Origin of the sequence: Curtobacterium sp. JUb34, assembly GCF_003755065.1 — a bacterium.
In the GTDB taxonomy this organism is placed as follows: Bacteria; Actinomycetota; Actinomycetes; order Actinomycetales; family Microbacteriaceae; genus Curtobacterium.
The window spans coordinates 286,267-343,937 of record NZ_RJVH01000003.1 but is presented as its reverse complement, the minus strand read 5'-3'; the positions used below and the strand labels follow the sequence as shown (position 1 = coordinate 343,937).

51 protein-coding genes and 1 tRNA gene (2 of these 52 only partly in view) are annotated in these 57,671 nt (G+C 71.5%); 21 read left to right on the top strand and 31 right to left on the bottom strand.

Features of this window, described 5'->3' with window-relative positions; all coding sequences use genetic code 11:
* The 3 genes from EDF63_RS12785 to EDF63_RS12775 all read left to right on the top strand — a co-directional run.
* Positions 1-58, top strand: the end of a protein-coding gene (locus EDF63_RS12785) for a YceI family protein (RefSeq protein ID WP_123313402.1). Its footprint begins 503 nt before the window's first position; the window shows 58 of its 561 coding nt (coding positions 504-561); its start codon lies off the left edge, out of view; its stop codon occupies positions 56-58.
* Between the two features lie 627 nt (positions 59-685).
* Positions 686-1,252 carry a TIGR03086 family metal-binding protein gene (locus tag EDF63_RS12780; protein WP_123313401.1) on the top strand — a complete coding sequence of 189 codons (567 nt, stop codon included), beginning with the start codon at positions 686-688 and terminating at the stop codon, positions 1,250-1,252.
* A complete protein-coding gene (locus EDF63_RS12775) occupies positions 1,249-2,250 on the top strand; it encodes an aldo/keto reductase (protein WP_123313400.1) in 1,002 nt (333 codons plus the stop codon). Before EDF63_RS12780 ends, EDF63_RS12775 begins: the two co-directional genes overlap by 4 nt.
* A gap of 95 nt (positions 2,251-2,345) precedes the next feature.
* Here EDF63_RS12775 and EDF63_RS12770 read toward each other — a convergent pair whose 3' ends face one another.
* Positions 2,346-3,269, bottom strand: coding sequence for an oxygenase MpaB family protein (locus EDF63_RS12770; RefSeq protein WP_123313399.1), 924 nt, complete (start codon positions 3,267-3,269; stop codon positions 2,346-2,348).
* A 96-nt stretch (positions 3,270-3,365) separates the two neighbouring features.
* Here EDF63_RS12770 and EDF63_RS12765 point away from each other — a divergent pair, with 96 nt between their 5' ends.
* Positions 3,366-5,048 (top strand): long-chain-fatty-acid--CoA ligase, encoded by a 1,683-nt coding sequence (locus tag EDF63_RS12765; protein ID WP_123313398.1) that lies wholly within the window; start codon positions 3,366-3,368, stop codon positions 5,046-5,048.
* 60 nt (positions 5,049-5,108) lie between these two features.
* On the opposite strand, the gene EDF63_RS12760 is transcribed toward EDF63_RS12765, so the two are convergent.
* From EDF63_RS12760 to EDF63_RS12710, 11 genes are all read right to left on the bottom strand, one after another.
* Positions 5,109-6,077 (bottom strand): DMT family transporter, encoded by a 969-nt coding sequence (locus EDF63_RS12760; protein WP_123313397.1) that lies wholly within the window; start codon positions 6,075-6,077, stop codon positions 5,109-5,111.
* On the bottom strand, positions 6,074-7,975 hold the full coding sequence (locus EDF63_RS12755; RefSeq protein WP_260233123.1) for an amino acid transporter: 1,902 nt from the start codon (positions 7,973-7,975) through the stop codon (positions 6,074-6,076). Before EDF63_RS12755 ends, EDF63_RS12760 begins: the two co-directional genes overlap by 4 nt.
* 148 nt (positions 7,976-8,123) lie before the next feature.
* Entirely contained in the window at positions 8,124-8,972 is an 849-nt protein-coding gene (locus EDF63_RS12750) for an ABC transporter permease (protein WP_123313395.1), read from the bottom strand.
* Positions 8,969-9,970, bottom strand: a complete 1,002-nt coding sequence (locus EDF63_RS12745) for an ATP-binding cassette domain-containing protein (protein ID WP_123313394.1) — start codon at positions 9,968-9,970, stop codon at positions 8,969-8,971. The genes EDF63_RS12750 and EDF63_RS12745 overlap by 4 nt, the downstream gene beginning before the upstream one ends.
* A gap of 58 nt (positions 9,971-10,028) precedes the next feature.
* Positions 10,029-10,850 (bottom strand): hypothetical protein, encoded by an 822-nt coding sequence (locus EDF63_RS12740; protein ID WP_260233103.1) that lies wholly within the window; start codon positions 10,848-10,850, stop codon positions 10,029-10,031.
* A 270-nt stretch (positions 10,851-11,120) separates the two neighbouring features.
* The gene (locus tag EDF63_RS12735) at positions 11,121-12,770 is read right to left on the bottom strand and encodes an inositol monophosphatase family protein (protein ID WP_123313393.1); all 1,650 of its coding nucleotides are present in this window, start codon (positions 12,768-12,770) and stop codon (positions 11,121-11,123) included.
* Positions 12,767-13,843 carry an ABC transporter ATP-binding protein gene (locus EDF63_RS12730; RefSeq protein WP_260233102.1) on the bottom strand — a complete coding sequence of 359 codons (1,077 nt, stop codon included), beginning with the start codon at positions 13,841-13,843 and terminating at the stop codon, positions 12,767-12,769. Before EDF63_RS12730 ends, EDF63_RS12735 begins: the two co-directional genes overlap by 4 nt.
* A 44-nt stretch (positions 13,844-13,887) precedes the next feature.
* Positions 13,888-14,700, bottom strand: coding sequence for an ABC transporter permease (locus EDF63_RS12725; RefSeq protein ID WP_123313391.1), 813 nt, complete (start codon positions 14,698-14,700; stop codon positions 13,888-13,890).
* Positions 14,697-15,731 carry an ABC transporter permease gene (locus EDF63_RS12720; RefSeq protein WP_123313390.1) on the bottom strand — a complete coding sequence of 345 codons (1,035 nt, stop codon included), beginning with the start codon at positions 15,729-15,731 and terminating at the stop codon, positions 14,697-14,699. Before EDF63_RS12720 ends, EDF63_RS12725 begins: the two co-directional genes overlap by 4 nt.
* Positions 15,728-16,885 carry an extracellular solute-binding protein gene (locus EDF63_RS12715; protein WP_123313389.1) on the bottom strand — a complete coding sequence of 386 codons (1,158 nt, stop codon included), beginning with the start codon at positions 16,883-16,885 and terminating at the stop codon, positions 15,728-15,730. Before EDF63_RS12715 ends, EDF63_RS12720 begins: the two co-directional genes overlap by 4 nt.
* A gap of 458 nt (positions 16,886-17,343) precedes the next feature.
* Positions 17,344-18,294 carry a hypothetical protein gene (locus EDF63_RS12710; protein WP_123313388.1) on the bottom strand — a complete coding sequence of 317 codons (951 nt, stop codon included), beginning with the start codon at positions 18,292-18,294 and terminating at the stop codon, positions 17,344-17,346.
* Between the two features lie 123 nt (positions 18,295-18,417).
* Between EDF63_RS12710 and EDF63_RS12705 the strand changes: the two genes are divergently transcribed.
* Positions 18,418-18,840: a DUF3054 domain-containing protein gene (locus EDF63_RS12705; protein WP_260233101.1), complete on the top strand. Its 423-nt coding sequence runs from the start codon at positions 18,418-18,420 to the stop codon at positions 18,838-18,840.
* Positions 18,837-19,850, top strand: a complete 1,014-nt coding sequence (locus EDF63_RS12700; protein ID WP_123313386.1) for a LacI family DNA-binding transcriptional regulator — start codon at positions 18,837-18,839, stop codon at positions 19,848-19,850. Before EDF63_RS12705 ends, EDF63_RS12700 begins: the two co-directional genes overlap by 4 nt.
* Positions 19,851-20,143: 293 nt before the next feature.
* Here the strand turns inward: EDF63_RS12700 and EDF63_RS12690 are convergent, their stop codons facing one another.
* Positions 20,144-20,797 (bottom strand): spermidine/putrescine ABC transporter substrate-binding protein, encoded by a 654-nt coding sequence (locus EDF63_RS12690; RefSeq protein ID WP_123313384.1) that lies wholly within the window; start codon positions 20,795-20,797, stop codon positions 20,144-20,146.
* Between the two features lie 70 nt (positions 20,798-20,867).
* Positions 20,868-21,782 carry a DUF3097 domain-containing protein gene (locus tag EDF63_RS12685; protein WP_123313637.1) on the bottom strand — a complete coding sequence of 305 codons (915 nt, stop codon included), beginning with the start codon at positions 21,780-21,782 and terminating at the stop codon, positions 20,868-20,870.
* Positions 21,783-21,861: 79 nt separating this feature from the next.
* Between EDF63_RS12685 and EDF63_RS12680 the strand changes: the two genes are divergently transcribed.
* The 7 genes from EDF63_RS12680 (at position 21,862) to EDF63_RS12650 (ending at position 30,103) form a co-directional block, all read left to right on the top strand.
* Positions 21,862-22,911, top strand: coding sequence for an alcohol dehydrogenase catalytic domain-containing protein (locus EDF63_RS12680; protein WP_123313383.1), 1,050 nt, complete (start codon positions 21,862-21,864; stop codon positions 22,909-22,911).
* Positions 22,912-23,069: 158 nt separating this feature from the next.
* Positions 23,070-24,311 carry an ROK family transcriptional regulator gene (locus tag EDF63_RS12675; RefSeq protein WP_123313382.1) on the top strand — a complete coding sequence of 414 codons (1,242 nt, stop codon included), beginning with the start codon at positions 23,070-23,072 and terminating at the stop codon, positions 24,309-24,311.
* Between the two features lie 111 nt (positions 24,312-24,422).
* A complete protein-coding gene (locus tag EDF63_RS12670) occupies positions 24,423-25,781 on the top strand; it encodes an extracellular solute-binding protein (RefSeq protein WP_260233100.1) in 1,359 nt (452 codons plus the stop codon).
* Positions 25,781-26,821 (top strand): carbohydrate ABC transporter permease, encoded by a 1,041-nt coding sequence (locus EDF63_RS12665; RefSeq protein ID WP_221180563.1) that lies wholly within the window; start codon positions 25,781-25,783, stop codon positions 26,819-26,821. The genes EDF63_RS12670 and EDF63_RS12665 overlap by 1 nt, the downstream gene beginning before the upstream one ends.
* A complete protein-coding gene (locus EDF63_RS12660; RefSeq protein WP_123313381.1) occupies positions 26,821-27,711 on the top strand; it encodes a carbohydrate ABC transporter permease in 891 nt (296 codons plus the stop codon). The genes EDF63_RS12665 and EDF63_RS12660 overlap by 1 nt, the downstream gene beginning before the upstream one ends.
* Positions 27,712-27,719: 8 nt before the next feature.
* On the top strand, positions 27,720-29,027 hold the full coding sequence (locus EDF63_RS12655) for a 6-phospho-beta-glucosidase (RefSeq protein ID WP_123313380.1): 1,308 nt from the start codon (positions 27,720-27,722) through the stop codon (positions 29,025-29,027).
* On the top strand, positions 29,015-30,103 hold the full coding sequence (locus EDF63_RS12650; RefSeq protein ID WP_260233099.1) for an N-acetylglucosamine kinase: 1,089 nt from the start codon (positions 29,015-29,017) through the stop codon (positions 30,101-30,103). The genes EDF63_RS12655 and EDF63_RS12650 overlap by 13 nt, the downstream gene beginning before the upstream one ends.
* 153 nt (positions 30,104-30,256) lie before the next feature.
* On the opposite strand, the gene gap is transcribed toward EDF63_RS12650, so the two are convergent.
* The 11 genes from gap to mnmA form a co-directional block, all read right to left on the bottom strand.
* Positions 30,257-31,261 (bottom strand): type I glyceraldehyde-3-phosphate dehydrogenase, encoded by a 1,005-nt coding sequence (gene gap, locus EDF63_RS12645; RefSeq protein WP_123313379.1) that lies wholly within the window; start codon positions 31,259-31,261, stop codon positions 30,257-30,259.
* Positions 31,262-31,370: 109 nt separating this feature from the next.
* Entirely contained in the window at positions 31,371-32,321 is a 951-nt protein-coding gene (locus EDF63_RS12640) for a GlxA family transcriptional regulator (RefSeq protein WP_123313378.1), read from the bottom strand.
* 52 nt (positions 32,322-32,373) lie between these two features.
* Positions 32,374-33,096 carry a methyltransferase domain-containing protein gene (locus tag EDF63_RS12635; RefSeq protein ID WP_123313377.1) on the bottom strand — a complete coding sequence of 241 codons (723 nt, stop codon included), beginning with the start codon at positions 33,094-33,096 and terminating at the stop codon, positions 32,374-32,376.
* Positions 33,093-34,172 carry a type III polyketide synthase gene (locus tag EDF63_RS12630; RefSeq protein ID WP_123313376.1) on the bottom strand — a complete coding sequence of 360 codons (1,080 nt, stop codon included), beginning with the start codon at positions 34,170-34,172 and terminating at the stop codon, positions 33,093-33,095. Before EDF63_RS12630 ends, EDF63_RS12635 begins: the two co-directional genes overlap by 4 nt.
* A 97-nt stretch (positions 34,173-34,269) precedes the next feature.
* Positions 34,270-35,775 (bottom strand): Asp-tRNA(Asn)/Glu-tRNA(Gln) amidotransferase subunit GatB, encoded by a 1,506-nt coding sequence (gene gatB, locus EDF63_RS12625; protein WP_123313375.1) that lies wholly within the window; start codon positions 35,773-35,775, stop codon positions 34,270-34,272.
* Positions 35,775-37,301 (bottom strand): Asp-tRNA(Asn)/Glu-tRNA(Gln) amidotransferase subunit GatA, encoded by a 1,527-nt coding sequence (gene gatA / locus EDF63_RS12620; RefSeq protein WP_395872067.1) that lies wholly within the window; start codon positions 37,299-37,301, stop codon positions 35,775-35,777. Before gatA ends, gatB begins: the two co-directional genes overlap by 1 nt.
* Positions 37,302-37,315: 14 nt before the next feature.
* Positions 37,316-37,615, bottom strand: coding sequence for an Asp-tRNA(Asn)/Glu-tRNA(Gln) amidotransferase subunit GatC (gatC, locus tag EDF63_RS12615; RefSeq protein ID WP_111085021.1), 300 nt, complete (start codon positions 37,613-37,615; stop codon positions 37,316-37,318).
* A gap of 53 nt (positions 37,616-37,668) precedes the next feature.
* On the bottom strand, positions 37,669-39,987 hold the full coding sequence (locus EDF63_RS12610; protein WP_123313373.1) for a transglycosylase domain-containing protein: 2,319 nt from the start codon (positions 39,985-39,987) through the stop codon (positions 37,669-37,671).
* Between the two features lie 201 nt (positions 39,988-40,188).
* Positions 40,189-41,553: an alpha/beta hydrolase gene (locus EDF63_RS12605; RefSeq protein WP_148061777.1), complete on the bottom strand. Its 1,365-nt coding sequence runs from the start codon at positions 41,551-41,553 to the stop codon at positions 40,189-40,191.
* A gap of 181 nt (positions 41,554-41,734) precedes the next feature.
* Positions 41,735-44,068: an NAD-dependent DNA ligase LigA gene (ligA, locus tag EDF63_RS12600; RefSeq protein WP_123313371.1), complete on the bottom strand. Its 2,334-nt coding sequence runs from the start codon at positions 44,066-44,068 to the stop codon at positions 41,735-41,737.
* 66 nt (positions 44,069-44,134) lie between these two features.
* Positions 44,135-45,241: a tRNA 2-thiouridine(34) synthase MnmA gene (gene mnmA, locus EDF63_RS12595; RefSeq protein ID WP_123313370.1), complete on the bottom strand. Its 1,107-nt coding sequence runs from the start codon at positions 45,239-45,241 to the stop codon at positions 44,135-44,137.
* Between the two features lie 55 nt (positions 45,242-45,296).
* Between mnmA and EDF63_RS12590 the strand changes: the two genes are divergently transcribed.
* The 3 genes from EDF63_RS12590 to EDF63_RS12580 all read left to right on the top strand — a co-directional run bounded on the left by EDF63_RS12590 (position 45,297) and on the right by EDF63_RS12580 (position 47,838).
* The gene (locus EDF63_RS12590; protein WP_123313369.1) at positions 45,297-46,589 is read left to right on the top strand and encodes an MFS transporter; all 1,293 of its coding nucleotides are present in this window, start codon (positions 45,297-45,299) and stop codon (positions 46,587-46,589) included.
* 348 nt (positions 46,590-46,937) lie between these two features.
* Positions 46,938-47,018: transfer RNA gene (locus EDF63_RS12585), tRNA-Leu, on the top strand.
* A gap of 118 nt (positions 47,019-47,136) precedes the next feature.
* Positions 47,137-47,838 carry a DedA family protein gene (locus tag EDF63_RS12580; RefSeq protein ID WP_123313368.1) on the top strand — a complete coding sequence of 234 codons (702 nt, stop codon included), beginning with the start codon at positions 47,137-47,139 and terminating at the stop codon, positions 47,836-47,838.
* Between the two features lie 64 nt (positions 47,839-47,902).
* On the opposite strand, the gene rdgB is transcribed toward EDF63_RS12580, so the two are convergent.
* From rdgB to murI, 3 genes are all read right to left on the bottom strand, one after another.
* Entirely contained in the window at positions 47,903-48,496 is a 594-nt protein-coding gene (rdgB, locus tag EDF63_RS12575; protein ID WP_123313367.1) for an RdgB/HAM1 family non-canonical purine NTP pyrophosphatase, read from the bottom strand.
* Positions 48,493-49,224, bottom strand: coding sequence for a ribonuclease PH (gene rph / locus EDF63_RS12570; protein WP_123313366.1), 732 nt, complete (start codon positions 49,222-49,224; stop codon positions 48,493-48,495). Before rph ends, rdgB begins: the two co-directional genes overlap by 4 nt.
* Positions 49,225-49,298: 74 nt before the next feature.
* Positions 49,299-50,138, bottom strand: a complete 840-nt coding sequence (gene murI, locus EDF63_RS12565) for a glutamate racemase (protein WP_123313634.1) — start codon at positions 50,136-50,138, stop codon at positions 49,299-49,301.
* Positions 50,139-50,293: 155 nt separating this feature from the next.
* On the opposite strand from murI, the gene EDF63_RS12560 reads away from it, so the two are divergent.
* Positions 50,294-51,544, top strand: a complete 1,251-nt coding sequence (locus EDF63_RS12560; protein WP_395872065.1) for a nicotinate phosphoribosyltransferase — start codon at positions 50,294-50,296, stop codon at positions 51,542-51,544.
* A gap of 104 nt (positions 51,545-51,648) precedes the next feature.
* Here the strand turns inward: EDF63_RS12560 and EDF63_RS12555 are convergent, their stop codons facing one another.
* The 3 genes from EDF63_RS12555 to EDF63_RS12545 all read right to left on the bottom strand — a co-directional run bounded on the left by EDF63_RS12555 (position 51,649) and on the right by EDF63_RS12545 (position 54,829).
* On the bottom strand, positions 51,649-51,909 hold the full coding sequence (locus EDF63_RS12555; RefSeq protein WP_123313364.1) for a DUF3039 domain-containing protein: 261 nt from the start codon (positions 51,907-51,909) through the stop codon (positions 51,649-51,651).
* Between the two features lie 62 nt (positions 51,910-51,971).
* Complete coding sequence (locus EDF63_RS12550) at positions 51,972-53,543, bottom strand: ABC transporter permease (RefSeq protein WP_123313363.1); 1,572 nt, start codon at positions 53,541-53,543, stop codon at positions 51,972-51,974.
* Entirely contained in the window at positions 53,519-54,829 is a 1,311-nt protein-coding gene (locus EDF63_RS12545) for an ABC transporter ATP-binding protein (RefSeq protein ID WP_260233098.1), read from the bottom strand. The genes EDF63_RS12550 and EDF63_RS12545 overlap by 25 nt, the downstream gene beginning before the upstream one ends.
* 298 nt (positions 54,830-55,127) lie before the next feature.
* On the opposite strand from EDF63_RS12545, the gene EDF63_RS12540 reads away from it, so the two are divergent.
* From EDF63_RS12540 to EDF63_RS12525, 4 genes are all read left to right on the top strand, one after another.
* Positions 55,128-55,823, top strand: coding sequence for an NTP transferase domain-containing protein (locus EDF63_RS12540; protein ID WP_111085011.1), 696 nt, complete (start codon positions 55,128-55,130; stop codon positions 55,821-55,823).
* A gap of 44 nt (positions 55,824-55,867) precedes the next feature.
* The gene (locus EDF63_RS12535) at positions 55,868-56,692 is read left to right on the top strand and encodes an ABC transporter permease (protein WP_395871959.1); all 825 of its coding nucleotides are present in this window, start codon (positions 55,868-55,870) and stop codon (positions 56,690-56,692) included.
* Positions 56,692-57,462, top strand: a complete 771-nt coding sequence (locus EDF63_RS12530; protein WP_123313362.1) for an ABC transporter ATP-binding protein — start codon at positions 56,692-56,694, stop codon at positions 57,460-57,462. Before EDF63_RS12535 ends, EDF63_RS12530 begins: the two co-directional genes overlap by 1 nt.
* Positions 57,463-57,577: 115 nt before the next feature.
* Positions 57,578-57,671: the start of a hypothetical protein gene (locus EDF63_RS12525; protein ID WP_123313361.1), read on the top strand. It continues 209 nt past the right edge of the window; only the first 94 of its 303 coding nucleotides appear in the window; it begins with the start codon at positions 57,578-57,580; its stop codon lies beyond the right edge, outside the window.

The window sequence follows — 57,671 nt, the reverse complement described above, 5'->3', positions numbered from 1 at the left end:
GCTCGGCAACGACGTGACGATCAACCTCGACGTCCAGTTCGTCCTCCAGGCGGCCTGAGTCCCCTCGGCCTCGTTGCCTGACTGAGGGCACCGAACAGCACGACCCGAACCCGAGACACACGCCCCGGCTCCCCACGGAGCCGGGGCGTTCGTCGTCCCCGCCGTGGCTTCGGGCGTGCAGCGAGCACCGTCGCCGTACGCCGCGCCGCGTCCCGCCGGGTCCCACCGCGTCCCACCGCGAACGGGCGAAATACCCGCCTTCGTTCGAGCTCGACCCGGGCATTTCGCCCGCTCGCCCAGCCGTCGCCGGTCAGGACTCCGGTCGGGTGCAGCGCGCACTTCGGGTACAGCGCGCACATCGGGTACGGGGCGCTCCCCCTCGCGTGAGCGGGCGGAAACGTCCGGTGGGCTCGCGCACGACGCCGGCATTTCGCCCGCTCGGCGCCGGGCGCGGGCACGACGCCGGCATTTCGCCCGCTCGGCAGCAGGCGAGCGGGCGACGCCCCGCGCGCACGACGCCCGGGGGCCGGCGGCGGCGTAGCGTTGGGCAGCGGGAACGGTACGCCCCGCACGCGCGGGAATCCGCACCGAGCCCCACGAGTTACCACTACACGCACCACGCCACAACACGCACGCACGCACGCACGAAGCACCGCACGCCAGCCCGACGAACAGGAGCACCACCATGGCCACCGACTGGATCGCGATGCAGGCCCTCGCGGCAGCCGAGTTCGGCCGCCGCGTCGCCGCCGTGACGGACTGGGACGCCGCCACCCCCGACTCCGAGTGGACCACCCGCGACCTCGTCACCCACGTGGTCGACGAGCAGCGCTGGATCCCGAAGCTCCTCACCGGATGCGACTACGCGCAGGCCGAAGCCGACCTCGAGGCCATCGGCGACGACCTCGTGTCCGAGTGGCAGCGCTTCGCGACCGCCGCGACCGATGCCTGGCGGAACGCCCCGCAGGACACCCCTGTGCACCTCAGCACCGACGTCGTCCCGGCTGGCCAGTACCTCACCGAGCAGACCAGCGACATCACGATCCACACGTGGGACCTGGCGCGGGCGACCGGCACGGACGAGTCGCTGCCGGACGAGCTCGTGCAGGCGGTGTGGGAGTACTTCGAGCCGCAGATCGAGGACCTCGCGGCCACCGGTCTGTACGCCGCCCCGGTCGACGTCGACGAGGACGCCCCGCTCCAGGTCCGCCTGCTCGCCGTCACAGGCCGCGATGCCAAGGTGAGCGCATGAGCAACGCAGCACCCGCAGAGACCACCCGCCTCGGCGCCTCCGGCCTCGAGATCAGCACCGTGGTCCTCGGCATGATGTCCTACGGCGCCCCCGACCGCGGCTCGCACGCCTGGAGCGTCGGCATCGACGAGGCCCGCCCCTTCGTGCGTCGCGCGTTCGACGCCGGCATCACCACCTTCGACACGGCGAACGTGTACTCCGACGGCTCGAGCGAGGAGATCACCGGCACGCTCCTCAAGGAGCTCGCGCCGCGCGAGGACGTCCAGGTCTTCACGAAGGTCTTCAACCGGATGCGTCCGGGTCGGAACGGCGCCGGGCTGTCCCGCGCCGCGATCATGCACGAGATCGACGCCTCGCTGACCCGGCTCGGCACCGACTACGTCGACCTGTACCAGATCCACCGTTTCGACCCGGTCACGCCGGTCGAGGAGACGATGGAGGCCCTGCACGACGTCGTGAAGGCCGGCAAGGCCCGGTACCTCGGCGCGAGCAGCATGTGGACGTGGCAGTTCGCGCAGATGCAGCACGCCGCCGAGCTGCACGGTTGGACGAAGTTCGTCGCCATGCAGGACCAGTACAACCTGCTCGAGCGCGAGGAGGAGCGCGAGATGCACCCGTTCGCGCACGCGACCGGCGTCGGCGTGATCCCGTGGAGCCCCCTCGCCCGCGGCAAGGTCACCCGCCCGTGGGACGCCGACGGCTCCGGGTCGCGCGCGAGCACCGACGAGTTCGGCAAGACGCTCTACCGGCAGGACGAGGACGCGAACCGCGCGATCGTGGGAGCCGTCGAGTCCATCGCGAGCGACCGTGGCGTGAGCATGGCGCAGATCGCGCTGGCGTGGGTCGCGGGCAAGCCCGCGGTGAGCGCGCCGATCGTCGGTGCGACGAAGGAGCACCACATCGACGACGCGGTCGCGGCCGCCGCGATCACGCTGACCGACGACGAGGTGACGCGACTCGAGTCCGCGTACACGCCCCGGGTGCCGTCCGGTTTCTGACGCCCCCACCAGGCGGACGGGAGGCCCGTGACCAGCTGGTCACGGGCCTCCCGTCCGTCTCCGGTCACGTCCACGACACGTGACACGCCGTCGTGTCAGGCGACCGCGCCGCGCTCGCGCTCGAGGCGCGCGATGCGCACGAGCGCAGCGCGCTCGGTGCCCGTCTGGTTGCCGAGCACGCCGCCGATGCCGTCGAGCACGAGTCCGGTCGCCCGGCCGACGGGCAGTTCGACGGGTCCGATCGCGGGTGCTCGCAGGCCGAGCATCGACCGGTGGCGGGGGTCGAGCGTCGAGACGGCGCCCTGGAACAGCGCCTGGTAGCCGGGTCGCAGCATGAGCGCGAGTGGTGGGTTCTTGATGAACTTCACGACGTCGCGGGTGCGCGCGGTGACGGCGAGCTCGCCGCGGTCGAGGTACCCGTCCATCTGGGCGCGGAGCTCCGCCTCGGACTCCGGGGCGTCCTCGACGCGCATGAGCCGGCCGGCGGTCGCCCACTCGCGGACGTACGCGTCGGCACCGCCGGGGATCGGGCCGCCCCAGCGCTGCGCGGCCCGGAGGAACGCGTCGGTGAAGGCGAGATGCACCCAGCGGGCCAGGTCGGGGTCGTTCGCCGTGTAGTCGCGTGCGATGCCGTGGCCGTCGACGTACTGGCCGCGCACCCGCTCGTGCAGGCGCAGCACCCACTCGCTCGCACCGCGGGCGGTCGCGGTGTCGCCGTGCGAGACCGTGTAGATCCACCGGATGGTGCCGGCGAGTCGGCCGAACGGGTCCTCGCGGTAGCGGGAGTGGTCGGCGACTCCGGCGAGGGCACCCGGGTGCAGCGCCTGGACGAGGAGTGCGCGGACGCCGGCGACGATCGTCTGCTTGCCGCCGTGCACCGCCCACGTCGCGGAACCCGGGCCGAAGAAGCCCGCGTCGGTCCCGTCCTCGAGTTCGTCGATCCACTCCGGCTTGCTCGTCGCCCCACCGGTGAACGTGTCGTTGAGGCGGGAGCGGAAGGCATCGGAGACGGAGGGCATGGCGTCATCGTCCGTCCGTCCCCTGGGAGCGCGCCCGGCTTCGTGCACCCCGATGCTTCCCAGCGGGCGCGGGGGTGGCCCGCTAGGTTGGGACGCGTGAGCATCGACACGCCTCGTCCCTGGCTTGCCTCGTACGCCCCGGGGGTCCCGCACGACATCGAGGAACAGCACGGTTCCCTGATCGACCTGGTCGAGGAATCGGCACGACGGTTCCCGGGCAAGGTCGCGCTCGAGTTCTTCAAGCGGACCACCAGTTACGCGGACCTGCAGGAGCAGATCCTCCGCGCGGCGAACGGCCTCCGCAAGCTCGGCGTCGGTGCCGGCGACCGGGTGGCGATCGTGCTGCCGAACTGCCCGCAGCACATCGTGGCGTTCTACGCGGTCCTACGCCTCGGCGCGATCGTGGTCGAGCACAACCCGCTGTACACACCGCGCGAGCTCCGCCACCAGTTCGAGGACCACGGCGCGAAGGTCGCGATCGCCTGGGACAAGTCCGTCGCGACACTGCAGGACTTCCCGGCCGACGTGAAGGTCGACGCGATCGTGTCGGTCGACCTGACCCGCGCGATGCCCCGCAGCACCCGGCTCGCCCTGGCGCTGCCGGTGGCGAAGGCCCGCGAGTCCCGCGCGAAGCTCACCACCACGGTGCGCGGCACGACGAAGTGGGACGACCTGGTCGGCACCCGCAAGCTGTCGAAGCGGCACCCGCGGCCGTCCACCGACGACATCGCCCTGATCCAGTACACGTCGGGGACGACCGGTACGCCGAAGGGCGCCGTCCTGACGCACCGGAACCTGCTGGCCAACGCCGCGCAGGCACGCGCCTGGGTGCCGCAGATCCGACGCGGCGACAACGTCGTGTACGCGGTGCTGCCGATGTTCCACGCCTACGGCCTGACGCTGTGCCTGACCTTCGCGATGAGCATGGCCTCGCGGCTCGTGCTGTTCCCGACGTTCGACCCGGCACTCGTGCTCACTGCGATCAAGAAGCACCCGCCGACGTTCCTGCCGGCCGTCCCGCCGATCTACGCGCGGCTGCAGCACGCGGCCGACTCGGCGAAGGTGTCGCTCGAGGGCATCGAGATCGGCATCTCGGGCGCCATGCCGCTGTCGCAGGACATCGTCGAACCGTGGGAAGCGCGGACCGGCGGGTACCTGGTCGAGGGCTACGGGCTGTCCGAGTGCTCCCCCGTGCTGATGGCGAACCCGGTGTCCCCGGAGCGCCGCCTCGGGTCGATCGGTCTGCCGTTGTCCTCCACCGAGGCCCGCGTGGTCGACCCCGACGACGGCACGGTGCTCGGCGTCGACGAGCCCGGCGAACTGCAGGTCCGCGGCCCGCAGGTGTTCCGCGGCTACTGGGGCAAGGCCGAGGCCACCGACGAGGTGTTCACCCCCGACGGCTGGTTCCGCACCGGTGACATCGTGGCGATCGGCGCGGACGGCTACGTCCGGATCGTCGACCGCCTCAAGGAACTCATCATCACGGGTGGCTTCAACGTGTCGCCGTCCGAGGTCGAGGACGCCCTGCTGAAGCACCCCAGCGTCAAGGAGGTCGCGGTCGTCGGCATCACGCAGGGCGGCAACGAGCAGGTCGTGGCCGCCGTCGTGCCGAAGGACCCGTCGTCGTTCGATGCCGCGACCCTCCGGACGTGGGCGCGCGAGCAGCTGGCGGCGTACAAGGTGCCGCGCCGCGTCGTCGTGGTCGAGGACCTGCCGCGCTCGATGATCGGCAAGGTGCTGCGGCGGAAGGTGCGGGACCAGATCCTCGCCGACGACTGACGCGCGTCGGCGACCGCCGCGACCCGACGTGCGTCCGCGACCGCTGCGACCCGACGTGCGTCAGCACCCGCGACGCGCCGGCAGTGCCAGCACGGCGAGCCCGGCCACCACGAGCGCGATGCCGAGCCACCCCGTCGCGCCGAGGTGCTCCCCGACGACGAGCACGGCGAGCACCGCGGCCACCACGGGCTCGAGCAACGACACCAGTGTCGCGACCGAGGCCCCGACCGCCCGCAGCCCCACGGCGTACAGCGAGTGGCCGAGGACCGTCGGCACCAGGGCCAGGTACAGGAACACCGGCCAGTTGCCGCCGTCGCCGAGGAACGGTGCCCCGCCGACGACCACGAGCACGACGAGCGGCACGGCAGCGATGCCGAACCCGGCCCCGACGAGCCCGCGGCCGTTCGGCAGCCCCGCCGCGACGGCCTCGACGCCGGGGCCGCCCGGCACCGACACCGCCCCGGCCGCCGCGTGCAGTCCCCGCGCGACCGCCCACGAGTACAGCGCGTAGGTGAGCCCGGCGAGCAGCGCACTGGCGATCCCGAGCGCGAGCGCGCCACCGCCACCGTCGTGCTCGGACCGCGCCAGGGTCACGACGACCATGCCGGCCACGCTCACCAGCGTGGCGACGACCCACCTGCGGGTGACGGGCCTCCGGTCCGCTGCCCACTCGACGAGCCCCGCGAACACGGGTGACGACCCGATGGCGATGGTGGTGCCGAGGGCGACGCCCGCGTCGGCGAGCGCGGCGTAGAACGCCACCGCGTACAGGACGAGCGCGGTCGCGCCGAGCAGTGCCCACCCCCGGGTGCGGTGTTCGACGACGGCTCGGACCGTGCCGCGTCCGGCGACGGCGGCGAGCACGAGGCCACCGATCCCGAAGGTGACGGCGCCGAAGACGAAGGCGGGGACGCCCGGGGCGAAGTGCGTCGCGGTGCCCGTGGTCCCCCAGACCACCGCAGCGACGACGACCGCCGCGAGCCCACCGGCGGGCGCCGGGACAGGACGGGTGCCCGCGGACGCCGTCACGAGACGTGGATGGAGGGGCGGCGGTGCACGTCCGGCTCGGCTTCGCGCAGGACCTCGCGCGTGACGGGTGCGACGTCGCCGACGCCGGTGAACACGAAGCGCAGGGCGTTCCGGATCGGGCTGCCCTCGTTCCACTCGAAGTAGATGCTCGGGACGACCCCGGCGGTGTCGCGGATCGCGAGCAGTGTCGACGCGATGGTGTTCGGCACGTTGCCGGACCGGACCCGGAGCACACGGTGCCCGTGCACAACGTGCCCCTCGACCAGCAGGTCCTCTTCGAAGTCCGACGAGTCGGCGGGCAGGACCTCGAGGAACATCGTCGGCACGCGTGCCGGGATGCCGGAGTCCCGCCGCTCTTCGCGCCCCTTCGCCCGGTACGCCTCGGCGGTGCCGGCACCCGGCTCGTTCGCGATGATGCACACCGCGCTGAACTGGTCGGCGTCCGCCTCGACGAACTGCCGGGCGGTGGCGTCCAGCTCGATCGACGACGCACGGAGTTCGAACGAGCGGCGCACCCGCGAGACGAGCGACACCACGACGATGGCGATGATGAAGATCGCTGCGATCCGGACGCCGTCGGGCCGCTCGATGACGTTCGCGACCGTCGTGTAGACGAACACGACCGAGATGACGCCGAACGCGATGGTGCGCTTCTTCTGCTGCCTGCGGCGGGCCGAGAGGGTGACCGCGACCGCGGCGCTCGTGATCAGGACGAGCACGCCGGTGGCGTACGCCCCGCCCTGTGCGTCGACGTTCGCCCGGAAGACGATCGTGATCAGGAAGGCGATGAGCGTGAAGATGATGACGAGCGGCCGCGTCGCGCGCGCCCACTGCGGAGCCATGCCGTACCGGGGCAGGAACCGCGGCACCAGGTTGAGCAGGCCGGCCATCGCGCTCGCGCCGGCGAACCACAGGATCGCGACGGTCGAGAAGTCGTAGATCGACCCGAACACCCCGCCGAGGTACTGGTGCGCCAGGAAGGCCAGGGCACGGCCGTTCGCACCGCCGCCCGGCTGGAACTCGTGCTGCGGGATGAGGAACGTCGTGGCGATCGACGAGGTGATCAGGAACGAGCTCATGATGACGGCCGCGACGGTCAGGAGCCGCTTCGTGCCGCGGATCCGCCCTTCGGGCCGAGCACTCGTGTCGTCGGACGCGTCGCCGCGCACCTGCGGCATCACCGCGACGCCGGTCTCGAACCCGGACAGGCCGAGGGCGAGCTTCGGGAACACGACGAGCGCGATGCCGACCATGACGAGGGGGTTGCTGTGCTGGGCCGTGAGCCCGGACCACCAGTCACTGGCGACCATCGGGTGCTCGAACACGTGCCAGAGCGCGACCACCACGACGACGGCGTTGAGCGCGAGGAACACCGCGACGAGGCCGACGGCGATGCCGATCGCCTCCTTGAACCCGCGGAGGAACACCACGCCGAGCAACAGCAGCAGCGCGAGGGTGAGCGGGACGGGGATCTCGGTGAACCAGTGCGGCGTGTACGGGTTCTCGGCGATGTGCGCCGTGGCGTCCGCCGCCGACAGCGTCATCGTGATCATGAAGTCGGTGACGGCGAACCCGAGCAGCACGAGCACCAGGAGCTTGCCGGCCCACCACGGCAGGAGCTTCTCGAGCATCATGATCGATCCGGCGCCGCGGAAGCTGTCGCTCGCGACCCGGCGGTAGACGGGCAGCGCCCCGAACAGCGTGACGAGCACGAGGACGATGGTGGCGATCGGCGACAGCAGGCCGGCGGCGAGCGCCGCGATCGCCGGCTGGTACCCGAGGGTCGAGAAGTAGTCGACACCGGTCAGGCACATGACCCGCCACCACGGGTGGGTCTTCTCGACCTCGACCTGGTGCGGGCCCTGGTGGGACGCCCCCTGGTGGGCGCCCTGCAGCATCCAGCGGCGCAGTCGGGTGCTGCGGTCGAGGGGTGGCTCCGTGGCGTCGCGCTGGGCGGCCCGCTCGGCGTCTGTCGCGGTCACGTGGACGATGCTAAGCCGTCCGGGTGACGCACGCGCGCACCCGGACGGCCCCTGTGGACGACTGCTACTTCGCGCTGATCCTCGTGTACTTGTTGACCGCCCACGGCACGAACACGACGAGCATCACGGCGATCCCGATCAGCACCGTCACGATCGGGTGCTGCATCGTCCAGATGTCCGGCACCGGCGCGGACCCGACGTTGCCGAACAGCTCACGGGCCGCCTGCACGAGCGACGACACCGGGTTCCACTCCGCGAACACCCGCAGCACCAGCGGCAGCGTGTCGCTCGGCACGAAGGCGTTCGAGATGAACGTCAGCGGGAACAGGATCATGAACGAGGCGTTGTTGATGACCTCCGGCGTCTTGACGCTCATGCCGAGCAGCGCCATCACCCAGCTGAACGCGTAGCTGAACAGCAGCAGCAGGGCGATGCCGGCCAGGAACTCGAGCGGCGACGAGTTCACCCGCCACCCGACGGCCAGCCCGGTGAGCATCATGATCGCCATCGAGATCGAGTTGAGCACGAGGTCGGAGTTGGTCCGGCCGACGAGCACCGCGGACGCCGACATCGGCAGCGTGCGGAACCGGTCGATCAGGCCCTCCTTCAGGTCCTGCGCCATCGCCGAACCCGAGAACGTGGCCCCGAACACGACGGTCTGGGCGAAGATCCCGGCCATCAGGAACTGCGTGTAGTCGGTGCCCTCGACCGCGATTGCGCCGCCGTAGACCTGGCTGAACAGCAGGACGAACATGATCGGCTGCAGCACCGCGAACACGAGCATGTCCGGCGACCGCTTGAGCTTGATGAGGTTCCGTTTGGTGACGGTCCAGCCGTCCTCGAACCAGATGGCGATCGGTGAGGTGACGACGACGGGCAGTTGCCGACCCGGCGCGATGGTCGTGGCGGTCATCGGGCCGTCTCCTTCTGCTTCGTGGCGGCGGCTTCGTCGGCCTCGTCCTCCGTCGCGGCGTGGCCGGTGAGCCGCAGGAACACGTCGTCCAGGGTCGGTCGCCGCATGCCCGCGTCGTGGAGCTCGATGCCGGCGTCGCCGAGGTCGGCGAGCACTCGTTGCAGGGCGGCGGGCCCGGCCTCGACCGCGATGGCGTGGGTGCGGCCGTCGCCCGACGCCTCGACGTCGCCGACGCCGTAGCGGCGCAGGACGGTCGTCACGGCGTCGCCGTCGGTCTCGTCCACCAGGGTCACGACGACCCGGTGGCCGCCGACCTGCGCCTTGAGGTGGTCGGCGGTGCCCTCGGCGATGACCCGGCCGTCGTCGATCACCGCGATGTCGTCGGCGAGCCGGTCGGCCTCTTCCAGGTACTGGGTGGTGAGCAGGACGGTCGCGCCCTCGGCGACCAGGTTCTCGATGATCCCCCAGAGCGCGAGCCGGCTGCGGGGGTCGAGGCCCGTGGTCGGCTCGTCGAGGAACAGCACGCGCGGGTTCATCACGAGCGCGCCGGCGAGGTCGATGCGTCGCCGCATGCCGCCGGAGAAGCCCTTCACCGGACGGTCCCCGGCTTCGGCGAGGTCGAACACGTCGATCAGCTCCCGAGCGCGCTCGCGGGACGTCTTCCGGCCCAGGTGGTAGAGCCGTCCGATCATCTCGAGGTTCTCGAACCCGGTCAGGTTCTCGTCGACGGCGGCGTACTGCCCGGACACCCCGATCGACCGCCGGGTCGCCTGCGGGTCGGCGATCACGTCGATGCCGTCGATCGACGCCGTGCCGGAGTCGGGCGTGATGAGGGTGGTGAGGACCTTCACGGTCGTGGTCTTGCCCGACCCGTTCGGCCCGAGCAGTGCCTTCACGGTGCCCTGCGGCACCGACAGGTCGAGTCCGGCCAGTGCGTGCACCGGCCCGGACTTCGACTTGTACGTCTTGGTCAGCCCGGAGGCTTCGATGATGGCCATGTCGCTCCTTCGTCGGACACGGTGGGTACCCGGGGCCCGGTGGAGCGACGGACGTCACTCAGACGTCGAAGTCACCGCCACCGAAGTCGCTGAAGCCACCGCCGAAGTCGGATCCGCTGTCGCCCCAGCCCGCACTCTCGAACCCGCCGCCGTCGGTCGCGCCACCGTCGGACGCACCGGCATCGCCGGATTCAGCACCAGTGTCCTCCGAACCGCCGTCACCCGCAGCGTCAGTACCGCCATCGAACGATCCCGGGTCCGGCAGGAAGGCGCTCATGATCGCCGAACCGATGACGTAGCCGGCCACCGTCCCGAGGATCGAGGCACCGATCATGCTCCCGAACGACGGCCCGCCGCGCTGGCCACCGAAGCGTCCCGCGCCCCCGCCGACACCGCCGAGCGACCGCTCCATGAAGCCCGGCTGGCGGATCTCGGACCGTGTCGCCGACTGCGCGAGCGAACGGGGGTCGTCGCCACGAGGGGCCTCGCCGGGGGGTGCCGTGCGGGTGAACTCGTCGTAGACCATGCGGCGCTGCTCGTCGGTCAGCTTCGCGAACGCCTCGGCGTGCACCTCTTCGATGCGCTCCGGCGGTGCCGTCCGGAGCAGGTAGCGGTACCGCTCCACCGCGCGCTCGTCGTCGGTCGTCGCCCCCTGCTGCTGCTGTGCGGGTGCACCACCCCACTGCGGCACGCCGTACTGCGCGCCCGGCTGCTGCCCGGCCGGTGTCCCCGTCGGAGCGGGCTGGTGGTACGACTGCTGGCCGTACCGGTAGCCCTGCTGCTGCGGCTGCCCCCACTGGTTCTGCTGCGCGTCGTACTGCTGCGCGTCACCATTTCGGTCGCGGTCCGGACGTCCGAGCAGGCGGTCGAGGAATCCCATGGTCGATGCTCCTTCGGGTGCACGGTCGATCCGGTCGGACCGGCCGTGGACTGCCACCCTATGGAGCGGGGTCGGCCGCTGACTGAGCGCCCGCTCAGAGTCAGCCGAGCGCCGTCCCGTGCCCGAGTCCGCACCGTGCCCACCTGTACAACCCGTGCCGGCTTGCCAGCACCGTGCGCGTCTCCAGCGCCGCACCCAGCGGCCAACCCCGCACCAGAACGCAGGCCCCGCACCGTGCGCCGGCCACACCTGCCGCGCGCACGCGCCGGCTCACCCCGCGGCGAGCGCCGCCGTCCACACCGCGTGCAGCTCGTCCGCCGCTCCGGGGTGCGCCACCAGGAACGGCTCGCCCACGGGCGGGAAGCCCTCGACCGGGCCGGAGCGCGTCAGCACGATCCCGCCGGCCTCGTGCACGAGCAGCACGGCGGCCCCGTGGTCGACCGGGTTGAACGCCGACACGCACCCGCCGATCCCCCGGCCGGCCGCGACCTGCGCGATGGTCAGCGTGCCGGAGCCCTGCACCCGCAGCGTGCACGACCGGTCGGCCAGGGAGTCGAGGAACACCCCGAACCCGGGCCACGGCCGGTGCCCGTCGAGTTCGGTGCCGACGACCGCCCCGGCGAGCGGGCGTGGGGTGTCGTCCAGCCGCAGCGGCCGGTCGCGCAGGGTCGCACCGCGCCCGCGCCGCGCCTCGAGGACCTCGCCCCGCCACGGATCGGCCACGACCCCGACGAGCGGGCGTCCTCCGCGGGTCAGGCAGAGCGACATCGACGTCCACGGCACCCCGTTCGCCAGGTTCGTGGTGCCGTCGACGGGGTCCAGGTACCAGCGGTGCCGGTCACCGGGCGCGTCGCCGTACTCCTCGCCGGTGAACCCGTGCGTCGGGAACACCATCCGCACGCGGGAGCGGACGTGCTGCTCGACCAGGCGGTCCACGTCGGTGACGAGGTCGGCGGGGTTCGCCTTGGTCCGCACCTCGCTGACGGGGTGTTCGCGGGTGAACGCGATGACCTCGTGCGCGATGCGGTGCGCCAGGGCCTGGGCGCGCGAGGCGACCTCGGTCTCGGTCGGCTCGCGGTCCCGTTCCGGCCAGCCGTCCCGCTCCGCCGAGGACAGCGCTGCGCCGATCGCGCCGACGTCGTTCGTGGTGATCGAGTCGACGCCGAGCCGTGCCGCCCACAGCGCGGGTTCGGCCTCGTCGACGGTCCAGACGGCGACCCGCAGCCCGAGGGCGTGCGCGACCTCGATCGTCCGCGGCGTGAGGAACGCGATGTCGAGGTTCAGGGTCGACGGGGTCAGGGCATCGAGGTCGGCCGGGGCGGGCGGGTCGAGCGACTCCCACGCGAGCCACACGTCGGCGTCGGGCAGCACCGAGCGGACCGCGGCCATGGCGGCCGGCGCACCGCACCACGCCACGGTGGTGGACGCGGTGGAACCCGCGACGGTCCGGGCCGCGACGAGCCCGTCGGCGGGGTCCGTCAGGTCGACCAGCAGCACCGAGCGGCAGCCGTCGAGACGTTCGAGCGCGGCGTCGAGCCGCGGGATCCGGTCGAGCCCGTTGCCGAGCCGGGCGACGTCGCACCAGGCGACGTCGGACACCCGCCGGGCGTCGCCCCACATCCGCCCGAGGGTCTCGTCGTGCAGCAGGACGGCGACGTCGTCGGCCGTGCGACGGACGTCGACCTCGATGACCTCCGCGCCGAGCGCCTCGGCGACCGCGATGGCGGGCAGGGTGTTCTCCCGCCGGACGCGCGGCGCACCGCGGTGGGCGACGAGCCGTGGCGGACGCACGCCGGGCCTCCCGGTCGGGTCGGACGGGACCGACCCGTGACCGGCGGCCGGCGCGGCGGACGCAGGAGCAGACGCTGCTGCCGACGCGGCGGGGACGGCGCGGTCGGTGACCGGCACGGCGCCGCTCATCGGGTGCCCTCGAGCAGTGCACCGTCGCGGTAGACGAGCACCGCGCCGAGCCGGACCCCGGTCTCGGTGCCGACCGCCGGGGGTGCTCCGGTGACGAAGGCGCGGAGCTCGGCACCGTCGGTGGTGAGCACGACCTCGGCGAAGTGGCCGCGCATGAGGACACGGGCGACGGTGGCGCGGATCGGTGCGTCGTCGGTGAGGACGACCTGCTCGGGGCGGATCAGCACGGTGTCGGCCGCGGTCGGGCTGACGGACGTGCCGGCGAGGAACCGGCCGGAGACGACGCTCGTCGACCCGATGAACGACGCGACGAACCCGGTGGCGGGGCGGGCGTACAGCTCGGTCGGCGTCGCGATCTGCTCGATGCGTCCGTCGTGCATGACGGCGATCCGGTCGGAGATGCTGAGCGCTTCGTCCTGGTCGTGCGTGACGATCACGGTCGTGATGCCGAGGCGCTGCTGGATGCGCCGGATCTCGTCGCGGACGCTCACGCGGAGCTTGGCGTCGAGGTTGGACAGCGGCTCGTCGAGGAGCAGGACGTCGGGCTCCTGCACGATCGCGCGGGCGAGGGCGACGCGCTGCTGCTCGCCGCCCGAGATCGCGGTCGGCTTCGAGCCGGCGTGGTGGCTCAGGCCGACGAGTTCGAGCGCGTCCCGCACCCGGTCCGCCGCCTGCCGCTTCGGGACCCGTCGGGTCCGCAGCGGGAACGCGACGTTCTGCGTCACCGTCATGTGCGGCCACAGCGCGTAGTTCTGGAACACCATCGCGCTCGGTCGGCGCTCGGGGCCGGCCGACGTGACGTCGCGGTCCCCCATCGTCACGACGCCGCCGTCGGCGGGCAGGAATCCGGCGACCATGCGGAGCGTCGTCGTCTTGCCGCACCCGGACGGCCCGAGGAGCGAGACGAGCTCGCCCTTCGCGACGTCGAGGTCGATGCCCGCGACCACGTCGCGTCCGCCGAGTGTCTTGCGCAGCCCGCGGACGGTGAGTCCGCCGGCGCGGCTGCGGTCGGTCCTGCTGTCGTCGACCGGGAGGCCCGGTGCGCGTTCCGCGACGAGCGTTGCATCCGTCATCTGGTCGCCTTTCGTGCTGGTGTGGGTCATCGGGGTCTGTCGCTTCATCGGATCTGGAAGCCGTCCGCGAGGCGGCCGCCCATGATGTGCTTCCGGGCGAGCAGCAGCAGGACCACGGACGGGATGCTCAGCGCGATCGCGAACACCGCCGAGACCTGCCGCGGGGAGTTGAGGACGAGCGAGTACATCGCCGTCGGCATGGTCATGTAGGTCGGAGCGCCGACGAGGTACGTGCCCTGCGCCTCGTCGAAGGACGCCAGGAACGACATCACCATCGCGACGAGGATCCCCGGCCACGCGATCGGGAACGTGACCCGCCAGAACGTGCGCCAGCGGCTCGCCCCCGCGTCACGGGCCGCTTCCTCGAGGGACCGGGGGACGGCCGAGAACGCGGCGGCGGGCAGCCACGTCATGAACACCACACAGCCCAGGACGTGCACGATCAGGATGCCCGTGACCGTGTTCATCAGGTTCAGTGCGGTGAACATCGCCGACATCGTGACGAAGAGGCCCATCTTCGGGAACGCGTTCGTGGCGAACAGCCCGACGAGCACGAGCCGCCGCCCCGGGAACTCGATGCGGCTGATCGCCCAGGCGGCCGGCAGACAGACCACCGCGGCGATGAGGACGGTCAGCGGGGCGAGGACGAGCGAGTTCTGGACGGCGACCGCCAGGCTGCGGTCCTCGAACACGGTGCCCCACCACTGCAGGGTCCAGCCGTCGGGCAGCAGGTTCGGGTAGGTCCACGTCGTGGCGAAGGCACGAGCGGCCAGCCAGACGAGCGGCCCGAGGACGAAGACGGCCAACACGATCGCGGTCGCCCAGACGAGGGCGATGCCGGTCAGACGCTTGATCACTGCTGCTCCTGCTGCTTCTTGTCGAGCTCGCCCGCGTTCGAGCGGACCGTCGAGCGGAGGTAGAAGATGCTCGCGGCTGCCGCGAAGGCGAACACGATGAACGCCATCGCCGTCGACTGCTGCGGACGGTTGTAGGCCTGGAAGTACTTCGAGATGTCGACGCCGAGCATCGTCGGCGCGTTCGGACCGGTGAAGTACGGCACCGTGAACGACCCGAGGACCCCGATCACGGTGAACGTCGTCGCGATGACGAGCGGGGTGGCCGCCATCGGCAGGAGCACCTGCCAGACCACCCGCCAGGTGCTCGCGCCGGCGTCCTTCGCGGCCTCGACCAGGGCGTCCGGGGTGCCCTGCAGCGCCCCGGCGATCATCAGCACCGCGAACGGCAGGCTGGTCCAGACGCTGCCGAACACCACGGCGACGAGGGTGTAGCCCCACACCGGGACGTCCAGGCCGAACTGGGCACCGAGGCTGCGGAGGAAGCCCTGCGCATCGGTGAACGTCAGGACCGACCAGCTCGCGATGACCACCGGCACGAAGAGCGGGACCACCGCGAGGACGCTGAGGCTCTTGCCGAGGATCCCACCGCGGAGCCGGAGGACCACGGCCACCGCCACGGCGAGCGCCACGGTCAGGCCGGTGGACAGCGCGGTGACCCCGAGCGTCGCGACGAGGTCACGCAGGAACGTGGCGTTGCCGAGCAGTGCGCCGTACACCGCGAACGAGAACCCGTGAACGGTGTCGCCGCCGATGTCGGCGAGTGCCTGGTTCAGGCCGCCGGTGAACCCGAGGCTGAAGAGGGCGGCGTTCACCACCGGGACGCCGACGAACAGGACCACGACGAGCACGGGCGCCGCGACGAGCGCGAGGCCCTGCCAGCGTCGGCGGCGGGCCAGGCGCTCCTGTGTCGTGCGCTCGCTGGCGGGCTGCGCCGTGCCGTGGGCGGAGGGCGGGACGGGCGGGAGGCCCATGGCGGAGTCGCCACGGGCCTCCCGGTCGGTCGCCGGGCCGTCCTGGACGGTCTGGGTCACTGCGGGACCTTCGCGTCCCACGCGGCGTTCATGTCGGCGGCGAAGTCGCTCTGGAACCCGAGGCGGAGCTGCGACGGGTTCGCGTCGGCGAACTGCTCGGCGACCGACTCCGGCAGGCTGTCGAGCGGGATGACCGGGTAGCCGGAGACGGCGCTCGCGACGAGCTGCTGCCCCTTCGCGCTGAGCACGAAGTCGGCGAGCTGCTCGGCTGCCGCCTTCTTGGCCTTCGGCTCGGTCTTGGGGATGCCGAGGAAGCTCGCGCTGCCGGTGAACGACGGGTCGGTGATCTGGATCGCCTTGACGGTCTTCGGGATCACGCCGGTCTTCTGCGAGGTGATGAACTGGTCGCTCCAGACCGGTGCCATCGCGATCTGGCCACTGCCGAGCAGCTGCACGACCTGGTCGTTGCCGTTCGGGTAGACGCCCTTCTGGTACGTCGACGGGCCCAGGTCCTTCAGGGCGGCGAAGCCCTTGTCCCACTTCGACTCGAGCGACTTGTCGTACGTCGTCTGCATCGTCTCCTGCTCGGCGGGCGTGAGGTACTTCGCGAGCACCGTGGCGACGAACGAGCCGCCCGAGCCGCCCGACGACGGGGAGTTGTAGGCGAACTGGCCCGGGTTCGCTTTGATCCAGGCGAGCAGGTCGTCGAGGGTCTTCGGCGGGTCCGTCACCTTCTTCGAGTCGTAGGCGAGCAGGACGCTCGAGGCGCGGTACGGGATCGCGCTGTCGCCACCCTGCTGCTTCGTGGCCTCGGGGACGTTCTTCAGGTTCGGGATCGTGCTGTCGCTGACCGTGCTGAGCAGCCCGGCCTTGCCCGCGGTGGAGACGAACCCGGCGTCGACGAGGTCGTACGCGACGGACTTGCCGGCCTTGACCGCGGTGGCGAGTTTGGCCTGGGTCTGCGCATCGTGCTCGCCGTGCAGGTCGATGCTCGTGCTGACGTGGATCTTCGGGTGCACCTTCTCGAAGGCGGGGATGAGCGACTTGTCCCAGAGGTCCTGGACGTTCGTGTCGCCGCTGATGAACACCGTGAGGTTCGTGGTGCCGCCGCTCGTGTCTGCGGCGTTCGAGGCGTTGGCGCTCTGGACGCAGCCGGACAGTGCGACGGTCGCGGCCGCTGCGATGGCGAGGCCGGTGAGGACTCGGGTCTTCACGTCGATGATCTCCCTGTTCCGTGGGGGTAGTGCGGGGTGGGGGTGGGGGTAGTGCGGGAACGTTCCCGCACCGGGGTCGAGTGTGGCGCTGCCGGGTGAACGCCGGGTGCCGCGGGCGTCGCCGTCGGGTGAACTCCGGGGTGCGGGGTCGGGGTGCGGGGTCGGGGTGCGGGGTCGGGGCTCGCTCTGGTGCGAGGTCGGCGTCGGCGGCGTCGGCGTCACGCCCGCACCGTGCCGACCTCGCCACCTGGTGCGAGGTTGCCCGCCCCGTGCCCGCCTACAAGCTCGCACCAAGCGGGCAACGCACCCCCGACCGACGAAAGGCGCACGGTGCGAAGTCAGCCGGACCCACGGATGACCTCGCACCGAGCTGACTTCCCTTTCCCGACCGCGCGACTTCGCACCGTGCGCCGTGCGCAACGCCGGAACAACGCCGCACGGTGCGATCTCGGGCGGTCTCAGCGCGACATCCGCACGCCAGCCTGACGGAGCTTCGTTCGCAGGGTCCATTCGTTCCGCAGGTCGGACCAGGTCAGCCGGAGCACGATCCGGACCTCGGGGAACGCGCGGAGACGGTCCTCCCGGATCTTCTCGTCGATCAGCGCTTCCTCCGGGGTGCGCCCGCGCAGGTACTCACTGCGCTGGTACTTCACGGCACCGTCGAACTCCACCACCACCCCGGACTCCGGGAACCAGAAGTCCACGACGATGTCGGGCTCGCCCGCCGTCCGGAACCGGTGTTGGAGGACAGGTGGCGGCGTGCCGAACTGGTCGAACCGGGCGCGGGCGTAGGACTCCCCCGGTGAGTCCGATGCGGCATCGGCGAAGTCGACGGCCCGCAGTGCTCGCCGCCGGCCCTTCTGCCCTCGCCGCTCGACAGCCGACCGGACCGGGTCCCGCTCGACCGCACGGCGGAGGAGCGAGTCGAGGGCGACGACCGCGTCGCTGAAGGGCAGCGTGAGCGCGAGGTCCGTCGCCAGCCGGTCCAGCCCGCACAGCACCAACCCGTCCGGTGTCGTCACTGCTCTTCGGTTCCGATCGGGGTCGAGGTCCGCATGCACGATGAAGGTCGCGTTCGTGGTCCGCCGGTCGGCGCCGCCCGAGGTCACGTGGATCCGCGTCGGTGGAGGGGTGAGGAGCGGCACGCCGAACACCACGGCCGCGGACACGTGGGACACCAGGTCTCCTGGCCGGATGCGATCGGCGAACGAGCGCACGCGGACGTGGTGCTGCTCGGTGGTTCGGAGTGCTGCCCATCCGGCGGCCTCCGCGTACAGACCGCGTGCGACCCGGGTGAGCTCTCCTGCCGCCGCCCGTCGTCTGATGGCGTCGGACTCGTCCGGCCGTTGCGCTGATGTTCGGTACGTGAGGACTTCGGGGACCGGTGCGAGCTTCAGGTTCATCGACATGTCCCGATGGTCGAGAACCCACCGGACGACCGCAGCTCCGGACTCGAGCCCTGTGGACGGATCACCGCACTCTTGCCATGTGGAGGGATGAGTCCCACCACCGGAGGCTGCGAGACTGTTCGGGTGAACACACGCACCTGGGGTTGGCTCGCAGCGGTCATCGACGTCGTGCTCATCGTCGTCTTCGCACTCATCGGGCGTTCGTCGCACGGTGAAGCCAACACGGCGCTGGCACTATGGACCACCGCGTACCCGTTCCTGGCGGGCTGGGCGATCGGGTACGTGACGAGCGGAGCCTGGGCCCGGCCGCTGCGCTTCTGGCCGACCGGCGTCGTGGTCTGGATCCTCACGGTCTTCGTCGGTCTGGCGATCCGTGTCGCCACCGGCCAGGGCGACGTCGACGGCAACCCGCTGCCGATCTCGTTCGTCATCGTCGCCACGATCGTGCTTGGGGTGTTCCTGCTCGGCTGGCGCGCGATCGCCCGCGGTGTGCTCCGGTTCACCTCGTCGCGGTCGCGGCAGGACGCTGCAGCGACCGACGCGTGAACGGCAGCCGCGGTTCCCAACCGACCATCCTCGACGTCGCCGCACGTGCGGGAGTCTCGAAGTCGGCGGTGAGCCGTGTCCTCTCGGGCACGGGGCGGTTCTCGGACGAGACCCGTGAGCGCGTCGAACGCGCAGCAGCCGAACTCGGGTACGTCGCGAACGCCATGGCGCGCGGACTCGTCAGCGGTCGGACGCACACCATCGGCATGCTCGTGCGCGACGCCTCGTCGATGGTCTACACCGCCCTGCACGCCGTGATGGAGCGCCGCGCATCCGAGCTCGGTTACCGGGTCGTCACCACGACGGGCGTCGGCCGGGTCGAGGACGAGAAGTCCGCCCTCGCGGCCCTCGTCTCGATGCGCGTCGACGGACTGGTCGTGTGCAGCGGCCTCATGCCGTCCGCCGACATCGCCGAGTTCGCACCACGCATCGCCACCGTCGTCGCCGGTCGGCCCGAGCTGCACCCGGCACTCTCGAGCGTCTACTGCGACGAGGTCGACGGTGGTGCGACCATCGCGAACGCCGTCGCCGACGCCGGCCACAGCACGGTCGTGGTGCTCACCGTCCCGATCGACAACGCGATCACCCAGCACGCGCGATCGTCGGCGATGGTCGAGCGGCTCCGGGCGCGCGGTGTCCGCGTCATCGACATCGACGCGAGCTTCGTGCGGCCACCCGACGACTTGGCCGCCGACCTGGTGGACGCAGTGCAGGAGTCGGACGTCACCGCGGTGATGTGCCCGACCGACCGGCTCATGCTCGACGTGTGCGAGGCGCTCGCACGCCGCGGTGTCCGGGTCCCGCACGATCTGTCGGTCACCGGGTTCGACGGCGTGTACCCCCTCGCGAGCGACTGGATCGGGTTCACGACCCTCCAGCAACCCATCGAGCGCATCGGCCGCGAGGCGATCGACCTGGTCATCGGCCGGATCGACGACCCGACGCGGGCCGTCGAGCACCGCTCACTGCGGGGCACGGTCGTGCCCGGTCGCACGCTGCTCCCCCGCTGAGCGACGCACCGCGCACGGTGTGAGCTTCGCCGCCCCGTGCAGGTTCAGCGAGACACGCACGGTGCAGCCTCGGATGGACGGTGCCAGCTTCACGGCCCCGAGCGAGGTTCCCGAGTTCTGCACGGTGCGAGCTTCGCCGGACCGTGCAGCAGTGGCGGCTCGGTGCGGCGTCACAAGGGCGCACCGAGCGGGCAACCTCGCACGGACCGACGGACTCCGCGCGGTGCGGGCTTCGCCGCCACCACGCCACCACGCCGCCTCGCACCGAACGCCCGCCCCGCCCACCCCGCGCCTCAGAACAAGCCCGAGCGCGGCCCCTCGTCCGGACCGTCGAACCCGCGGAACATGTCCGACACGAGCGCCTCGATCTGCGGCTCCACCAGGCGCTCGACGGCCTCGGCGATGCGCGGCCGGTGGTCGATGAGCGCCAGGCAGACCGCGGTGCCGGTCGAGCGGGCGCACTCGTCGGACAACTCGATCTCGTGCCGGAGCGCCGCCTTGGCCTCGTCGGACAGCGGCTCCCGCGGCGTCTGCTCCCCCGCGCCGGTGCCGGCCAGCTCGCCGAGCGTGAACAGGAACGGTGACCCCGGCGACGGCTCCGGGTCCACGTCCAGCCCCTGGAACTCCGGCGACAGCCCCTCGGCCGGCTGGTACCCCGCGTGCCGCTTCCGGGCCGCCGCGCGCTCGAGCTCACGCTGCAGCAGCGGCAAGTTCTTGGCCGTGTAGTCGTCGACGGCGTCCTCGACGATCGTCGAGATCCGCCCGATCAGCGCGTGCTGGACGGCATGCGGCACGTCGGGCCCGAACCCCGCGGCCGCGGCGATCGGGGACCCGGTGCACTTCCGGCAGATGCGCGTGCGCGGGCGGGCGGTCCCGATCTGCCAGCGCGGCAACCAGCGCAGCCACAGGTCGACCGCGCCCCGCACGCGACCGTCGATGCCGTCCATCCCTCAACAGTAGGCCTGGAGGCACGGATCACCCCCGGCACACCGCGCCGGTCGGGCAATCCGCCGGTTCTCAGGCCTTCGGTTCCGTCACGAAGTCGATGAGCTCCTCGACGCGGCCGAGCAGCTGCGGCTCGAGATCGGCGAAGGTCCGCACCTGCCCGAGGATCCGCTGCCACGCCCGGGCGATGTCGGCCTGCTCGGCGTGCGGCCACCCGAGCGCCTGGCAGATGCCCTTCTTCCACTCGATCGACCGCGGGATCGTCGGCCACGCCTGCAGTCCGACGCGGGCCGGCTTGACCGACTGCCAGACGTCGACGAACGGGTGGCCGACGACGAGCACGTGCGCTCCCCACTTGCCGCGCATCACGGCGTCGGCGAAGCGGGACTCCTTCGACCCGTGCACCAGGTGGTCGACGAGCACGCCGACGCGACGGTCGCGCGTCGGCTGGAACTCGTCGAGGACGTCGGCCAGGTTGTCGACGCCGGAGAGCTCCTCGACGACGACGCCCTCGACGCGCAGGTCGGCTCCCCAGACCTTCTCGACGAGCTCGGCGTCGTGCTTGCCCTCGACCATGATGCGGGAGGGCAGGGCCACCCGAGCTCGCTGCGACTCCACCGCGAACGATCCGGACGCGGTGCGGAGGCGACCGCCGTCGGACGCGTGCTTGACCGCCGGAGCCGCCCCGGGCCTCCTGTCCGGTGGTGCAGCTGCGGCAGACCGGCCGACCGGCGCCTGCGGACGGCCCAGCGTGACGAGCTCGCCCTCGAGCAGGAACTGCCCGGTGAACGGGAACGAGCGGGTGCGGCCCTTCCAGTCCTCGAGCGCGATGTTGCCCGCTTCGAGCCCCACGACGGCACCCGCCCACCCGGAGTCCGGGTCCTCGAGCACCATGTCGCGTTCGAGCGGCACCTGCCGCACCTTCTTCACCCCGCGGGAGCGCCAGTCTCCCGAGAGCACGTCCCCGCCGTACCGGTCGTCGTCCACCCGCACGAGGGTACTGTCGACGTCGGCCCGGACGACGTCGACCGCGCCGACTCCCCACCATCTCGACGGAAGGCCTCCCGTGCGCGCAGCGATCATCCACGCCCCGAACGACATCCGCGTCGAGGAGCGCGACCGCCCCTCGGTCCTGACCCCGAAGGACGTCGTCGTCAAGGTCGTCGCGGCGTGCGTGTGCGGTTCCGACCTCTGGCCCTACCGGGGCGTGACCGAGACGAAGCGGCCACGGCCGATCGGGCACGAACTCGTCGGCGAGGTCGTCGCCGTCGGGGACGAGGTCACCGACCTGCACGAGGGCGACTTCGTCATCTCCCCCTTCACCATGAACGACGGCACCTGCCAGGCCTGCCGCCACGGCATGACCAGTGGCTGCGACCACCTGTCCGGCTTCGGCGGGAAGGACGCGTACGGCGACCCGGTCGGCGGCGCCCAGGCCGAGTACGTCCGCATCCCGGACGCGTCCGCAACGCTCGTCGCGGTCCCCGGCCCGGTCGACCCCGCACTCGTGCCGTCCCTGCTGACCCTGTCCGACGTCTTCTCCACCGGGCACCACGCCGCGGTGTCGGCAGCGGTCGGCCCCGGCAAGACCGTCGTCGTGGTCGGCGACGGCGCGGTCGGCCTGTCCGCCGTGCTCGCGTCGAAGCGACTGGGCGCCGAGCGCATCATCGCGATGAGCCGGCACGCCGACCGCCAGGCGCTCGCTCGCGAGTTCGGCGCGACGGACATCGTGTCTTCCCGTGGTGAGGAGGGCGTCGCGGCGATCCGCGAGCTGCTCGGCGGCGACCTGGCCGACTGCGCGGTGGAGGCCGTCGGCACCGAGGAGAGCATGGACCAGGCGCTGCACTCGGTGCGTGCGGGCGGCAACCTCGGTTTCGTCGGGGTGCCGCACGGCGTGCCGACGATCGGCACCCGGTACCTCTTCGACACGAACATCGCGATCGCGGGCGGGATGGCGCCGGCACGGAAGTACATCCCGGAGCTGCTGCCCGACGTCCTGTCGGGTGCGATCGACCCGGGCCGGGTGTTCGACCTCGAACTGCCGCTCGACGAGGCCGCCGAGGCGTACCGGGCGATGGACGAGCGTCGGGCGATCAAGGTGCTGCTGCGGCCGTAGGCGCCGGTCGCCAGCCGGCGTCGGGCGCGCGTCGGGCGCGCGTCGGCCGCGCGCCCGGCGTGCATCCGACGGGTGGCACGTTTCGCGCAGCAGAACGCGTGTTTCGAATCGGTAAACAAACCTTTCAGTAAAGAAGGTTGTCCGTTACAGTCCTCGACATGACCACTCGAGGACGCACCCCCGGCCAGCCCGGGCTGCTGCGCGTCCTGAACGACCGCGCAGCGCTCGAGCTGCTGCTCGACGACGGCCCGCTCACCCGCAACGAGATCGCACAGCGCACCGGCCTCAGCAAGCCCACCGCCGCAGAGATCATCCGCCGGCTCGAGTCGGCCGACCTCATCCGCCAGGCCGGCACCGACACCCAGGCCGGACGCCGCGGGCCGAGCGCCGTCGTGTACGAAGCCATCACCGACCGCGACCTCGGGGTCGCCGTCGACGTCCAGCTCGTCGACGTCCGGTCGACCGTGGTGGACGCCGCTGGTCGCACCTTCCCGGTCGCCACGCACCGGATGTCCGAGGCCGAGGTGCGCTCCCCCGGCGCCGACATCGTCGCCGCCGCGATCTCCCGCGCAGCCGCCGCGGCCGGTGTGGACCCCGAGCTCGTCACCGCCGTCGCGGTGGGCGTGCAGGCGAGTGTCGACCACGCCACCGACACCCTGATCTTCACCGACGGCCTGCCCGGCTGGCCCCGCGAGCAGGTGAGCGCGACCCTGTCCGCCGACCTCGGGGTCCACGTGGTCGTCGAGAACGACGCCAACCTCGCCGCCATCGCCGAACGCAACATGGGGGCCGGTCGGGCTCCCGGGTCGTTCGCGCTCTTCTGGATGGCCGAGGGCCTCGGCATGGCCCTCGACCTGCACGGCCACCTGCACACCGGCGCGTCCGGTGCCGCGGGTGAGATCGGTTACCTCAGCGTGCCTGCCGACGCACGCTCCATCGACCCGACGGCCACGATCGTCGCGGACCTCATCTCCGAGCCCGCGATCATCGCCCTGGCCGCCGAGCACGGGATCACGGCACCGGACGGCACCGCAGCCGACTGGCGCCAGGTGCTCCCGCAGCTGCCTGGCCTGCCCGAGCAGCACCCCTTCACCGTCGCCCTCGGCGAGCGCGTCGGGCACAACGTGCTCCCCGCTCTCGCCGTGGCCGATCCCGAGACGGTCGTGCTGCACGGCCCGACCGGGATCGCCGGTGGGCCCGCCCTGGCCGCCGCCGTGACCGCCTGGCTCCGGACCCGCTCACGCTGGTCCACCGCCGTGGTCGCGCCCGGCGTCCCCGACACCCCCGTCCTGCACGGTGCGCGACACGTCCTGATCGACGTCGTCCGCACCGCGCTCGCAGACCGACTCGAGCGCATCAGTGACGATGCCCCGACGCCGGACCCCGCCGAGCGCCCCTGAGCCGTTCCACCCGCACCACTCGAGGCACCATCACCCAGCCCTGTCACAGGGCTCTTCGTCGCGCCCGGAATCCTCGGCGCGCCGGAGCGAGACCAGAGAGCGAGTACCGCATTGTCCCTCCCCGAACCGAACGTCCCGCGCCGCCGGGCGTTCCGCCGCATCGCCACCGCCACGGCCGTCGCCGCCGTCGGCGCCCTCGTCGTCGCCGGCTGCAGCTCCGGCAGCAGCGCCGACTCGATCGAGAAGAGCGCCCCGAAGGAACTCAAGGGCACCGTGTCCCTGTGGCACTTCTTCACCGGCCGTGAAGCCGGCGTGGTGAAGACCGCCGTCGAGGGCTTCGAGAAGGCCAACCCCGACGTCACCGTCGACATCCACGCCGGCCAGGACGACGAGAAGCTGCAGAAGGCGATCTCGTCCGGCCAGAACATCGACGTGGGCCTGTCGTACTCGACCGCCATCGTGGGCAGCTTCTGCTCCTCGGGTGCCTTCCGTGACCTCTCGCCCTACATCAAGCGTGACAAGGTCGACCTGTCGGACATCCCGAAGGCCGTGCAGTCGTACACGCAGTACAAGGGCACCCGGTGCACGCTGCCTGCCCTCGCCGACGTCAGTGCGCTCATGTACAACAAGCCGCTGCTCGAGAAGGCCGGGATCGACTCCCCGCCGAAGACGCTGGACGAGCTCAAGACGGACGCGCTGAAGCTGACGACGTACAACGCCGACGGATCGATCAAGCAGCTCGGCTTCAACCCGCTCATCGACTTCTACGAGAACTCCCCCGAGCACTGGGCGCCGATGGTCGACGGCTCGTGGTTGGACGAGGACGGCAACAGCGTGATCGGCACGTCCGACGCGTGGAAGCAGCTCATCACCTGGCAGAAGGGCTTCGTCGACGAGATCGGCTACGACAAGCTCAAGGCCTTCACGTCCGGCCTCGGGCAGGAGTTCGCCGCGGACAACGCGTTCCAGACCGGGCAGGTCGCGATGCAGATCGACGGCGAGTACCGCACGGCGTTCATCAAGGACCAGAAGCCGGACCTGGACTACGGCACGTCGCCGACCCCGGTGATGGACGGCCTCGGCAACTACGGCTCGACGTACATCGCGGGCAACGTCGCGGGCATCGCGAAGGGCTCCAAGAACCCGGAGCTGTCGTGGGCACTCCTGAAGTACCTGTCGACGAACACCGACGCACAGGTCACGCTGGGCAACGGACTGAAGAACATCCCGACGCTCACCTCGGCGCTGGAGTCCCCCGACCTCGAGGTCGACGAGAACTACAAGACCTTCGTCGACGTCGCGGGCAACGCGGACACCATGACCTCGCCCGGCACCGCCGACGGCGCCGCCTACATCGGCACCTTCACGAAGTTCTGGCAGGCGTACCAGCAGAAGGGCGGCGACCTCGACGCCAAGCTCGAGAAGCTCGACTCGGACATCGACAACGCCAACCAGCTGGCTGGTCCGTGATGAGCGTCACCACCAAGACGACCGGCCGGGAGGCGCGGCTCGCCCGCGCCGCCCGGCCCACGGGCTCGACGGGGTCCGGTCCGGTGCCCCCGACGGCTCCGCGACGTCGGCCCCGCTCCGCCGAGTCCCGACGCCGACTCGTCGCCCTGACGATGCTCGCGCCGGCCCTGGCGGGCCTGGTGATCTTCTTCGCCTACCCACTCGTCGCGTCGATCTTCTACTCGTTCACGCGCTACAACCAGCTGCAGGAGCCCGAGTTCGTCGGGCTGCTGAACTACAGGTTCCTGTTCACGCAGGACCCGCAGATCGGCCCCGCGGTCGTCAACACGCTGTGGTTCGTCGTCATCCTGGTGCCGGTCCGCATCGTGTGCGGGCTGCTGGTGGCCGGGCTGCTGTCACGGGCCCGCACCGCCACGGGCTTCTGGCGGACGCTCTTCTACCTGCCCGCGCTGGTCCCGCCGGTCGCGAGCGTCGTGGCGTTCGTGTTCCTGTTCAACCCGGGCACCGGGCCGGTGAACCAGATCCTGCGGGTCTTCGGCATCGACGGCCCACTCTGGTTCAACGACCCGGCGTGGTCGAAGCCGTCGCTCGTGATCCTGGGCGTCTGGGTGATGGGCGACATCATGATCATCTTCCTGGCGTCCCTGCTCGACGTGCCGCGCGACCTGTACGAGGCCGCGTCGCTCGACGGCGCGAACGGCGTCCAGCAGGTCCGGCACATCACGCTGCCGACGATCGCCCCGGTGATCGGCTTCGCCGCCGTGACGGGGGTGATCGCGGCCCTGCAGTACTTCACCGAGGCCGCGGTGGCGTCCGGGGTCGCGTCCGGCAAGGCGACGATCGGTGGCGGGACCGCCGCCCAGCTCGGCTACCCGGGCACGTCGCTGCTCACGTACACCGAGCTGCTCTACCAGCACGGGTTCGCGAACTTCCAGTTCGGCTACGCGTCCGCCATGGCCGTGGTCCTGTTCGTGATCACCGCGGTGGTGCTCGTCTTCACGATGCGCCGCATCTCCGTCTTCCGTCCCGAGGAGTCCTGATGACCGCCGTCTCCCAGTCCCCGCTCGCCCGGGCGCCACGGGGTCCAGCTCCCCGCACCGGCAGGCCGCGTGGTCGCACCCTGGTCTGGATCGCCGAGCACGCTGCCCTGGTGGCCCTCGGCGTGCTGACCATCGCCCCGATCGTGTTCGTGGTCTTGACCTCGCTGATGTCGAGCAACCAGGCACTCACGGCGTCGATCGTTCCCCGGCCGCTCGACTTCTCGAACTACGCGCGGGTGTTCACCGAACTGCCGCTCACGCAGTGGTTCGGCAACTCGTCGATGTACGCCGTCCTCGCCACCGCGTTCATGCTCGTCAGCTCGGTACCGGCGGCGTACGCGCTCGCCCAGATCAAGTTCAGGGGCGCGAACCTCATCTTCACGGTGATCATCGTCGCGATGCTCCTGCCCCCGCAGGTCACCGCGGTGCCGGTCTACGTGATGTGGTCGCACCTGCACCTGACCGGCACCCTGTGGCCGCTCATCCTGCCGAACCTGCTCGGCGACGCGTTCAGCATCTTCCTGCTCCGCCAGTTCTTCATGACCATCCCGAAGGAGTACGGCGACGCCGCCCGCATGGACGGCTGCAGCGAGTGGGGCGTGCTCTGGCGCGTGGTCGTCCCGATGGCCCGCCCGGGCATCGCGTCGGCGGCGATCTTCATGTTCTTCCACTCGTGGAACGACTACTACGGCCCGCTCCTGTACGCGTCCGAGAACCAGGCCGCCTGGCCGGTGGCGTACGGGCTCGCCACGTTCCGCGGACAGCACGGCACCGACTGGTCGATGACGATGGCGATGACCGTCGTCGTCATGGTCCCCGTCGTCATCATCTTCTTCTTCGCACAGAAGGCATTCGTCGAGGGCATCGCGCTCACCGGCGTGAAGGGATAGCAGCTCCAGTGAAACTCACAGTCGTCGGTGGCGGATCCACCTACACCCCCGAACTCGTGGACGGCTTCGCCCGGCTCCGCGACCAGCTCCCCATCGACGAGCTCTGGCTCGTCGACCCCGACCCGGTGCGCCGCGAACTCGTCGGCGGCGTCGCCAGGCGGATGTTCGCGCACGCCGGGCACCCGGGCACGATCCACGTCACCGACGACGTCGTCGCCGGGGTCACCGACGCCGATGCCGTCATGTTCCAGCTCCGCATCGGCGGGCAGGCCGCACGGCAACAGGACGAGACGTGGCCGCACGAAGCCTGCTGCATCGGGCAGGAGACCACCGGTCCCGGCGGCTTCGCGAAGGCGCTCCGCACCGTGCCCGTGGTGCTGGAGTACGCCGAACTCGTCCGCAAGCACGCCAAGCCGGACGCCTGGATCGTCGACTTCACCAACCCCGTCGGCATCGTCACCCGCGCCCTGCTCGAAGCCGGGCACCGCGCCGTCGGCCTGTGCAACGTCGCGATCGGGTTCCAGCGACGCTTCGCGAAGGAGTTCGGCGTCGCCCCCGACCACGTGCGACTCGACCACGTCGGCCTGAACCACCTGACGTGGGAGCGCGGCGTCCACGTCACGGGCGCGGACGGCGTCGAACGCGACGTGATGGCGGACCTGCTCGCCGAGTCGGACGGCGCCCTCGACCGGACGGCGGACAGCGTGCACATGCACCCGGACCTCCTGCGCCTGCAGCACGCGATCCCCTCGTACTACCTGCGGTACTTCTACAGCCACGACATCGTGCTGCAGGAGCAGCTGCACGAACCCACCCGCGCCGAGGCCGTCATGGAGACCGAGCGTGCCCTGCTCGCGAAGTACGCCGACGAGTCCGTCGTGACAAAGCCCGCCGAACTCGAGCAGCGCGGTGGCGCCTACTACTCCGAGGCGGCGATCGACGTGCTGTCCTCGATCCTCGGCGACCGCGGCGACGTGCAGGTGCTCAACGTGCGCAACGACGGCACGTTCCCGTTCCTGCCGGACGACCACGTCATCGAGGTGCCGTCCCGCGTCACCCGCCAGGCCATCACGCCGCTTCCGGTCTCCCCACTCGCCCCGGACATGGTCGGTCTCGTGTCGCACGTCGCCGGGTACGAGCGCCTCGCGCTCGACGCCGCGGTGCACGGCGGCCGCGACCGGGTGCTCCGCGCGATGTGGGCGCACCCGCTCGTGGGGCAGGTCGACAAGGCGGAGAAGCTCACCGACCTGCTCCTGGCCGCGAACGCGGAACACATCCCGTGGGCGCGATCGGAGCAGGTGACGTGGGCGGGCTGAGCCGGACCGGCGAGGCGGGCCCGGCGCGAGCCTCCCGTCCGCCCGCTCCGGTCCCACCGGACGCGACCGACGTCGTGCTCGCCGTCGACGGTGGCGGGAGCAAGACGGACGTCGTCGCGATCGCGCTCGACGGGACGATCGTCGGGCACGCGCGCGGTCCGGGCTCGAACCCGCAGACCCGCGGGTGGGACCTCGCCGGGCCGATACTCGACGACGTCCGTGCACGGGTGGTGGGTGAGCTGGGCGACCGGCGCATCCGCACGACGCACGTGTACCTGGCCGGGCTCGACCTGCACGACGAGCTCGTCGCGGCGACCGCGGCCCTCGCGCACTGGGCCGAGGACGGCGGCGAGCCGCACGTCCTGGACAACGACCTGTTCGCACTGCTGCGGGCCGGCACCCTGTCCCCCGACGCGGCGGCCGTGGTGTGCGGCACCGGGATCAACGCCCTCGCGGTGCGGGCCGACGGCACGACCGCACGGTTCCCGGCCATCGGCGACGTCTCCGGTGACTGGGGCGGTGGTGCGTGGCTCGGCAACCGGGCGCTCTGGCACGCGGCCCGGGCCGACGACGGCCGCGGTCCGGCGACGGCGCTGGTCGATGCGGTGCCGGCGGCGGTCGGCCTCCGCAGCGTCCGCGAGGTCACCGAGGCCGTCCACTTCGGACGCCTCGACCAACGCGTGTTCAACCGGCTCTGCCCGGTGCTGTTCGAGGTGGCCGGAGCCGGCGACGTCGTGGCCCGGAGCGTCGTGGAGCGTCAGGCGGAGGAGATCGTCCTGCTCGCCGCGGTCGCACTCGAGCGGTTGGGCCTCGGCGGTTCGGCGGCCGAGCCGGTACCCGTCGTGCTCGGCGGTGGGGTGCTCGCTGCTCGCCACCCGTTGCTCGTGGACGGTGTCGTCGACGGGCTCGCTGCCCGGGTCCCCGGAGCGGTGCCGACCTGGGTCACCGACCCCCCGGTGCTCGGTGCGGGCTTGGCGGCGCTGGAGTCGGTCGGTGCCGACGACGCCGCGCTCGAGCGGTACCGCGTCGCCGTGCGCTCCCGCGCGTTCGCGAGCACGACCGCGCTGATCCGCTGACGCGCTGCGACCGGCCGGAGTGCTGTGACCGGCCGGGGCGCTGCGCGATCCCCTCGCGAAAGCGACAGTCTGCCGCCGAACATTCGCGGCAGACTGTCGCTCTCGCGGCACAGACCGCGCGCGCCCGCGCGCGCGCCCGCGCGCGGCACCGCCCTACGCGCGCGCCAGCATCCCGAGCGTGTCGACGACGCGGTTCGAGAAGCCCCACTCGTTGTCGTACCAGGCGACGACCTTCACGTGCCGGCCCTCGTCGACGCGGGTGAGCAGCGAGTCGAAAACGCTCGACTCCGGCCGCCCCGTGATGTCCGTCGACACGAGCGGGTCCGCGGTGAACGCCAGGACCCCGGCGAGCGGCCCGGCGGCTGCCGCCCGGTAGGCCTCGTTGACCTCGTCCACGGTCACGTCCCGCGAGACGACGGTGTTCAGTTCGACGATCGACCCGACGGGTACCGGCACGCGGATGGCGTCACCGGACAACTTGCCCTCTAGCCGCGGCAGCACCAGCCCGATGGCCTTGGCGGCCCCGGTCGTCGTCGGCACGATGTTCACCCCGGCGGCGCGTGCTCGACGCAGGTCCCGGTGCGGCCCGTCCTGCAGGTTCTGCTCCTGCGTGTACGCGTGCACGGTGGTCATGAACCCGTGCTCGATCCCTGCCAGGTCGTCGAGCACCGACGCCAGGGGTGCGAGCGCGTTGGTCGTGCACGACGCGTTCGAGATCACCGTGTGCGCGGCCGGGTCGAACGTGTCCGTGTTCACGCCGTACGCGATGGTGGCGTCCGCGCCCGTTGCGGGTGCACTGATGAGGACGCGACGGGCTCCTGCGGTCAGGTGTCCCGCCGCTGCGTCGCGCGCGGTGAACCGGCCGGTCGACTCGAGCACGACCTCGACGCCGAGGTCGCCCCAAGGGATCTCCGACGGCTCACGCGAGGCCAGGACACGGACACGGCGGCCGTCGATGACGAGCGTGTCCCCGTCGACCTCGACGGTCCCGTCGAACGGGCCGAGTGCGGAGTCGTACCGGAACAGGTGCGCGAGCGTGTCGGGGGCGGTCAGGTCGTTGACGGCGACGACCTCGAGGTCGTCGCCGCCCCGTGCGAGCAGGGCGCGGAGCGTGTTGCGGCCGATACGGCCGAAGCCGTTGATGGCGATGCGGGTCATGTGGAGTTCCTTTCGTTCCGTGCTCCATGCTCACGGGCCGGGAGGCACGGCTCCAGTGGCAGGGAAGCCAGCGTTCGAAAGGATGTCGCCACCACGGCCGACGGCGCGGTCAGTCCTGGAACGTCCGTCGGTACTCGGTGGGCGACGTCCCGAGGATCCGCCGGAAGTGCGTCCGCAGGTTCGCGTCGGAGCCGAGGCCCGCCCGTTCGGCCACCTGGTCGATGCCGAGGTCCGACTGCTCCAGGAGTTCCCGGGCGAGGTCCACGCGCGCCCGCAGCACCCACTGCATCGGCGTGTACCCGGTGTCCTCCACGAACCGGCGCGAGAACGTCCGTGCCGACACCGTGGCGTTCCGTGCGAGCGCCTCGAGCGTCAGCGGCTCGGCGAGGTGCCGGAGCGCCCATTCCCGGGTGTCCGCGAACACGTCCCCGAGCGGCTCGGGCACGCTGCGCGGCACGTACTGGGCCTGGCCGCCGCTGCGGTACGGGGCGCTGACGAGCCGTCGGGCGACGTGGTTCGACAGCGCCACGCCGTGGTCCTGCCGAACGATGTGCAGGCACAGGTCGATCCCGCTCGCGGCTCCCGCGCTGGTCAGCACCGAGCCCGCGTCGACGAACAGCACGTCCTCGTCGACGTCCACCTCGGGGTACCGCTCACGGAGCACCCGCGTGTAGTGCCAGTGCGTCGTCGCCCGGCGTCCGTCGAGCAGCCCGGCGGCCGCGAGCGCGAACGCCCCGGTGGAGATCGCCGCGATGCGGACGCCGCGGTCGTGCGCCCGCGCCAGTGCCGCGACGACGTCGGCCGGCGGCGCCGAGTCCGACGGTCGGCGGTAGCCGGGCACGAAGACGGTCTCGGCCCAGTCCAGTGCCTCCAGCCCGTCGTCAACCGCGTAGGCCAAGCCGTCGCCGCCGGTGATCCGACCGGCCCGGGGCCCGCACACCCGCACCTCGTAGGGCATGCTCGGCCGGTTCGAGAACACCTGCGCGGGGATCCCGACGTCGAGCGGTTTCGCGCCGTCGAGCACGAGGACCGCGACGCGGTGCAGTGCGGACGCAGCCATGCCGTCGACGCTAGCGGACGCGATCGCCCGGCTGGCGGAGCCGCCCTGAGCGTCAGGCGTCGCGGACCGCCAGCACCCGGTGCGGCGATGCCCGTTCCGCCCGCCACCCGCTCGGCAACGTGTCCCGCAGCTCCGCCAGGGTGAAGGACCGGCGGATCGACCGCAGACCGTCGACCCGGACGAAGGTCCCAGCGGACACCAACGGCGACGCCAGCGCGTAGGCGCGGTAGGCCTCCCGCGACCGACGGATGTCCGAGTGCACGCAGCGGCCCGACGCCAACGCAGCGGAGTCGGCGAGGAAGCCCGTCCGCTCGTCGTCTCCCAGGTGGTGCAGCACGTGGTTCGACACGACGACGTCGAACCGCTCCCCCGCCGCCACCAGGTCACCGCTCGACTGCTGCCGGAAGCTGACGCCCCGCGGTGCCCGTCGGTTCGCGGCCTCGATCGCCCGCGGGTCCGGGTCGACCCCGACGACCTCGACGTCGAACCCGTCGCTCGCCGCCCACCGCACGACGGCCCGGGCCAGGTCGCCGCCACCGCACCCGAGGTCGAGCACCCGTCCGCGGCCGGTGACCGGCAGGGCCGGCACGACGTGCGTCCGCCACGCCGATCGCCACCCGCTCACCAGGGCGTTGACGAGCGCGAACCGCCGGAAGGTGCGCGCCAGCGCGCGCGGATCGCAGTCCGGGTCGTCCATGAGCTCGGTCAGGTCGAGCGCACGGGTGCGCAGGTCGAGGACCGGGAGGCCCGTGGAGCCGCCGTCGGGACGGCTCACGTGTGCACCATGGTCAGTCGCGCGCTCTCGACGGTGAGTCCGGGGCCGAAGGCGAGCGCCACCACGGGTGCCCCGTCCGGGACGCCGGCGTCGACGGCTTCGCGGAGCACGAACAGCACGGTCGCACTCGACATGTTCCCGTGGTCGCGCAGGACCGTGCGGCTCGCAGCGATCGCCGCGTCCGGCAGGTCGAGCGCCTGCTGGGTCCGGTCGAGGATCGCGCGGCCGCCAGGGTGCACGGCCCACACCGGCACGTCGGCGGCGGGACCGTCGAGCAGCGACGCGACGGCTTCGGCGACGCTCGTGCCGACGAGCTTGGGCACGGCGGTGCTCAGGACCATCTCGAAGCCCTCGTCGCCGATGTTCCACGCCATCTCGCCGGCGCTCTCGGGCACGACGGCGGTGGCGAACGCGTCGAGGCGCAGGCCGGGACCGTCGGCGGTGACGACGGCGGCCGCGGCGCCGTCGCCGAAGACGCTGTTGGCGACGATCTGGTCGGGGTCGTCGCTCGCGCGGACGTGCAGGGTGCAGAGTTCGGCGCAGACGACCAGCACGACGGCGCCCGGGTCCGCCTCGGCGAACGCGGCGGCGATCCGCAGGGCCGGGAACGCCGCACAGCAGCCCATGAACCCGATGTGGTGGCGGAAGACGGCGCGCGGCAGCCCGAGCGCGGTCACGATGTCCAGGTCCGGACCGGGTTGCGTGAAGCCCGTGCACGACACCGTGACGACGTGCGTGACCGAGGCCGCGTTCACGTCCGCACGGTCGAGGGCGTCACGAGCGGCGTCGACGAACAGCGCCGGTGCGAGCTCGCGGTACCGGTCGTTGCGGGTGCCGGTCGACGGCGAGTGGAGGGCGCCGTCCGCGTCACGGAAGGCGCCCGCAGGTCGTTCGCGGTCGAGCTCGTCCAGCACGGTGTGCCGGTGGTCGACCGCCGAGGCGTCGAAGGCTGCGGGGACGAGCCGCCGACCGAGACGACCGAGCTCGGGCTGCGCGGCGAAGAGATCCCGCACCGCAGCCTGCTCGAGCGTCGTCTCCGGGACGGCGGTTCCGATGGCGCGGATCGTTGCGGACACGACTCATCCTGTCACCGGGTCGCTGACGCGTCCCCAGGATCGACGGGAGGCGCGGTGCCAGCCGGCACCGCGCCTCCCGTCCGTCAACGGATCCCGTCTACGACTGCTGCGCGCGCTCCAGCACCAGCTCGCGCACGCGGGCGGCGTCCGCCTGGCCCTTCATGGCCTTCATGACGGCGCCGATGATGGCGCCGGCGGCCTGGACCTTGCCGTCCTGGATCTTGGCGAGCACGTCGGGCTGCGCGGCGAGCGCCTCGTCGACCGCGGCGGTGAGCGCCGAGTCGTCGGACACGACCTTGAGCCCGCGGGCCTCGACGACCTGGGCCGGCGAACCCTCGCCGGCGATGACGCCCTCGAGTACCTGGCGGGCCAGGCGGTCGGTCAGGTCACCGGACTCGACGAGCGCGATGACCTCGGCGACGTGCTGCGGCGACACGAGGTCGCCGGGCTCGGCGTCCTGCGCGTTCGCGACGCGGCTGATCTCACCGGTCCACCACTTGCGGGCGGCCTGCGGCGCAGCTCCGGCGGCGACGGTGCCCTCGACCTGGTCGAGCAGCCCGCCGTTCACGACGTCCTGGAACTCCAGGTCGGCGAAGACCCACTCGCCCTTGAGACGACGGCGGCGAGCCACCGGCGCCTCGGGCAGGGACGCGCGGAGTTCCTCGACGACCGCGGGGTCCGGCACGACCGGCAGCAGGTCGGGCTCGGGGAAGTAGCGGTAGTCGTCGGCGTCCGACTTCGGACGGCCGGCCGACGTGCGGCCGGTGTCCTCGTGCCAGTGGCGGGTCTCCTGCGTGATGGTGCCGCCGTCGGCCAGGATCGCGGCCTGGCGCTGGATCTCGTAGCGGATCGCACGCTCGACGGCACGGAACGAGTTGACGTTCTTCGTCTCGGTGCGGGTGCCGAGCTTCTCCTGGCCGCGGGGGCGCAGCGAGATGTTGGCGTCGCAGCGCAGGTTGCCGCGTTCCATGCGGGCCTCGGAGACCCCGAGTGCCCGGACGAGGTCGCGGATGACCTGCACGTACGCGGCACCGAGCTCGGGAGCGCGGTGCTCGGCGCCGAAGATCGGCTTCGTGACGATCTCGACCAGGGGCACCCCGGCGCGGTTGTAGTCGACGAGCGAGTACTCGGCGCCCTGGATGCGGCCGGTGGCACCGCCGACGTGCGTCAGCTTGCCGGCGTCCTCTTCCATGTGGGCGCGCTCGATCGGCACGTTGAAGATCGTGCCGTCCGCCAGTTCGACCTCGACTTCGCCCTCGAACGCGATGGGCTCGTCGAACTGCGAGACCTGGTAGTTCTTGGGGTTGTCCGGGTAGAAGTAGTTCTTCCGGGCGAACCGCGACGACTCGGCGATCGAGCAGCCGAGCGCGAGCCCGAGCTGGATCGAGTACCGCACGGCCTGCGCGTTCACGACCGGCAGCGACCCGGGCAGCCCGAGGTCGACCGGCGTCACGTTCGTGTTCGGCTCGCCACCGAAGAAGTTCGGTGCGTCCGAGAACATCTTGGTCTTCGTCGCGAGCTCGACGTGCACCTCGAAGCCGAGCACCGGCTCGTAGCGCTCCAGTGCCTCGTCGAAGTCCATGAGCGCGTCCTTCTGCGCCATCAGATCACACCTTCCTGCGCAGCCGACTGCTGACTCTGGTCGAGGTCCGGGATCCGGTCGATGAGCGGGGCACCCCACTGCTGCTCGAGCAGACGCTCGAGCGCCGCACCGTAGCGGTACAGGCGGGCGTCCTCGCGCTGCGGGGCCATGAGCTGCACGCCGACGGGCAGGCCGTCCTCGGGCGCCAGGCCGTTCGGGATGCTCATGCCGGGCACGCCCGCCAGGTTCGCCGGGATCGTGGTGAGGTCGTTGAGGTACATCGCGAGCGGGTCGTCGATGCGCTCACCGATCGGGAACGCGGTCGTCGGGGCCGACGGGCTGATGAGCAGGTCGACCTGTTCGAAGGCGGCCTGGAAGTCCCGCTGCACGAGCGTGCGGACCTTCTGCGCCGAGCCGTAGTACGCGTCGTAGTACCCGGCACTCAGGGCGTAGGTGCCGAGGATGATGCGACGCTTCACCTCGGGCCCGAACCCGGCTTCGCGCGTGGCGGCCATGACGTCCTCGACGGTGGCACCGTTCTCGGGCGTGACCCGGAGGCCGAAGCGCACCGAGTCGAACTTCGCCAGGTTCGACGAGGCCTCGGCCGGCAGGATCAGGTAGTAGGCGCTGATCGCGTAGGCGAAGGACGGGGCGTCGATCTCGACGACGACCGCACCGGCCGACTCGAGCAGGGCGACGGTCTCCTGGAAGCGCTGGGTGACCCCGGCCTGGAAGCCGTCGCCACCGGCGAGCTCCTTGACCACACCGACGCGCAGGCCGCGCAGCGTGTCCGCCTGCAGCCCTTCGCGAGCGGCGGCGGCCATCGACGGCCACGCGTCGGGGATCGAGGTGGAGTCGCGCGGGTCGTGCCCGCCGATGACGTCGTGCAGGAGCGCGGCGTCGAGGACGGTGCGCGCGACCGGGCCGATCTGGTCGAGGCTGGACGCCAGGGCGATCGCGCCGTAGCGGCTCACCCCGCCGTAGGTCGGCTTCACGCCGACGGTGCCGGTGACGGCTCCCGGCTGGCGGATCGAGCCGCCGGTGTCGGAACCGAGCGCGATGGGTGCCTCGTGCGCGGCGACGGCAGCGGCCGAGCCACCGCCGGAGCCGCCGGGAATGCGGTCGAGGTCCCACGGGTTGTGGGTCGGACCGTACGCCGAGAACTCGGTGGTCGAGCCCATCGCGAACTCGTCCATGTTGGTCTTGCCGAGCGGCACGAGGCCGGCGGCACGGAGCTTGGCGACCGGGGTGGCGTCGTACGGCGGCACCCAGCCCTCGAGGATCTTCGAGCCCGAGGTCGTCGGCATGTCCTGCGTGCACAGGACGTCCTTGATCGCGATCGGGACACCGGCGAGGGGCCCGAGGTCGTCGCCGGCCGAACGGCGCGAGTCGATCGACTTCGCGACCGCGATGGCGTTCTGGTTGACGTGCAGGAAGGCGTGCACGTCGCCGTCGACGGCGGCGATGCGGTCGAGGTGGGCCTGCGTGGCCTCGACGCTCGAGACGTCGCGTGCCACGAGGGCGTCGGCGAGCGCTGCGGCGCTCATGCGCGTGATGTCGCTCACTGTTCTTCTCCCAGGATCGCGGTCACTCGGAACCGTTCGCCGTCGGAGTCGGGCGCCCCGGAGAGCGCCTGCTCCTGTGTCAGCGTCTGGCCGACGACGTCGGGTCGGGTGACGTTGCCGAGCGGCACGGGGTGGCTCGTCAGCGGGACGTCGTCGGTCGCGACCTCGGCGACCTTGGCGACGCTCTCGACGATGTGCGACAGCTCCCCGGTCAGCTTCTCGATCTCGTCGGGCGTGAGTGCGATACGCGCGAGGTTCGCCAGGTGCGCGACCTGCTCGCTCGTGATGTCAGGCATGGTGCTCCGTCGATCGGTTCGTGGGATGTCCGACAGTCTATTGGCCCGAGCAGTCACTGCCCGTTCTGGTCGCCCGCTGCCGGAGCCGCCGTGGCGGCGGGAGCCGCCGGTGCTGCCGGAGTGGAAGGAGCAGTCGGCTGCGTCGGCGTGGTCGGCGTCGTCTGGTCACCCTGTGAGTCCCCCTGTCCAGACGAGGATCCCGAGGACGACTGCGAGGACTGCGACTGCGACGAGTGGCTGGCCTGCCCGATCATCGCCTGGCTCGGAGCGGGCAGCGCGTCCCCACCGACCGTCTGGTCCAGGTACGCCATCATCGACTTCCCGACGCCGAACTTCGCGCTGTACCCGGTGGTCCCCTGCAGGAAGGGCCAGTTCGCCAGGCTCACGTTCCCCTGCACGTTGCCGATCCAGGTGGCGTTCGTGTACTTCGTCGACGACGCCACGAGCCAGTTCTGCACGTCGCCGTCGGTCGTGCCGGTCTTCGCGAACTTCGGCACGCTGTCGCCCGGGTTCGCGCTGGCGGCGGTGCCCGAGCCCGACAGCACACCCTGCAGCGCGTAGTCAACGGTGCCGGCTACGTCCGCCGAGACGCCCTGCGTGCAGGACGACGGCGTCGGGGTGATCTTGGTGCCGTCCGACTCGGTGACCGAGTCGATGGCGGTCGGCGTGCAGACGACACCGCCGTTCGCGAAGCCCGCGTACGCCTCGGCGAGGTCGATCGGCGACAGCTCGTTGACGCCGAGGATCGACGAGGGGGTCTGCCCGAGGGCGCCGCCGTCGGCGCGGTGGATCCCCATCGACTGGGCGAGCTGCGCGATCCTGCAGAGGTCGAGCTGCTTGCCCATCGCGCCGAAGGCGGTGTTGATCGACTCGACGGTGGCGGCCTGCACGGTCATCGACGCCGGCACGGACTCGGCGTTCGCGACGGGCCACGTCCCGCCACTGACGTTCTGGCAGGAGTTGGTGAACTCCGAGTTCTGGAAGGTGTGCTCGGTGGTCGACACCGATTCGGACAGGGTGTGGCCGGTCGCGAGCCACTCGGCCAGGGTGAACACCTTGTAGGTGGACCCCGTCTGGAACCCGCCGGAGTTGCCGTACCCGGAGTCCGCGCTGTAGTTCACCGCGGTCGACCCCGCTGCGGCGTTGTCCCCCTGCGTGTACGACGTGTTCTGCACCATCGACATGATGCGTCCGGTGCCGGGCTCGACGGTGACGTTCGAGCCGCCGACGTCGACGCCGGCCATCGTGGACGGCACGTAGGTCGACAGCGCGGTCTGCGCCTGGCTCTGCAGGTCGAGGTCGAGCGAGGTGTGGATCTGCAGGCCCTTGGTGTCGAGGGTCGCGATGCGTGCCGCGGCGGTCTTGCCGAACGCCGGGTCCTGCAGCACCTGGTCGCGGACGTAGTCGCAGAAGTAGCCGGCGTCAGCGTTCGTCGCCGCCGTCGAGCAGCCGTTCGCGGTCTCGGTGATCCTCGGCGTGACCGGCGTCGCGATCGCCTTCGTCATCGCCGCCTTCGTGATCGACCCGTGCGCCTGCATCCGGCGGAGCACGTAGTCCCGGCGCTCCTTCGTCAGCGCGTACCCGTTGGCCGAGCCGTTGTCCTTGTCGCTCGGTACGTCGATGCGCAGGTTCGACGGGTTGTTGAGGATCGCCACGAGCGTCGCCGACTGCACGAGCGACAGGTCCTTCGCGTGCACCCCGAAGTAGTACTCGGCACCGGCCTCGGCGCCGTAGACCCGGCCGCCCAGCCCGACGATGTTCAAGTACCCGGTCAGGATGTCGTCCTTCGAGTACTTCTTGTTGACGGCGATCGCGTACCGCATCTCCTGCAGCTTCCGCTGCGGCGTGACGCCGGCCGCGTCCTGGTAGCAGGCCTCCACCTTCTTCGCCGTGGCGGCCTGGTCCTTGCCGGTGAGTTCCTCGCACTGCTGCACGAGGACGTTCTTGACGTACTGCTGGGTGATGCTCGACCCGCCCTGGACGTCGCCGCCGACGACGGTCGCGGCGACGCCGCGCAGCGTGCCGAGGACGTCGATGCCGCCCTCGTCGTAGTACCGGGGGTCCTCGGTGTCGATCGCGGCCTGCTTGAGCGTGTCCGCCATCTGGTCGGCCGTGACGTTCGTCCGGTTCTCGGCGTAGAACGACGCGATCTTGACCTGCTTGCCGCCCTTCGTCGCGTACACCGACGAGACCTGCTGCGGCGTCTGCACGTCGAGGTAGCTCGGCAGGTCCTCGAAGAACGCGACCGCTCCGGAGGTGCTCTCACCCGCGACGGCGACCGCCGGTGTCACCGCGACGGCGACGAGCATGCCGGCGAGCACGGACATCACCACGAACATCAGGAGAGCACCAGGCCATCGCACCACACGCATGCCCCGAACCGTAGGGAGGCGGGCTGTACTGGTTCTGCCGTGGAACCGACTGAGGCTGCGCCGTCGCTCAGGTTGCCGCTCAGGCACCACCCGACGCGGGTCGCGATCCGCGCGCGGTCGCGGATCCGGCCGGGAGGCCCGGCGCACGCCCGGCACGTCGGCCACCGGTCACGATCCGGTCACGCCCAGGGCCGCACCGCGTCAGTCGCGCGGCTGCAGGTCCTGTGGACGGACCAGGTACATGTCGATCGACGCCCCGACGACGCCGTCGCCACCGGTGCTGCCACGTCGGACCTGCTCGCGGACGAGGTCGCCGCGGCCGACGCCGATCAGGGCGACGTCGTGCAGCGACGCGGTCCCGGGCTTGAGGTAGTCGTTGTGCCCGACCGGACGGCGGAACAGGTCGCCGGCGGCCAGCGCGTCGGCCCCGCCGGCCAGGTCCATCACGGTGGCGCCGAAGGACGCACCGCCGGGATCCGTGCCGTAGTACCCGGACCCCGCGATCGGGTCGCTGTGCGCGACGCCGACGAACACCTCGTCCGAGGCGACGGCCAGCTCCGCCGACGACCGGACGTCGCTGCCCGGCGACCCGAGGACGGTGAGGGTGTCGGCGCTCATCCGTCCGGAGGCGAGCGCCATGAGCGCCATGGTCGACCCGTAGGAGTGCGCCACGATGTTCAGCCGGGGCTGGTCGCCGTCGCGGATCTGCCGCAGACCGTCGACGGTGCGCTCGAGTCGCTGTGCTCCGGTGTCGGCGAGGCTGAGCGACATGATGTTCGACAGGTCGGGCGTGCGGTAGCCCATCCACGCCACGACGGCGACGCCGGACCCGTCACCGGAGCCACCGGCCGCCAGCGGTGCGAGGGTCGCCTGCTCGCTCGCCAGGTCGTTGGCGGTGTTCGTGAAGTCGGCCATCTGCCCCGTCACGGTGAAGAACATCCCGGGCACGATGACGGTGACGTCCGCCGCCGTGTCGAGGTCGCCGATGCTGATCGCCGCTCGTCCCGCTGCCCGGGTGTCGAGCGTGACGAGGAACCGCTGCGGGTCACCGGGCTCGCGCCGCAGCGAGTCCCGTACCTGTCCGAGCATCGCGGCGTGGGCGGCACTCGTGTCGTGGTCGGCGAGGCCGCTGGCCAGGGTCGACCGGTTCGCCCGGTCGCGCACGGCGTAGGGCACGCCCTCGAGGTTGCCGACGATCGACGGCGCGTGCGCCAGGAGCGTGTCCTGTTCGCCGGCGTCGAGCCCCGCCCACCACTGCGCGACGACGGCCGCGGCGGGCGGGTCGTCCTGTGCGGTCGCCACCACGCGTCGGTCGTCCGCGGCACGGCGCAGGTCACCGGCGCCGAGGGTGCGGAGGTCGTCGAGGAAGGCGCGTCCATGCGCGGTCGCGACCGCGTCGACGTCGATCTGTCCCCCGGTCATGACCGGCTGGGGCACCGAGTCTCGTTCGGAGACCAGCGCGACCGTCACGGTGGCCGTGGCGTCGGACGGAGGCGCGACGGGGGCCTCGATCACTCCGAGCGAGTGCATCGAGGCGGTGAGCAGAGCCGCGGCGATGAGCAGCAATCGGGTCTCCCCCTGGAAGGCCGTCCCGCCGTCCCCCTGCAGACGACGGGTGATGCTCTGTCGAGTGTAAGGAGAAAGCCCGAGGATCGGTCATGCGCGTTGCAACTTGTCCCCCGAACTGGGTGCGTCGGACGGCGCGCCGCGGCGTGCGGACACGTCGACGGCGTGCTCGCGGTCGGGCTCAGCCCTCGGCCGTGGTCTCCTCGGGTTCGGGGAGCGCGCTCGGGCCCTGGGTCACGAGCAGGTGGAACTGCTCGGCGTCGATGATCCGGAGGCCCAGCTGCTCGGCCTTCGTGAGCTTCGAACCGGCCCCGGGGCCCGCGGCCACGAAGTCGGTCTTCTTGCTCACGCTCGACGCCGCCTTGCCCCCGGCGGTGATGATCGCCTCCAGCGCACCTTCTCGTGTGTACCCCTCGAGCGATCCGGTGGCCACGACCGTGACACCGCTCAGGACACCGCCCTCGACCGCAGCACCGCCGGGGCCGGGGTGGTCCGGCGTGGTGAACTGCACTCCCGCCGCCGTCCAGCGGTCGATGATCTCGCGGTGCCAGTCGACCTCGAACCACGCGAGCAGGGCGTCGGCGATGATCCCGCCGACACCGTCGACCGCGGCGAGCTCCTCGCGCGAGGCGGCGCGGATCCGGTCGAGGGAACCGAAGTGGTTCGCGAGCGCCCGCGCCGCGACCGGTCCGACGTGGCGGATGCTCAGCCCGACCATGATGCGCCAGAGCGGTTTCGTCTTGGCCGCGTCGATGTTCGCGAGCATCTCGAACGCGTTCTTGGACGGGTAGCGGCTCGGCTCGCCGGTGTAGTCGGCACCGCGGGCGTCGGCGTCGAACGGCGGGTCGGTCTTCTTGCGCGCCCGGCTGAACGGGGTCACGCGCTTCGGTGCGCCGGCGTCGTCGACCTTCTCCATGCCGGTCTCGGCGTCGCGCACGATCACCTCGATCGGGACGATGTCCTGCATCGTCAGGTCGAACAGCCCGGCCTCGGTCACGAGCGGCGGGGTCTCCGGGTGCAGCGGCTGCGTGAGCGCTGCGGCTGCGACCTCGCCGAGGCCCTCGATGTCGAGCGAGCCGCGCGAGGCGATGTGCTCCACACGACCGCGGACCTGCGCCGGGCAGCTCTTCGCGTTCGGGCAGCGGAGGTCGATGTCGCCTTCCTTCGCGGGGGCGAGCTCGGTCCCGCACTCCGGGCAGTGCGTCGGCATCACGAACTCGCGCTCCGTGCCGTCGCGCAGGTCGACGACCGGCCCGAGGACCTCGGGGATGACGTCGCCGGCCTTCCGCAGCACGACGGTGTCGCCGATCAGGACGCCCTTCGCCTTGACGACCTGCTGGTTGTGCAGGGTGGCCTGGCGCACGACCGAGCCGGCCACCTCGGCCGGGGCCATCACGGCGAACGGCGTCGCACGACCGGTGCGGCCGACACTCACCACGATGTCGGTGAGCGTCGTGTGGACCTCTTCCGGCGGGTACTTGTACGCGATCGCCCACCGGGGTGCCCGTGACGTCGAGCCGAGTTCCTCGTGCAGGGCGAGGTCGTCGACCTTGATCACGACGCCGTCGATCTGGTGCTCGACCGAGGCGCGGCGGTCACCCGTCGAGCGGACGAAGGCGTTCACCTCGTCGATGGTGTCGAAGACCCGGTAGTGGCTGCTCGTCGGCAGCCCCCACGTCTCGAGCAGCTCGTACACCTCGGACTGCGAGCGGACGTCGGTCTCCTGCTCGAGTTCGCGCACGGGCCACGCGCCGATGCCGTGTACGAGCATCCGCAACCGCCGGAGCCGGTCGACCATGAGCGCGCGCTTCGCCTCGGACTTGCCCTCTTCCTTCTGGCGGAGGGACCCGGCGGCGGCGTTGCGCGGGTTGGCGAAGACCCGCTCCCCCGCCTCGCGCTGGTTCGCGTTGAGCTCGTCGAACTCGGCGACCGGGAAGAAGATCTCGCCGCGGACCTCGACCAGGGGCGGGTGGCCGGTGCCCGACAGGCGGTCCGGGATCGTGCCCATCGTCCGGACGTTGCCGGTGACGTCCTCGCCGACCACGCCGTCGCCGCGGGTGGCCGCCGACACCAGCCGGCCGTGCTCGTAGCGCAGGTTGATGGCAAGGCCGTCGATCTTCAGCTCGGTCAGGAAGCGGACGCGCTCGGCACCGGCGTCGCGCTGCACCTTGACGGCCCACTCGGTGAGCTCGTCAGGGCTGAACACGTTGTCGAGCGAGAGCATGCGCTCGGCGTGCTCGACCGGCGCGAACTGCGTGGTCTGCGCCTGGCCGCCGACGGTCTGGGTCGGGCTGTCCTCGGTCAGGAGCTCCGGGAAGCGCTGCTCGATCGCGTCGAGCCGCCGGACCAGCACGTCGTAGTCGGCGTCGGCTTCCGGCGAACCGTTCTCGCCCTGGTAGTAGGCCTGTCGCAGCTCGTTGATGCGTGCCCGCAGCCGGTCGACCTCGCGCCCGGCCTGGGCGGCGTCGAGCCCGTCGGGGTCGATGGTCTCGAACGTGGCGTCGGTCTCGCTCATGCCATCAGTTCTACCGCCTGCCACCGACGCGGCGTGCAGCGAGCCCGCCGCCCGGGAGCGGCGTTCTCAGGCGCCGACGGGGACGGCGCTGACGGTGCTGTCGATCGTGCACTGTCCGAGCACCCGCGTGCCGACGTAGACCACGGCCGTCTGCCCGGGAGCGACCCCGTGCAGCGGCTCGTCGACGTCGATCACGAGCACGTCGTCCTGCACCCGCGCGGTCGCGGGCACCGGGTCGGCGTGCGCGCGGATCTGCACGTCGCAGGCGAACGGCGTCGCCGGGTCGGCCGGGGCCGTCCCGGCCCAGGTGAAGCGCGAGCCCGACATCGACGTGACGGCGAGGGCTTCCTTCGGGCCGACCACGACGGTGTTGTCCTTCGGGCGGATCTCGAGCACGAAGCGCGGCTTGCCGTCCGGCGCCGGGCGACCGAGGGCCAGGCCCCGTCGCTGACCGACGGTGTAGCCGGTCGCGCCCTCGTGCGAGCCGACGACCGTGCCGTCACGCTCGACGACCTCGCCGGGCGCGGTGCCGACGCGGTCCGCCAGCCAGCCGCGGGTGTCGCCGTCCGGGATGAAGCAGATGTCGTACGAGTCCGGCTTCTGCGCGACCGTCAGGCCACGCTCGGCGGCCTCGGCCCGGACCTCGTCCTTCGACGGGGTCGCCCCGAGCGGGAACATCGCGTGCTGCAGCTGCTCGGCGGTCAGGACCCCGAGCACGTAGGACTGGTCCTTCGCCCACGCGGCCGACCGGTGCAGTTCGCGCGAGCCGTCCGGTCCGGTGACGATCGAGGCGTAGTGCCCGGTCGCGACGGCGTCGAAGCCCAGGGCCAGGGCCTTCTCGAGCAGGGCGGCGAACTTGATGCGCTCGTTGCACCGCATGCAGGGGTTCGGGGTGCGGCCGGCCTGGTACTCGGCGACGAAGTCGTCGACGACGTCCTCCTTGAACCGGGCCGAGAAGTCCCACACGTAGTACGGGATGCCGAGGGCCGCAGCGGCGCGCTGGGCGTCCATCGAGTCCTCGATCGTGCAGCACCCGCGGCTGCCGGTGCGGAGCGTGCCCGGCATCCGGCTCAACGCCAGGTGCACCCCGACCACGTCGTGCCCGGCGTCGACCGCCCGGGCAGCAGCCACCGCCGAGTCGACCCCACCGCTCATCGCCGCCAGAACACGCATGCCTCCAGGGTAACCCGCCGACGAAGCGGTACCGCTGGCGTACCGTTGTCGTGCGATGGCCACGACGGGGAACGACTCATTCGACTTCCGGTCCGTCCTGTTGTCCGGGTTCCTGCCGGCGGCACTCTTCGCGATCGGCGAGGGCGCGATCATCCCGATCATCCCGATCGCCGCCGACTCCCTCGGTGCGACCCTGGCGTTCGCGGGCTTCGTCGCGTCGCTCATCCTGGTCGGCGAGCTCATCGGCGACGTGCCGTCCGGCATCGTCGTCGCCCGGATCGGCGAGCGGAACGCCATGATCGGCGCAGCCCTGGTGTCGGTCGGCGGACTCGTCGTCTGCACGACCGCGACGAACGCCTGGGTGCTGGCGCTCGGGGTGTTCCTGGTCGGTGTCTCGACCGCGGTGTTCGCACTGGCCCGGCACGCCTACATGACCACGGCGATCCCCGTCCGCATCCGCGCTCGGGCGCTCTCGAGCCTGGGCGGGGTGTTCCGCTTCGGGTACTTCGTCGGGCCGTTCCTCGCCGCCGGCGTGATCCACCTGACCGGCACCACCGCCAGCGCCTTCTGGATCCACGTCGTGTGCTGCCTGGCGGCGGCGACCGTGCTCCTGGTGCTGCGCGACCCGGCGACGGGCGCACGCGGTCTGCGGATGCCGCCACGGGCCTCCCGGTCGGGGTCCGACGCGACCGGCGTGACGGAGCCGTCCACCGACACCGGAGCGGTCTTCGTCGAGAAGGAGGCGCACGGGCTCTTCCGCACCATCCGCGCGAACGGCGCCGTCCTGCTGCGGCTCGGCAGCGGCGCCGCGCTCATCGGCGCCATGCGTGCCGGACGCCAGGTGATCCTGCCGCTCTGGGCGGTGAGCGTCGGGCTCGACGACTCGACGGCGGCACTGGTCATCGGCATCGCCGGCGCCGTCGACTTCGCGCTGTTCTACACGAGCGGCCAGATCATGGACCGTTGGGGCCGCTTGGCGAGTGCCCTCCCCTGCATGCTCGGGCTGAGCATCAGCTACTTCCTGCTCGCCTGGAGCGGGCACCTCGACGCCCGCGTCGGCTGGTTCGTCGGCATCGCGATGGGCATGTCCCTCGCGAACGGCGTGGGCTCCGGCATCCTGATGACGCTCGGCGCGGACCTCGCCCCACGCGACGACCCGGCGCCCTTCCTCGGAGCCTGGCGGTTCACCGGCGACTTCGGGTCGGCCGCGGCACCGCTCGTGATCTCGGGGGTGACGGCCGTCGCGACGATCGCGGTGGCCAGCGGCGTGATGGGCGTGCTCGGCCTGATCGGCGCCGGCGTGCTGCTGCGCTACGTCCCCCGGTACCTGCCGCGGCAGCTGCGCTGACGCGCGCTGCGCACGGGGCGCGGCCGGCGCACCGTGCGCGTTCCGCGACTCCGTGCGAGGTTCCCCGCTTCGTGCGCGCCCACTGCGGCGCACGGAGCGGGCAACTCCGCACCGGGTGACGACCGGCGCACCGTGCGCACGTGCGCACCACCGCCCGGGAGGCCCCACGCACCCCCGCCACGAACGTCGCACCGTGTCGACACGGTCACCCACAATGCCGCTGGTCGCTTCGTGCGCGCCGACTGCGGCGCACGGAGCGGGGAACCCCGCCCCCGGTGACGACCGGCGCACCGTGCGAACGCACCGACGTCCGCCGAGCAGGGACCGCTCGGTAGACTGCCGCTGCTCGCGGGAGTGGTGGAATCGGTAGACACGCAGGATTTAGGTTCCTGTGCCCCAGGCGTGAGGGTTCGAGTCCCTCCTTCCGCACGGACCGTTGCGTGCTCGCGCATCTCATACCGCCGAGGGACGTCCGCGACATCGGCGAACGGTACCCTCGTCGTGCGGGTGACCCTCCCGTCACCGCATCTGCACGACCGGAAGAGACATGCACTCCGTCGCACTCGCCCTGATCCCATGGCTGGATCCGCAGTACATCCTCGACCACTTCGGGGCCGTCGCCGTGCTCGTCGTGTGTGCGATCGTCTTCGCCGAGACCGGTCTGCTGATCGGCTTCATCTTCCCGGGCGACAGCCTGCTCGTCATCACCGGCCTCTTCGCGTTCGACCGCGGCGGTGAGATCGGCGGCATCCCGATCTGGGTCGCGGCACTGATGATCGGCGCCGCGGCGTTCCTCGGCGGGGAGCTCGGCTACTTCATCGGCAAGAAGGCCGGTCCGCCGATCTTCGAGCGCAAGGAGAGCGGACTGTTCTCCAAGGCCAACGTCGAGCGGACCAACGCGTTCTTCCACCGGTTCGGCCCGCTCGCGGTGATCCTGGCGCGCTTCGTGCCGGTCGTCCGCACCTTCGCCCCGATCGCCGCCGGCGTCGGCCGCATGGACTACAAGAAGTACTCGCTCTACAACGCGATCGGCGCCGTCGTCTGGGGTGTCGGCGTGACGTTCCTCGGGTACTTCATCGGCCACATCCCGTTCGTCGCCCACATCGTGCGCGAGTACATCGACATCATCCTGCTCGCCGCCGTCCTGGTGACCGTCGTGCCGATGGCGCTGACCTACATCCGGAACGCCCGCAAGGCGAAGAAGCACGAGCACCAGGCCGAGTCGCCGGCCGTCGACCCGCAGCTGTAGCCGGACCGAACACGACAGGCCCACACCGTTCGGTGTGGGCCTGTCGTGTTCGCAGGTCGGCGGTTCAGAGCCCGAAGTGCTCCCGCACGATCGGCGCGATGCCGCGGAACGCCTTGCTGCGGTGCGAGAGCGCGTTCTTCTCCTCGCGGGTGAGCTCGGCCGACGAGCGGTCGGCGTCGTCCGGCCGGAACACCGGGTCGTAGCCGTGTCCGCCGTCGCCGACGGGTTCGGTCAGCACCTCGCCGTTCCACACCGCCTCGACGACGTGCTCGAACCCGTCGGGCGTCACGAACGCGGCAGCGCACACGAAGGCGGCGGTGCGCTCCACGACGCCCTCGAGGTTCTGCAGCAGCAGCGCGATGTTGTCGGCGTCCGACCGGGTGCCCGCGTAGCGCGCCGAGTGGATGCCCGGGGCACCGTCGAGCGCGTCGACCGCGATGCCGGAGTCGTCGGCGAGCGCCGGCAGCCCGGTGTGGGCGACCGCCGCACGGGCCTTGATCAGGGCGTTCGCGGCGTAGGTGTCGCCGTCCTCGACCGGTTCGGGGCCGTCGTAGCCGACGAGCTCGACGCCCTCGCCCAGCGCCGACCCGAGGATCTCGCGCAGCTCGACGACCTTGCCCTGGTTGTGGGTGGCGAGCACCACCTCGCGGGACGTCACGCCAGGCCCAGGGCCGAACGCTGGATCGCCGCGAGCGACTGGTTGCCGGCCAGGCCCAGGTCGAGCAGGACGTTCAGCTCGTCGCGGTCGAACGGCGCGTGCTCCGCGGTGCCCTGCACCTCGATGAACTTCCCCGACCCGGTCGTGACGATGTTCATGTCGGTGTCGGCGGCGGAGTCCTCGGTGTACGCCAGGTCGAGCATCGGCTCGCCCGTGACGATGCCGACCGAGATCGCCTGCACGCTGTCGGTGAGCGGGGTGGCCTTCTTCGCGATGAAGCCCTTGCCGCGGCCCCACTCGATTGCGTCGACCATCGCCACGTAGGCGCCGGTGATCGACGCCGTGCGGGTGCCCCCGTCGGCCTGCAGCACGTCGCAGTCGATGACCAGGGTGTTCTCACCGAGGGCCTTCGTGTCGACCACGGCGCGGAGTGAACGCCCGATCAGCCGGGAGATCTCGTGGGTGCGTCCGCCGACCTTGCCCTTGATCGACTCGCGCTGCATGCGCTCGTTCGTCGAGCGCGGCAGCATCGAGTACTCGGCGGTGACCCAGCCGGTGCCCTTGCCGGCGAGCCAGCGGGGCACGCCGTTCGTGAACGAGGCGGTGCAGAGCACCTTGGTGTTGCCGAACGAGATGAGCGCGCTGCCCTCGGCCTGCGTGCTCCAGCCCCGCTCGATGGTGACGGGGCGGTGTTCCTCGGCCTGGCGGCCGTCGATGCGGGTGGTCATGGTGTCCTTTCGGTCCGGCCGGGAGGCGCGGTGCGGTTCGACGGAGCGGGCGGCGGCGAGCGGCTGGTCGCCGCTCAGGCCCGCCCACGGGGCAGCGTGATGGCGCCGGTCTCGAGGTGGCCGACGCGGACGATCTCGGGGCCGAGGAACCGGCGGGCGAGCCGCAGGAACCCGTCCTCGTCGTCGCCGGTCGACTCGAACGAGTACGTCGGAGCGGTCGTGGTGGTGCGTTCGAGGCCGTGCTCGACGAGCCGGCGGTAGACGTCGCTCGCGGTCTCCTCGGCACTCGACACCAGGGTGACGTCCGGGCCCATCACGTACTGGATGGCGGCGGACATCAGCGGGTAGTGGGTGCAGCCGAGCACGAGCGTGTCGACGTCGGCGGTGCGGATCGGGTCGAGGTACCCGGCGGCGACCTCGCGCAGTTCCGGTGACGAGGTGTCCCCCGCCTCGACGAACTCGACGAACCGCGGGCACGCCGCCAGGGTCAGGGTGACGTCCGAGGCCACCGCGAAGGCGTCCTCGTAGGCGCGCGACGCGATGGTGCCGACCGTGCCGATGACGCCGATGCGCCCGGTCCTGGTCTGCTTCACGGCGGCGCGGGCGGCGGGCTGGATGACCTCGACCACCGGGATGCCGTACGCCTGCTCGTACCGTTCGCGGGCGTCGCGGAGCACGGCGGACGACGCCGTGTTGCAGGCGATGACGAGGGCCTTGACGCCCTGTTCGACCAGGTCGTCCATCACCTCGAGCGCGTAGCGGCGGACGTCGGCGATGGGCTTCGGGCCGTACGGCGAGTGCAGGGTGTCGCCGACGTACCGGATGCTCTCGCGCGGCAGCTGGTCGATGATCGCGCGGGCCACCGTGAGCCCGCCGACCCCGCTGTCGAAGACTCCGATCGGTGCATCCGTCACGGTGACCAGCGTACCGACGCACGCTGCGGACGTCGGGACCGGCCACCTGCGCGCCGTGGGCCGCGCGCCCGAGCCCATCCGGGCCTCCCCACCGGCACGCCACTAGTGTCGACAGCGTGACCAGCGCGCTCCTGACGGACCAGTACGAACTCACCATGGTCGACGCGGCCCTGAAGGACGGGACCGCCCACCGGCGCTGCGTCTTCGAGGTGTTCGCCCGGCGGCTGCCCGACGGCCGCCGGTACGGCGTGGCCGCCGGCCTCGGGCGGTTCCTGACCGCCCTCGGCGACTTCCGCTTCGGCGACGACGAGATCGGGTTCCTGCGCGACCGCGGGGTCATCGACGCGGGCACCGCGTCGTTCCTCGCCGACTACCGCTTCACCGGCGACGTCCGGGCGTACCGCGAGGGCGAGGTGTACTTCCCGAACTCCCCCATCCTGCAGATCGAGGGCACGTTCGCCGAGGCCGTCGTGCTCGAGACGCTCGCCCTGGCGGTGTTCAACGCCGACTCCGCCATCGCCTCGGCGGCCGCCCGCATGGTCTCCGCCGCCGACGGCCGCCCGCTCGCCGAGATGGGTTCGCGCCGCACCGGCGAGTGGAACGCCGTCGCAGCCGCGCGAGCCGCCTACATCGCCGGCTTCGGCGCGACGAGCAACCTCGAGGCCGGCCGCACCTGGGGCATCCCGACGATGGGCACGGCCGCGCACGCGTTCACCCTGCTGCACGACTCCGAGGAAGCGGCGTTCCGTTCGCAGCTCGACGCCCTCGGCAACGGCACGACCCTGCTCGTCGACACGTACGACATCGAGCAGGCCGTCGAGACCGCCGTCCGGCTGACCGACGGCAAGCTCGGCGGTGTCCGGATCGACAGCGGCGACCTGCCGTCCGTCGTCGCGGCGGTCCGGGCGCAGCTCGACCGCCTCGGCGCGACGGGCACGAAGATCACCGTCACGAACGACCTGGACGAGTACACGATCGCCGCGCTCCGGGCCGCCCCGGTCGACTCGTACGGCGTCGGCACCTCGGTCGTCTCCGGCTCCGGACACCCCGCGGCCGGCATGGTCTTCAAGCTCGTGGCGCACCAGTCCACCGACGGCGACGACTGGGTCGCCGTGGCGAAGAAGTCGGCTGACAAGGCCTCGATCGGCGGGCGGAAGGAAGCCGGGCGTCGCCTGCGCAACGGTGTCGCCACGGCCGAGGTCGTGCTGACCGCCGGGCAGGTCGGCCCCGACGAGCGCCCCCTGCTCGTGCCCGTCGTCACCGGCGGCGAGGTGGACCCGGCGTTCCTCGGGGTGCAGGGCGTCGAAGCCGCTCGGGCGCACCACGAGCGTGCCAAGGCCGAGCTGCCCGCGGACGCCGCGCGCATCGGTCGCGGCGACCCCGCGATCCCGACCCTGGTGATCTGAGCGGGCTGCGGCTGCGGCTGCGGCTGCGCATCGCTTGGTGAGCAGAAATGGTCGGGTCCCCGCAGGCGACCCGACCATTTCTGCTCACGATGCGCGGGCTGCGTCTACTCGGCCTTCATCTTCTCGTAGATGGCCTTGCAGTCCGGGCAGACCGGGAACTTCTCCGGGTCGCGGCCCGGGATCCACTTCTTGCCGCACAGTGCCTTGACCGGCTTGCCGGACATCGCCGACTGCAGGATCTTGTCCTTCTTGACGTAGTGCGAGAACCGCTCGTGGTCGCCGGGTTCGATCGCTTCGTCTTCGAGGAGCTTCTCGAGCTCCCGGTCCATCACGTCGAGGCCGCCGCCTGGTTCCGTCATGCTCATGGGTCCAGGGTACGACGGTCTGCGCGCGGGCGCGCTGCGCTCTCTGCGCGTGCTCCGGAACGCTAGTTGCGCTGCGCCGCCGCCAGCAGGTCCGGTCCGCGTCGGTCGAACAGCCGACCACCCGCGACGATCCCGGTGACGAGCACGACCGCGCCGACCCCGATGCCGACGGAGAGCGTCAGCATCGACCACGGCTCGGCGCCGCGGACGAAGGCGAGCACCGCGAGCCACGCGGCCGGGACGGTGCAGAGCACGATGCCGATCACCATCATCGACTGCGCGACCGTCGCCGTCACCCCGGCGGCCTGCGGCTGCTGGAACGGGTGGTCCCCCGGCCGCACGGTCGGGTAGGGCAGCAGGACGGACACGACGCTCGACAGCCCGAGTCCGGACAGCAGCGCGCTGGCGCTCACGCCGATCAGGAGCGGGAACGCCGTCCAGTCGGCGAACAACCAGGCGGACAGCGCCGAGCCGGCCACGATCGCCGGCGCACCGACGACGAGCACCGGGACGACGCGGCCCAGTCGGTCGCTCCACCCGGGAGCCCCGGAGGCGACGTGCAGCCACACCGCGGTGTTGTCGTACGAGACGTCGTTGTGCGGCAGGAACCCGGCGATCAGCGCCATCAGCGGCAACGGCACGAGCGCCGTCCAGTGCCACGGCACGCCGGCGACCCCGAGCGGGATGACGACGAGCGGGACGAACAGGATGATCAGGTACGAGGTGCGGTACCGCGGGTCGCGGACCCAGTAGGTCAGGGCGCGGGCGGCGACGGCGGCGACCGGGGTCGACCCGAGCCGGTCGAACCAGCCGAGCCCCTGGTACCGCCGGGTCCGGGTGCGACCGTCGACGGTGTCGAGCGCGCGACCGACGAGCGCCCACCACGCCCAGGTCAGCAGGGCGACGACGGCGATCGCGACGAGCAGCTTGAGGAACCCGGTCCCGACGTGGCCGCTGGCGACCTCGGCGGGCACGGCCCAGGCGGCGCCCCACGGCGTCCACCCGGCGACGTCCGCGACGCGCTGCATCTCGGCGCCCTCGGGGTCGAGCCAGTCGACGCGGAGCAGCAGCGACACCGTCGGGATCGCGAGCACGATGATGACGAGCGCGACGAGCCAACCGGCGTCACGGGACCGGTGCGGACCGATCAGCCGCGAGCCGACGGTGCAGCACACGCGGACCAGGAGCGCGCAGGTGGCGATCGCCAGCAGCCCGCCGACGACCGCGAGCACTCCGGTACCGGCGTCCCGCGCCCAGACCACGGACTGTGCGACCGCCACGACGACGACCCCGATGACGGGGATGCCGATCAGCCCGGCGAGGACGAGGCCGACCGCGAGCGTGCGTCGGCCGATGCCGAACACCGCGAAGCGCCGCGGGTCGAGCTGGTCGCTCCGGCCGACCACGAGCGGGACGACGGTGAACGCGAACGTGATGAGCGTGCCGACCGGCACGGTGACCGCTCGGGCCGTGTCGGGGTCCGCCGACCGCAGTGCGACCGTCTGCGTCGCGACGAAGACGGCGGCGAGGAGTCCGACGAGACTGCCGAGCACGACGAACACGGACCGGCGGGCGCTGCCGCGGACCTCGCCCGCGAGCAGGTCGGCCCTCAGCCGGAGAAGCTGTGCAACCATTCCATGCTCTCTGCCACGACGCGGCCGCCCGCGAGTTCGACGAACTTGTCCTCGAGGCTCTTGCGGCCGCGCACCTGGGCCATCGTGCCCGAGGCGAGCACCTTGCCGCCGACGATGATGGCGACGGAGTCGCACGTGCGCTGGACGAGCTCCATGGAGTGGCTGGAGAGCACGACCGTGCCGCCACCGCGCGTGTACCGGCGCAGGATGTCGGTGATGGTCGCGGCACTCACGGGGTCGACCGACTCGAACGGTTCGTCGAGCACGAGGACCCGCGGCGAGTGGATGAGGGTGGCGGCGAGGGCGATCTTCTTCGCCATGCCCACCGAGTAGTCGGCGACCTGGCGGCCGAGTGCCTCGCCGAGCCCGAACGCCTCGGCCAGGTCGGTGCTGCGCTCGCGCGCGGTGGCACCGTCGAGGCCGCGCAGGGTGGCCGAGTAGTAGAGCAGCTGCGCGCCGGTGAGTCGGTCGAACAGCCGCAGGCGGTCCGGCAGCACGCCGAGGCTCCGCTTGGCGGCCGTGGGGTCGGCCCAGACGTCGTGGTCGAGGACGGTGACGGAACCGGCGTCGGGACGCAGCAGTCCGGTGATCATCGACAGGGTGGTCGTCTTGCCGGCGCCGTTGGGGCCGACCACGCCGAAGATCGAGCCCTGACGGATCTCGAGGTCGACCTCGTCGACGGCGAGCGTCTGCCCGTACCGCTTGACGAGGCCGTTCGCGGCGAGCACGACGGGCTGCTGCTTCTGCGGGGCCTTCGGCGCAGTGGCCCGGGGGGCGCGCTTCTTGGCGGCGGGGCCGGTCGCGGAGCCCGCCTCCGCTGCGCCCGTCTCCGGTGCATCCGCCTCGTGCGCGGCGGTCACCGGTGCGTCCCCGGTCGCGTTCGTCGCGGACGTCGCGTCGCTCGCGGTCGGACCGGGAGGCACGGTGCCGGTCGCGCCGTCGGCCTTCGCCGGTCGCTTGGTGCGCTGCTTCGTGGTGCGCGCCTTGGCGGGTCGGGCGCCGGTGGTGGTCGTCGGGGCCGCTGCCGCGGCACGCGCCGCCGGACCGGGTGCGGCAGCCGACTCCGGCTCGGTGGTCGTGGGGTCGGTGGTCGTGGTGTCGGTGGCCGTGCTGTCGTCGGTCATCTCGTCATCAACGGAGGCGTCGCGCGCATCCGGTTCCCCCATGTCGTCGTCGTCGGCGTCGTCCCCCGCCGCGGCGTCACGCTCGTCGGCGTCGCTCGCTTCGGTCATCCAGGCAGCGTCGGTCGTGGCGTACACGTCCTCGTTGTCTGCTCCGGCGGCCATCGCCCAACCGTACCAACGCTCTCCGGACAGCGGGGAACGGCATGCTCCAGTGTCACGAAATGAGTACGAAGCGCCGCTGACCTACCCCTTGAGCGGGTGTTTCCGTATCATTCACCAGGGCACGAAGGAGTGTTCACCACTTGGAAACCTGCTCCGGCGGGCTCTCCGACACCGCACAGCGGCAGGCCCGACGGGCCCGCGGCGTCTGGTTCTCGGCGAACTCGGACGTTCCGCGAGCAGACTCGACGAGGCCCGCCCGTGCCCCAGGGCGCGCGGGCGGACACCAGAAGGGACCAGCATGACCACGCAGATCGTGATCCTCGCAGCGGGGATGGGGAGCCGTCTCGGCCGCAGCCTGCCGAAGCCGCTCACGGAGCTCAGTGACGGCCGCACCATCATGCAGCAGCAGTTCGACAACATCCGCGCCGCGTTCGGTTCGAGCGCCCGCGTGACGATCGTCGTCGGCTACAAGTCGGAGCACATCGTCGAGGCCTTCCCCGACGCGTCCTTCGTCTACAACGAGTCCTACGACTCCACCAACACCTCGAAGAGCCTGCTCCGCGCCCTCAAGGCGACCGGCAAGAGCGGTGTCCTCTGGATGAACGGCGACGTGGTCTTCGACCCGATGGCGCTCGTCCGTGCGGCCGACATGATCGACGAGGACCACTCGTTCGTCAGCGTCAACACCGACAAGGTCTCCGACGAAGAGGTCAAGTACACCGTCGACGCCGAGGGCTTCATCCACAAGCTCTCCAAGCAGGTCGTCGGTGGGCTCGGCGAAGCCGTCGGCATCAACTACGTCTCGGCGAACGACAAGCAGGCGCTCATCCGCCAGCTCGGGCGCGTCGACGACCAGGAGTACTTCGAGGGCGGCATCGAGGCTGCCATCGCCGAGGACGGGCTACGCTGGTCCCCGATCGACATCTCCGACCTGTACGCGGTCGAGATCGACTTCGCCGAGGACCTCGAGCGCGCGAACAACCTGTTCGCCTGAACCTCCGTCAGGACCCCTTCGGCGGTTCCGCCCGAAGGGAAACCGTGACCACAGCGAGCGCGCCGACCGTGACCGCGGCTGCCGCACCAGCGGCGACCCGGAGCGCCGGTCGGCGCTATCGTCATGCCCTCTGGTTGCTGACCGTCCGCGACCTGCGGGTCCGGTACTCGACCTCGGCGCTCGGCTACGTCTGGTCGATCCTCGACCCGCTCGTCATGTCGGCGATCTACTGGTTCGTCTTCACCCAGGTGTTCCACCGTGGTTCCGTCGGCGAAGACCCGTACATCGTCTTCCTGCTCTCCGCACTGCTGCCGTGGATGTGGTTCACGGGCGGCGTCTCGGACTCCACGCGGGCGTTCATCAAGGAGTCGAAGCTCATCCGCTCGACGACGATCCCCCGCACCATCTGGGTCGCGCGGATCGACGCGTCGAAGGGCATCGAGTTCCTGCTGAGCCTGCCGGTGCTGGCCGCGTTCGCGATCGCGACCGGTGCGCACCTGCACTGGCAGGTCGTCTTCTTCCCGTTGGCGATCGTGCTGCAGTGTGCGCTCGTGTACGGCCTCGGCCTGATCGTCGCCCCGCTCGTCGTCTTCTTCCGCGACCTCGAGCGCGCGACCAAGCTCGTCCTGCGGTTCCTGTTCTACGCATCGCCGATCATCTACGGCACGAACGCGCTGCCCGACGCCCTGCGCCCCATCGCCGCGGTCAACCCGCTCACCGGCATCTTCGGGATGTACCGGGCGGCGTTCTTCCCGAGCCAGCTCGACTGGTTGGAGGTCGGCGCATCGGTGGTCATCACGGGCATCGTCCTGGTGATCGGCTTCGCGGTCTTCCGCCGGAGCGAACACCGCGTGCTGAAGGAGCTGTGATGACCGCCACCGACCAGACCCGACGCACCGAGACCGTCGCCCCGGTGATCTCCGTGCGCGACGCCGGCATCTGCTTCAAGCGCAACCGGCGGGCGAGCCGCAACTTCAAGGACCTCTTCGCCGGACGAGGACGCCGCAAGCGCGCCGACGAGTTCTGGGCCCTCCGCAACGTGTCGTTCGACGTCCGCCCCGGAGAGGCGATCGGCGTCGTCGGGCGGAACGGTCAGGGCAAGTCCACGCTCCTGAAGCTCGTGGCCCAGGTGATGCTGCCGGACGAGGGACGGGTCGACGTCGGCGCCGGTGTCGCACCGCTCATCGAGATCACCGGTGGCTTCGTCGGCGACCTGTCCGTCCGCGACAACGTCTACCTCACCGCCGGCCTGCACGGCATGTCGCGTGCCGAGATCCGCGCCGCCTTCGACGAGATCATCGCGTTCGCCGAGATCGCGGACTTCGTCGACACCCCGTACAAGCACCTGTCGAGCGGCATGAAGGTACGCATCGCCTTCGCGGTCATCTCGCGGCTCGACGAACCCGTCATCCTGGTGGACGAGGTCCTCGCCGTCGGCGACAAGGCCTTCCGCGAGAAGTGCTACAAGCGGATCGAGGAGCTCCTGGCCGGCGGCCGGACGCTGTTCTTCGTGTCCCACAGCGACAAGGACCTGCGCCGCTTCTGCGACCGCGGCCTGTACCTCGACAAGGGCCGGCTGCAGCTCGACGGCACCATCGAGGAAGCCCTGGCGCAGTACTCGGCCGACTACGGCGTCTGAACGGCTGGGGCACTCCCCCTCCACAACCCGGGCACCACGCTCCCCCTCCACAGCGACGGGGCCCGCGCGCCACACCAGGGCCCCACCGTCGGACCCTCCCCCTACCGTTCCACCCATGCACCACCCAGCACCCGCGTACGCCGTCCCGTTCACCATCGACCGCTCGCAGGCCCCGCGCCGTTACGACCTCGTCAACACCGGGGACGAAC

Excerpts from the sequence above, each read along its gene's own strand:
- EDF63_RS12690 (WP_123313384.1), bottom strand. The coding sequence starts at position 20,797 with ATGGACGGCATCGACGGTCGCGTGCGGGGCGCGGTCGACCTGTGGCTG.
- mnmA (WP_123313370.1), bottom strand. The coding sequence starts at position 45,241 with ATGCGTGTTCTGGCGGCGATGAGCGGTGGGGTCGACTCGGCGGTGGCT.
- rph (WP_123313366.1), bottom strand. The coding sequence starts at position 49,224 with ATGACCACCCGCATCGACGGCCGCCAGGCCGAGGAACACCGCCCCGTC.
- EDF63_RS12540 (WP_111085011.1), top strand. The coding sequence starts at position 55,128 with ATGACCACGCAGATCGTGATCCTCGCAGCGGGGATGGGGAGCCGTCTC.
- EDF63_RS12580 (WP_123313368.1), top strand. The coding sequence starts at position 47,137 with ATGCACTCCGTCGCACTCGCCCTGATCCCATGGCTGGATCCGCAGTAC.
- EDF63_RS12770 (WP_123313399.1), bottom strand. The coding sequence starts at position 3,269 with ATGCCCTCCGTCTCCGATGCCTTCCGCTCCCGCCTCAACGACACGTTC.
- EDF63_RS12735 (WP_123313393.1), bottom strand. The coding sequence starts at position 12,770 with ATGAGCGGCGCCGTGCCGGTCACCGACCGCGCCGTCCCCGCCGCGTCG.
- gap (WP_123313379.1), bottom strand. The coding sequence starts at position 31,261 with ATGACCCGCATCGCCATCAACGGCTTCGGCCGTATCGGCCGCAACACG.
- EDF63_RS12740 (WP_260233103.1), bottom strand. The coding sequence starts at position 10,850 with ATGGGATTCCTCGACCGCCTGCTCGGACGTCCGGACCGCGACCGAAAT.
- EDF63_RS12555 (WP_123313364.1), bottom strand. The coding sequence starts at position 51,909 with ATGAGCATGACGGAACCAGGCGGCGGCCTCGACGTGATGGACCGGGAG.
- EDF63_RS12665 (WP_221180563.1), top strand. The coding sequence starts at position 25,781 with ATGAGCGTCACCACCAAGACGACCGGCCGGGAGGCGCGGCTCGCCCGC.
- gatC (WP_111085021.1), bottom strand. The coding sequence starts at position 37,615 with ATGCCTGACATCACGAGCGAGCAGGTCGCGCACCTGGCGAACCTCGCG.
- EDF63_RS12675 (WP_123313382.1), top strand. The coding sequence starts at position 23,070 with ATGACCACTCGAGGACGCACCCCCGGCCAGCCCGGGCTGCTGCGCGTC.
- EDF63_RS12590 (WP_123313369.1), top strand. The coding sequence starts at position 45,297 with ATGGCCACGACGGGGAACGACTCATTCGACTTCCGGTCCGTCCTGTTG.
- EDF63_RS12545 (WP_260233098.1), bottom strand. The coding sequence starts at position 54,829 with ATGGCCGCCGGAGCAGACAACGAGGACGTGTACGCCACGACCGACGCT.
- gatA (WP_395872067.1), bottom strand. The coding sequence starts at position 37,301 with ATGAGCGCCGCAGCGCTCGCCGACGCCCTCGTGGCACGCGACGTCTCG.
- EDF63_RS12560 (WP_395872065.1), top strand. The coding sequence starts at position 50,294 with ATGGTCGACGCGGCCCTGAAGGACGGGACCGCCCACCGGCGCTGCGTC.
- EDF63_RS12780 (WP_123313401.1), top strand. The coding sequence starts at position 686 with ATGGCCACCGACTGGATCGCGATGCAGGCCCTCGCGGCAGCCGAGTTC.
- EDF63_RS12730 (WP_260233102.1), bottom strand. The coding sequence starts at position 13,843 with ATGACGGATGCAACGCTCGTCGCGGAACGCGCACCGGGCCTCCCGGTC.
- EDF63_RS12660 (WP_123313381.1), top strand. The coding sequence starts at position 26,821 with ATGACCGCCGTCTCCCAGTCCCCGCTCGCCCGGGCGCCACGGGGTCCA.
- EDF63_RS12710 (WP_123313388.1), bottom strand. The coding sequence starts at position 18,294 with ATGTCGATGAACCTGAAGCTCGCACCGGTCCCCGAAGTCCTCACGTAC.
- EDF63_RS12755 (WP_260233123.1), bottom strand. The coding sequence starts at position 7,975 with ATGCTGCAGGGCGCCCACCAGGGGGCGTCCCACCAGGGCCCGCACCAG.
- EDF63_RS12745 (WP_123313394.1), bottom strand. The coding sequence starts at position 9,970 with ATGGCCATCATCGAAGCCTCCGGGCTGACCAAGACGTACAAGTCGAAG.
- EDF63_RS12550 (WP_123313363.1), bottom strand. The coding sequence starts at position 53,543 with ATGGTTGCACAGCTTCTCCGGCTGAGGGCCGACCTGCTCGCGGGCGAG.
- EDF63_RS12750 (WP_123313395.1), bottom strand. The coding sequence starts at position 8,972 with ATGACCGCCACGACCATCGCGCCGGGTCGGCAACTGCCCGTCGTCGTC.
- EDF63_RS12530 (WP_123313362.1), top strand. The coding sequence starts at position 56,692 with ATGACCGCCACCGACCAGACCCGACGCACCGAGACCGTCGCCCCGGTG.
- ligA (WP_123313371.1), bottom strand. The coding sequence starts at position 44,068 with ATGAGCGAGACCGACGCCACGTTCGAGACCATCGACCCCGACGGGCTC.
- EDF63_RS12640 (WP_123313378.1), bottom strand. The coding sequence starts at position 32,321 with ATGGCTGCGTCCGCACTGCACCGCGTCGCGGTCCTCGTGCTCGACGGC.
- EDF63_RS12775 (WP_123313400.1), top strand. The coding sequence starts at position 1,249 with ATGAGCAACGCAGCACCCGCAGAGACCACCCGCCTCGGCGCCTCCGGC.
- gatB (WP_123313375.1), bottom strand. The coding sequence starts at position 35,775 with ATGGCGCAGAAGGACGCGCTCATGGACTTCGACGAGGCACTGGAGCGC.
- EDF63_RS12610 (WP_123313373.1), bottom strand. The coding sequence starts at position 39,987 with ATGCGTGTGGTGCGATGGCCTGGTGCTCTCCTGATGTTCGTGGTGATG.